This is a genomic window from Pseudomonas sp. WS 5503, assembly GCF_012985385.1.
Lineage (GTDB): Bacteria > Pseudomonadota > Gammaproteobacteria > Pseudomonadales > Pseudomonadaceae > Aquipseudomonas > Aquipseudomonas paracarnis.
Map to the genome: position 1 here is coordinate 57,672 of NZ_JAAQWI010000002.1, position 57,671 is coordinate 115,342.

A 57,671-nucleotide genomic window follows, 5' to 3' on the forward strand; every position below is an offset into this window, starting at 1 on the left:
CCCCGCTGCCGTTGCGCAGCGCCGCACCGCCCTATTCGCCGCACCGTTTCGACCCGCACCCCGGTGACAACATTGGCCTGATCGTCGAAGACCTGCGCACCGGCGGCAAATTGTTCTACGCCCCGGGCCTGGGCAAGGTCGACGCACCGCTGCTGGACATCATGGCCGGCAGTGACTGCCTGCTGGTGGACGGCACGATGTGGGACGACGATGAAATGCAGCGCCGTGGCGTCGGCACCCGCACCGGGCGTGAGATGGGCCACCTGGCACAGAACGGCCCCGGCGGCATGCTTGAAGTGCTCGAGCAACTGCCCAAACAGCGCAAAGTGCTTATCCACATCAACAACACCAACCCGATCCTCGATGAAGACTCCCCCGAGCGAGCGGAGCTGGTGCGGCGCAATGTCGAAGTGGCTTACGACGGCATGAGCATTGAATTGTAGGAGCGATCGAAATGACCGACACACCGTTGAGCAAGGCTGAGTTCGAAGCCGCCCTGCGCGCCAAGGGCGCCTTCTACCATATCCATCACCCCTACCATGTGGCGATGTACGAAGGCCGCGCCAGCCGTGAGCAGATCCAGGGCTGGGTCGCCAATCGCTTCTACTATCAAGTGAATATCCCGCTGAAAGACGCGGCGATCCTGGCCAACTGCCCAGACCGTGAAATCCGTCGCGAATGGATCCAGCGCCTGCTCGACCATGACGGCGCGCCCGGTGAAGACGGCGGTATCGAAGCCTGGCTGCGCCTGGGCCAGGCCGTGGGCCTGGACCCCGATCAACTGCGCTCCCAGGAGTTGGTGCTGCCCGGCGTACGCTTCGCCGTGGACGCCTATGTCAACTTCGCCCGCCGCGCCAGCTGGCAGGAAGCCGCCAGCAGCTCGCTGACCGAGCTGTTCGCGCCGCAAATCCACCAGTCACGCCTCGACAGTTGGCCCCAGCATTACCCGTGGATCGACCCGGCCGGTTACGAGTACTTCCGCACACGACTGGGCCAGGCCCGTCGCGATGTGGAACACGGCTTGGCGATCACCCTGCAGCACTACACCACCCGCGAGGGGCAGGAGCGCATGCTGGAAATTCTCCAGTTCAAACTGGACATCCTCTGGAGCATGCTGGACGCCATGAGCATGGCCTATGAACTCAAACGCCCGCCGTATCACAGCGTGACCGAACAGCGGGTATGGCATAAAGGGATCACCCTATGAGCTTTGATCGCAGCAAAAAACCGACCTGGCGCCAGGGCTATCGCTACCAGTACGAGCCTGCTCAGAAAGGCCACGTATTGCTCTACCCCGAAGGCATGATCAAGCTCAACGATAGCGCCGCATTGATCGGTGGCCTGATCGACGGCGAGCGCGACGTTGCGGCAATCATTGCCGAGCTGGATAAGCAGTTCCCCGGTGTGCCAGAGCTGAGTGACGACATCGAGCAATTCATGGAGGTCGCCCGTGCTGAGCACTGGATCACCCTTGCCTGAAAAGCCAGCCATAGGCCTGCCTCTGTGGCTGCTGGCCGAGCTGACCTATCGCTGCCCGCTGCAGTGCCCGTATTGCTCCAACCCGCTGGATTTCGCCGAGCAGGGCAAAGAGCTGAGCACCGAACAATGGATCAAGGTATTTCGCGAAGCCCGTGAAATGGGTGCTGCGCAGTTGGGTTTTTCCGGCGGTGAGCCGCTGGTGCGCCAGGACTTGGCCGAGCTGATCGGCGAGGCGCGCAAGCTGGGTTTCTACACCAACCTGATCACCTCTGGCATCGGCCTCACCGAACAAAAAATCAGCGACTTCAAGAAAGCCGGCCTGGACCATATCCAGATCAGCTTCCAGGCCAGTGACGAACAGGTGAACAACCTGCTGGCCGGCTCCAAAAAAGCCTTCGCGCAAAAACTGGAAATGGCCCGAGCGGTGAAAGCCCACGGCTACCCGATGGTGCTGAACTTCGTCACCCATCGCCACAATATCGACAAGATCGACCGCATCATCGAGCTGTGCATTGCGCTGGAAGCGGATTTCGTCGAGCTCGCCACTTGCCAGTTCTACGGCTGGGCACAACTCAATCGCGTGGGTTTGCTGCCCACACGCGAGCAGTTGGTGCGCGCCGAACGGATCACCAATGAATACCGCGCCAAACTGGAAGCCGAAGGCCACCCCTGCAAGCTGATCTTCGTGACACCGGATTATTACGAGGAGCGCCCCAAAGCCTGCATGAATGGCTGGGGCAGCATCTTCCTGACAGTCACACCCGACGGCACCGCACTGCCCTGTCACGGCGCGAGGCAAATGCCCGTGCAGTTTCCCAATGTGCGCGACCACAGCATGCAGCACATCTGGTACGACTCGTTTGGCTTCAATCGCTTTCGTGGCTACGACTGGATGCCTGAGCCATGCCGTTCATGCGACGAAAAAGAAAAGGACTTCGGCGGCTGCCGTTGCCAGGCCTTCATGCTCACTGGTGACGCCAGCAATGCCGACCCTGTATGCAGCAAGTCCGAGCAGCACGGCATCATCCTGCAAGCGCGGGAAGAGGCCGAACATGCCACCCAGACCATCGAGCAACTTGCCTTTCGCAATGAGCGCAACTCAAGGCTCATTGCAAAAGGCTGAGGGCCTCAACGCTTGGCGATGATGTACACCGCGTGGATGATGCCAGGGAAGTAACCGCACAGGGTCAGCAGGATATTCAGCCAGAATGCACCGCCGAAACCTACTTGCAGGAACACACCCAATGGCGGCAGCAGAATGGCGATGATGATACGAATGATGTCCATGGGTCAGCTCCAGAAAATCGGCTCGTGTGAGCCGTGTAGCTAATCGACCTTGGCGGTTCGTGAGGGTTCAGTGGATTCTGGCATTGGGCCATCTCATGCCAGATCTCCAGCCATCTTTTCAAACTACAAATTAACCAGACAAAAAAACGCCCCCAGCCAAAAGAGTCAGGCTGGAGGCGCCGCGTATGCCGCGAGACGGTTCAGGAAACTGGGGTCACACCGCGATGCCCTTGCGGCATTGCACTTGAGCGGTACGCACCCTAGAAAAGGCGCGGGCAAGCCGAAGAAGCATTTCGTCGATATGGGTTTTGCTGATGTTCAGCGCAGGGGTAAAGCGCAGGCAGTCAGGTTGCGCGGCAGTGAGAATCAAGCCTTCGTGCAGCGCGGCCTTGACCACTGCAGCGGCGCAATCGTCCGACAGTGTCAGGCCCCAAAGCAGCCCGTTGCCACGCAAGGGGCCATGGCCGTAACGGTAGGCCAGGCGGGCAAGGCCTTCTGCCAGGTACAAGCCCGATTCACGTAGGTGCTCCAGAAAGCCGTTCTCCAATAGAGCGTCGAGTACTGCGATACCCGCAGATGCCATCAGTGCATTGCCATGATGTGTACCGTCCAGCTCGCCCGGTTCGAAGCAACAGGCAGTGCCACGCGCCAGCAGCGCCGCCAGGGGCACACCGCCGCCCAGGCCTTTGCCCAGGGCAATGATGTCGGCGCGCACGCCGTATTGCTGTTCGGCGAGCAAGCTGCCGCAGCGGCCGATACCGGTTTGCACTTCGTCGAAGATCAGCAGGATCCCCAGCTCACGACACAGGCGTTCGACGCCCTTGAGGTAATGTTCTGTCGCAGGGACGACACCGCCGCCGCTTTGTATCGGCTCCAGCATGATGGCGACGGTCTGCGCATCGACCGCTGCATGCAGGGCCGGCAGATCGTTAAACGGCACTTGGCTGAAACCTGGCAACTGCGGTTCGAATCGGTTTTCGCAGGCCACAGCCGACGCCGACATCGCCCCCAGGCTCCGCCCATGACAGCCACTGTTTACGGTGATGATGTGGTAAGCGCCACCGCGATGCAGTTGGCCCCACTTGCGTGCCAACTTGATGGCCGCTTCACAGGCTTCGGCACCGCTGTTGAGCAAATAGGCCTGGTCGCTGCAGGTGTGGTGGCACAGACGATCGACAAGATCCAGTTGCGCGCGGTTGTGCAAACCCAGGCCAGGGTTGATCACGGTGTGCATCTGTTGGGCAATGGCGTCGCGTACGGCCTGGGGACTGTGACCCAGGCTGTTGGCCCCACCGCCTTGACTGAAATCCAGATAAGCGCGGTCGTCAGCGTCCGAAAGCCAGGAACCCTGCCCCTGTACAAACACCTGGGGCGGGCGCGCCACAGTGGGCATCAGGCACTGGCTGGAAACATCTGCACGCGGGGCATGCACAACCAGGTCATCCAGACTCGGCGCGCAGCGACGGAACAAGTTCACACTTCACCCCCGCTGGCAACCTGACCTTGGTCGATGCCACCTGCCAATGAGGCCTTCAGATTTTTTGCCTTGCCTATGTAAACGCTATCAACAAAAACGCTGTTCATTGTCCGATCCGGCCCTGTAAGCCCTGCGAATAGGCGCTAGACTAGGCGCCTCGGGGGCCAGCGGCCATTTCGATTTTCCAGCTTTTTCGATAAGCAAACCTTATGGATTTCAAGCAACTGCGTTATTTCGTCGCGGTGTATGAGGAAGGCCACGTAGGTCGCGCCGCGGAGCGTCTGTCGATCTCCCAGCCAGCGCTGTCGCAACAGGTTCGCCAACTGGAACAGAACCTCGACGTCAGCCTGTTCGAACGCAGCAGCAAGCGTCTGTTGCCGACCTTGGCGGCCCACACCTTATACAACCACGCATTACCGCTCATTGATGGTATGCAGCAAGCCGTCGAGGCACTGCGCAATTTCAAGGGCCAGGCCATGCGCAGCCTGGCCATCGGCGTGCTGCAAACCGTGCACACCAGCCTGGTACCGCAGATGCTTGAGCGCGTGCGCAAGGCCCAGCCCCATCTGGTGGTGCAGATTTACGAGCTGACCGGGCTTGAGATTGAGCGGCGGTTGCTCAATGGCTCACTCGATATTGGCATCAGCTACCTTCCACCCCGTCAACCGGGCCTGCACGGCGTGTTGCTGTATGAAGACGAGCTGAAGGTGGTGATACCCGAAGATCATCCGTTGCGCGAGTTCAAGAAAGTCTCGCTCAAACAAGCCGCCGAATTACCGATGTTGCTCCTGGGGGAAGAGTTTCAGGTTCGGCAGATCTGGCAAGGCCAACTGTCCAACCTCGGGCGGCGCCCGCAAGTGCAGGCGGAGCTCAATACCATGGTGGGCATTCTCGACAGCCTGCCTCACACCCGCTTGGCGACCGTGCTGCCTGGGCGGTCCCAGGATGAACACAACAGCAAGGCGCTGCTGTGGAAACCCTTGAGCGAGCCCAGGGTACCGCTGAAAGTAGGATTGGTATGCCGCGATGTGCAACGCCAGCAGGCGACGGTGGCGTTGCTGCGCACCCTGCTGGAAGACGTGATGAATGCCCCGCCGGCAACCGCCTGACTTTTTCGCGGGCAAAAGAAAACCCCGCCGAAGCGGGGCTTTGCAGACTGTTTCCCTGACATCCATTTCACTCCGCCGTCCTGGCAGAATCCTACGTGTCCGTGTTGTTGCTTTGCGCTTCCTGCGCGACGTCCATGTGAAGTAGATTAGCCGTGGATCCAATGTGGCGATAGAGGACGATTAGCAGCACGTCATGTAAGAGAATGCTTACACGCCCTCTTCCCCCTTAAAACAGGGCTTCATCCATCAGGAACAGTGATTCGCTACCGGCTTTTACCGATGCACTCAACGAGTGGATACGCGGCAACAGGCGGGCAAAGTAGAAACGCGCAGTCCCCAGTTTGCTGGCGTAGAAATCCTCTTCGCCCTCCTTGCCTAACGCCGCCTTGGCCATGCGCGCCCACATATAGGCATAGGCCATGTAGCCGAAGGCATGCAGGTATTCCACCGAGGCTGCGCCGATTTCATTAGGATTGCTCTTGGCGCGGTCCAGCACCCAGGCCGTCAGCTCATCCAGGTTACCTACTGCCACACCCAGGGGCTTGGTGAACTCGGCCAACTCAGGGCCCGATGCGGCGATGAACTGGCGGATCTCATCGGCGAACAAGGTATAGAACGCACCGCCGCTGCCGACGATCTTGCGCCCCATCAGATCCAGGGCCTGAATGCCGTTGGTACCTTCGTAGATCTGGGTGATGCGCACGTCACGCACCAATTGCTCCTGGCCCCACTCGCGGATGTAACCGTGCCCACCAAACACCTGCTGGCCAAGTACGGTGGTTTCCAGGCCCAGGTCAGTGAGGAACGCCTTGGCAACTGGCGTCAACAACGCCACCAGGTTATCGGCACGCTCGCGCGCCTGCGCGTCGTCGCTGAACTTGGCGATGTCCAACTGCGTCGCCACGTAGGTGGAAAACGCCCGGCCGCCTTCGTTCGCCGCCTTCATGGTCAGCAACATGCGACGGACATCCGGATGCACGATGATCGGGTCTGCCGGCTTGTCCTTGGCCTGTGCGCCTAGCGGGGAACGGCTCTGCAGACGGTCACGGGCATATTCAATCGCGTTCTGATAGGACCGCTCGCCAGAAGCCAAGCCCTGGATACCGACGCCCAGGCGCTCATAGTTCATCATGGTGAACATCGCAGCCAAGCCACGGTTGGGCTCACCGACCAGGTAACCCACGGCTTCGTCGAAGTTCATCACACAGGTGGCGGAGGCCTGGATGCCCATCTTGTGTTCAATGGAGCCGCAATTCACCGGGTTACGCGCGCCCAGGCTGCCATCGGCATTTACCAGGAACTTCGGCACCAGGAACAGCGAGATGCCCTTGGGCCCGGCCGGTGCGTCCGGCAGTTTGGCCAGCACCAGGTGGATGATATTTTCGGTGAGGTCGTGCTCGCCACCGGTGATGAAGATCTTGGTGCCGCTGACCTTGTAGGAGCCGTCCGCCTGAGGCTCGGCCTTGGTGCGGATCATGCCCAGGTCGGTACCGGCATGGGCTTCCGTCAGGCACATGGAACCGGCCCACTCACCGGAATACATCTTCGGCAGGTAGGTGGCCTTGAGTTCTTCACTGGCGTGGGTGTTGATCGATACACAGGCACCGGAGGTCAACATCGGGTACAGGCCGAAAGCCAGGCTCGACGAGTTGATCATCTCTTCAACCTGCGCCGACACGGCCTTGGGCATGCCCATGCCGCCGTAGGTCGGGTCGCCGCCCACGCCTACCCAGCCGCCTTCGGCGTAGGTGCTGTAGGCCTGGGGAAAACCGTCGGGAGTCGTCACGGCGCCGTCCGCCCAGTGGCAGCCTTGCTCATCGCCGCCGCGGCTGAGCGGGGCAATGGATTTGGCGGTGACTTTGCCGGCCTCTTCCAGGATCGCTTCGACGGTTTCGGCGTCAACGCTGTCTGCCAATGCCGGTAACTGGGCCCAAGTATCAGCGACCTCAAACACTTCGTTGAGGACGAAGCGCATATCACGCAACGGCGCTTTGTAATCAGCCATGGCAAACCTCGTGAGAACGTGAAAAGTAATTCGATAGGATCGGTTTTACAGACGTCGAGTGTACCCGAACAACTTTTCAGACACATAGGGTCCGTTCGTGACCATTAAGTATTTACCAGTCACACAAGGAAGCTTTCCTGTAGGAGCGAGCTTGCTCGCGAAAAACTCACAGGCGCCGCGTTCATTCAGCAAGCACGCGTTATCGTTGACGTTCTTCGCGAGCAAGCTCGCTCCTACAGGGAGAAAGCGTCAGCTGGGAGACTCATCAGGCATTCGCTCCCTGCCTCTACCGCAGCACGGTGCATGGCCGTACGCGGCAACAAGCGCTTGAAATAAAAGTCGCAGGTCGCAAGCTTCGCCTGGGCAAACTCTTGGTCGTCCTGGCCGTGCGCCGCGATCGCCATGCGCAACCACAGGTAGGCGAGGATGATGTAACCGCTGTACATCAGGTAATCCATGGCCGCCGCGCCCACTTCATCAGGGTTTTTCATCGCCGCCGTGCCGACCTTCAAGGTCAGTTCGCCCCATTGCTGGTTCAGCTCATTGAGTTGCGCCACATGGGCCTTGAGTTGCGCATGCTCGGCATTGGCCGCGCAGAACTTATGCACAATTTTGGTAAACCCACGCAGCAACTTGCCCTGGCTGGCCAGCACCTTGCGCCCGAGCAGGTCCAGGGCCTGAATGCCGTTGGTGCCTTCATAGATCGGCGCAATCCGTGCGTCACGGGCCAGTTGCTCCATGCCCCACTCGCGAATATAGCCATGACCACCGAATACCTGCATGCCGTGGTTGGTCACCTCCAGGCCGGTTTCGGTCATGAAGGCTTTACAGATCGGCGTGAGGAAGGCCAACAGGTCCTCGGCTTCCTGGCGTTGGCCAGCGTCGCTGCCAAGGTGCGCGGTATCGAGCAGTTGCGCGGTGAAATAGGTCAACGCGCGGTTGCCCTCGTTGAAAGCCTTCATGGTCAGCAGCATGCGGCGTACATCGGCGTGCACGATGATCGGGTCAGCGGCTTTCTCCGGGGCCTTGGCGCCGGTGAGCGAGCGCATCTGCAAGCGGTCGTTGGCGTACTTGATCGCGCCCTGGAAGCTCGCTTCACCGTTGCACAGGCCCTGCATTCCCGTGCCCAGGCGGGCGTGGTTCATCATGGTGAACATGCAGTTGAGGCCCTTGTTCGCGTCGCCAATCAAATAGCCTTTGGCGCCATCGAAGTTCAACACGCAGGTGGCAGAGGCCTTGATGCCCATCTTGTGTTCGATGGAGCCGCAGTGCACCGCATTGCGCTCGCCGGAGTCGGCATGGAACTTGGGCACGATAAACAACGAGATGCCCTTGGTACCCGCCGGCGCGTCCGGCAGCTTGGCCAGCACCAGGTGGATGATATTGGCGCTCATGTCGTGCTCGCCGGCCGAGATGAAGATCTTGCTGCCGGTGACCGCGTAACTGCCGTCCGCCTGCGGCACGGCGCGGGTCTTGATCAAGCCCAGGTCGGTGCCGCAGTGGGCTTCGGTCAGGCACATGGTGCCGGTCCATTCGCCAGCGGTGAGCTTGCTCAGGTAAGTGGCTTTCTGTTCGTCGGTGCCGTGGGCGTGGATGGCCGACATCGCACCGTGGGTCAGGCCCGGGTACATGCCCCAGGAGGTGTTGCTGGAGCCGATCATCTCGCTTAACACCAGGCCGAGGGAATGGGGCAGGCCCTGGCCACCGTAGGCCGGGTCTGCCGCCACGCCGTGCCAGCCGCCTTCCACATACTGGGCAAAGGCTTGCTTGAAGCCTTTGGGAGTGGTCACCACGCCATTATCGAAATGGCAGCCCTCTTCATCGCCGCTGCGATTGAGCGGCGCGAGTACGTTTTCGCAGAACCTGGCGCCTTCTTCGAGGATCGCACTGACCATGTCCGGGCTGGCATCCGTGGCGCCCAGGTCAGCGTAGTGGCCGTGGAAATCGAATACGGTGTCGATCAGAAAGCGCATGTCGCGCAAGGGAGCTTTGTACTCAGGCATGGCAATGTCTCCGGCAGCAGATAGGGTTAACCTACTGCCGGCCGTGGCCGTGGACAATCACTGTAGCGCTGCTGAATACACCGCCATTACTCAACCGGCAGCGCTCTCCATGCGCACCGCGCCACGGCGGGTTTGCCCGGCGGCGACCACACAATTACGCCCCGCGCCCTTGGCGGTGTAAAGCGCCTGGTCGGCGGATTTGAGCACCTCGTCGGGGCTGCGTTGTTCGGCCTGGCGCTCGGCCACACCGATGCTTACCGTCACCGACACGCTGGACGCGCCGCTGCCGGCACGGCGCTGGCGGCCTTGATGATCGTCCTGGGGGCGGTCCGGGTTGCGCAACTTGATGTCGTAGCTGGCGATGATCTCGCGGATCTCCTCCAGGTGCGGCATGCACTCATCCAGGGTCTTGCCGGCAAACACCACGGCAAACTCTTCACCGCCGTAACGATAGGCCCGCCCGCCGCCATTGACCTTGGACAACTTGCTCGCCACCAGGCGCAGCACCTGGTCGCCCACATCGTGGCCGTGGGTGTCATTGAAACGTTTGAAGTGATCGACGTCGCTCATCGCCAGCACATAGTTGCGACCTAGCCGCTGCATGCGCTCGTTGAGGGCACGTCGCCCCGGCAAGCCGGTGAGCTCATCACGAAACGCCATTTGATACGCCTCGTGCGCCACCCCCGCAGCGATCATCAGCATCACCTGGCTGCACATGATGTTGAGGGTGAACGGCAGGATGAAGGTTTGCGGCAACATCCAGAACATGCCCAGCAACCCCACCAGTTGTGCGGCGTGCAGCGGGCGCGGCTGGTACCAGTATTGGGCGGCCAGGGTGAGAAAGCCGATCAGGAACATCGGGTAGGAAAGTTGGATCAGGCTCATCCAGGCGCCATGCAGCATCGGCCAACGGATCTCTGCCAACCAGCCCAGCAAGGCCTGGGGAAAACTTTGCTCCAGGGCCAGCGCCACACTGCCCACCGCCAGCAGCACCGCACAGCGGGCGACGAAGTCGCGGAACAGATGGGTCTTTTCCTGCCACAGCGCATAAATGCTGAACAGCAAGGGCAACAGCAGGCAGCACAGGTGGAACACCACGGCAGCGTCTTCACGCACGCGGCCATTGTCCCGGTAGAAGTCGGTCTGGGTATCCAGCAGGTAATAGGCGACGTAAACCGTGACCATCAAGAACAGTTCACGCTGGCGTCGATACACCGCGCAATAGGCGCCGCCGAGCAACAGCACCAGGGTGGGCAGCACGTTGAACAGCGAGGTGAAGAAGACGCTGAGGTCCTTGACGTATGCAGCCGAGAGCCCGGCCAGCAACAGCAGCAGCGAAGGGAGAAAATGGCTGAAACGTACAGCGGACACGCGTGACAAGGGTAAAGCTCCGACCCGCTAACGAATAATGGCACTGTGCCGCCAAGCGATCAGTTAAGCACAACCGACCGAGCATGTATCACATTGCCATCACTGTAACGGCAGCTCATCATAATCCCTGAGTGCAGGACTGCGGTTTTTTAGACGCGCTCCCACACAAATGCAAAAAAACCGCCGCATCCCGAGGGAGGCGGCGGTTTCTAGAAGAACCTGGTAAGGCTTAGTAAGCCAGGCCGAAATCTTCTTCTTTCATGTCCATCAGGTTGTTGGCGCCCGACAGCATGGTTGCCACGTGGGTGCGGGTACGCGGCAGGATGCGCTGGAAGTAGAAGCGCGCAGTCTGCAACTTGGCGGTGTAGAACGCCTCTTCGCTGGTGCCGGCGGCCAGTTTCTCGGCGGCCAGGCGTGCCATGTCGGCCCAGAAGTAAGCCAGGCAGGCGTAGCCGGAGTACATCAGGTAGTCCACCGAGGCAGCACCGACTTCTTCACGGTCTTTCATCGCGGCCATGCCGACCTTCATGGTCAACTCGCCCCACTCTTTGTTCAGTGCCGCCAGCGGTGCAACGAATTCTTTAACCGCGTCGTTACCTTCGTTGGCCTGGCAGAACTTGTGCACGATCTTGGTGAAGCCCTTGAGCGCTTCGCCTTGGGTCATCAGCACTTTACGGCCGAGCAGGTCCAGCGCCTGGATGCCGGTGGTGCCTTCGTACAGCATAGAAATGCGGCTGTCGCGCACGTTCTGCTCCATGCCCCACTCAGCGATAAAGCCGTGGCCACCGTAGATCTGCACGCCGTGGTTGGCCGATTCAAAACCGACTTCGGTCATGAATGCCTTGGCGATCGGGGTCATGAAGGCCAGCAGGGCATCTGCCTGTTTCTTGGCTTCGTCGTCGGTACCGTACTTGACGATGTCCACTTGCTTGGCAGTGAAGTACACCATCGCACGGTTACCTTCGGCGAAGGCTTTCATGGTCAGCAGCATGCGGCGTACGTCAGGGTGCACGATGATCGGGTCAGCAGCTTTATCTGGCGCTTTCGGGCCGGTCAGGGAGCGCATTTGCAGGCGATCACGCGCATATTTCAAGCCGCCCTGGAAGCCGATCTCGGCGTGAGCCAGGCCTTGCAGCGCGGTGCCCAGGCGAGCGGTGTTCATAAAGGTGAACATGCAGTTCAGGCCTTTGTTCGCCGGGCCGATCAGGAAACCGGTGGCCGCGTCGAAGTTCATCACGCAGGTGGCGTTGCCGTGGATGCCCATCTTGTGTTCCAGGGAACCACAGGTGACCGCGTTGCGCTCGCCCACAGAGCCATCGGCGTTGGGCAGGAACTTGGGCACGATAAACAGCGAGATGCCTTTGGTGCCAGCCGGTGCATCCGGCAGGCGGGCCAGTACGATGTGGACGATGTTGTCGGCCATGTCGTGTTCGCCGGCCGAGATGAAGATCTTGGTACCGGAGACTTTGTAGGAGCCGTCAGCCTGAGGCTCGGCCTTGGTGCGCAGCATGCCCAGGTCGGTGCCGCAGTGTGGCTCGGTCAGGCACATGGTGCCGGTCCATTCGCCCGACACCAGTTTGGTCAGGTAAGCCTCTTGCTGCTCGGGGGTGCCGTGTTCGGAAATAGTGTTCATCGCGCCATGGGACAGGCCAGGGTACATGCCCCACGACCAGTTGGCTTCGCCGACCATTTCGCTCACGGCCAGGCCCAGGGATTCCGGCAGGCCTTGGCCACCGTGCTCCACGTCGTGGGCCAGGCTTGGCCAGCCGCCTTCGACGAATTGTTTGTAGGCTTCTTTGAAGCCCGCAGGGGTTTTAACGCCTGACTCACTCCAGGTACACCCTTCGATGTCGCCCACGCGGTTCAACGGTGCCAGTACTTGCTCACAGAACTTGGCGCCTTCTTCGAGGATGGCGTCGACCATGTCCGGGGTAGCGTCCTGGCAAGCCGGCAGGCTCTGATAGTGCGCTTCATAACCGAGCAGTTCGTCACGAACGAAGCGAATATCACGCAAGGGGGCCTTGTAGTCAGGCATAGCGATAAACCTCTGCTGATGTAGCTGGGATGAACAACCGCGTGGATTTGTTATGGCGGTCAAACAGGTGTTTGAAACATACGTTTACGACCCAGGGTTGTCAAGCGTCGGCCAGATGCCGTTTGTCTTGACGCGGGTCAGCCAGGCACGGCGAGGCCTGCGGCGGGATGCCACACAGAGTTTTAGGAAAGATGAAGTTTTTTGTAGGAGCGAGCTTGCTCGCGAAGGACATCAGCACACCGTGCTAGTCCAGGCGGTACGCGTTATCGTTGACGTTTTTCGCGAGCAAGCTCGCTCCTGCAGGGTAGGACGGGATCAGGCGTAGGTATCGATCAACGTACCGAGCATTTCATCCGAAGCCTTGGCGACTTTCGCCCCCAGCTCGACTTGAAACTTGCCCTGGGCCATTTCCACCATGTTGCTCGCCGAATTGGACGCTTGGGCGCGGTCATTGGCTTGCAGACGGTCGCTTTGCGCGGCCGATGGCTGGGTGGTCGCGGCGCTGGCAATCTTGCCGGCCGCCTGGTCGACACGGTTCTGCCCGGTCTGAATGCTGCTCAGGCCCGAATAAAACGCACTGCTTCCAGAGATTTCCATGGCGTAAGCCTGCCTTTAGAGAATCGTGAAGCCCGATTGAACCAGACATCCTGGTAAAAGGCCCGTCAAAAACACTAATGGCATATTGCCTTAGCGATAGCCAAAATCAGTCAAGCAGGTCCAGTTCCAAGTACTCGGCAACCGCGCCAGCCCCGGCGTGCTTGAGTTTCGGCACTCGCCCCAGGCAAGGCGCGGGCAGGCGCTCAGCCAGGGTGGCGAGGTTTTCTTCCAGACGAGAGGTCTTGGGGTCGATGATATTTGCCACCCAGCCCGCCAGCGGCAAGCCATCCCGTGCGATGGCTTCGGCGGTGAGCAACGCGTGGCTGATGCACCCAAGGCGCACGCCTACCACCAGGATCACCGGCAGTTTGAGCGCCATGGCCAGGTCCGACAGGTTGGCCTGGTCGGCCAAGGGCACGCGCCAACCGCCTGCCCCTTCGATCAAGGTGAAGTCCGCGCCCCGTGCCAGGATCTGCTGCATCGGCTTGAGCAGCGATTGCACCGTGAGGCCGACGCCCGCCTCGCGCGCTGCCAGATGCGGCGCGATAGCTGGCTCGAAGGCCACCGGGTTGACCTCGGCATAACTGAGCGGTACTGAACACTCGGCCAGCAACGCCAACGCATCGGCATTGCGCAGCCCCTGGGCCGTCAGTTGGCAGCCCGACGCCACCGGCTTTCCGGCGGCCGTGCTTTTGCCGGAGAGCCTGGCGGCATGCAACAGGCCAGCGGCGATGGTGGTTTTGCCAACATCGGTGTCTGTACCGGTGATGAAGTAAGCGGCGCTCATAACGGTTTCTCCAGTACGGCATACACCACTTGGTACGTGGCGGGCAGGCCCTGGGCCTGGCGGAACTGCTCGTAGGCCTCTACCAGCGCGACAATCCGCGCACGGCCCGTCAACCCGCCCGGGCGGCCTGGGTTGAGGTTGTGGGCGCCCAATGCCTTGAGTTCATGGGTCAGGCTGCGCACATCGGGGTAATGCAATACGTGGGGCTGTCGCTCCAGGCTGATCACGCGCAAGCCACTGGCCGCACACCGTTGCTGATAAACCTCGAAGGTGCGGAAGCGATTGACGTGGACCAGGCCATCCGCCGCCCGCCAACTCTCGCGCAACTCATCCAGGGTGCCTACGCACAGGCTGGCAAAGGCCAGCACGCCACCTGGTCGCAGCACACGCCGGGCTTCGCTGAGCACCGCATCAAAATGGGCACACCACTGTACCGCGAGGCTGGAGAAGAGCAGCTCAACGCTGTCAGCTGTAAGCGGCAAGCGTTCTGCATCACCGGCTATAAAGTGCGCGGCGCCACCCAGCGGACGCGCGTGGTTGAGCATGCCCTCGGCAATGTCCAGCGCCACACCTTGGCTACCGGGCAAACGCTCGCCCAGTACGCGACTGAAGTAGCCCGTGCCGCAGCCCATGTCCAGCCAACGCTGTGGCGCCAGGCTGTGCGGCAAACGGCTGAGCAGTTCATGCCCGACCGCACGCTGCAACTCGGCCACACTGTCGTAACTGGCCGCCGCACGGGAGAACGAGGCCGCAACCTGGCGCTTGTCCGGCAAGCCCCCTGGCAAGGGCGGGTGGGATAGGTCAGTCATCAACACACTCATGCAAAAAAGCCTGGATGGCCCCGGCAACTCCGTGAGGGTCTTCCAGAAGAAACGCGTGACCGGCCTGTTCAATCAGGCCGATTTCTACATCGGGGAGCAAGGCCAGCAGGTCACTGGCGGCTTCAGCAGGCACCAGCCCATCCAGGCCGGCAAACAGGTGCAACTGCGGCCCACGAAAGGCCTGCAAGGCAGCCCGCGTATCCAGTTGGGCCAACAGCTCCAGGCCGGGCATCAAGACGCAGGGGGAGGTATTCGGCGCACCGCTGACCAACAACCGCGACAAGCCGCGCGGGTCTTCGGCACCCTTGGCACACAACAGCCCAAAGCGCTTGAGCGTGACCTGGGAATCGGCATGGCAGCCGGCCAGAAATGCGTCGAAGGTTTCCGTAGGCATCCCATGGGGCCAACCGTCATGGGCGACGAAACACGGGTTGCTCGCCAGGGTCAGCAAGCCGCAGCACCGCTCGCCACGGCGCGCCGCCAACTCGGACGCGAGCATGCCGCCCAGCGACCAGCCCCCGAGCCAGGCATTGTCCGGCAGCGTCGCATCGAGCTCATCGAGCCATTCACCGAGTTCGCTGGCCTGCAGCGCCGGCAAGGGTTCGATCTGTACCTGTAAATGCTCGTTCAGGCCGTGCAGCGCAGCGGCCAACGGTTCCAGCGGTGACACACCCAGGCCCCAGCCCGGTAGCAGGATCAGTCGATTACGCATAGCCGGGCTCCGAGGCGTCTAACAAGCGAAAACACGCTTGCAACCCGTCTAACAATAGCTGCAACTGCGCTTCGCTGTGGGCCGCCGTCAATGTCACCCGTAGACGGGCACTGCCGGCGGGCACGGTCGGTGGGCGAATGGCAGTCACCATCAGGCCGCGCTCGCGCAGCATCTGCGAGAGGCGCAGTGCCCGGGCGCTGTCGCCAATCAGGATCGGTTGGATCGGCGTAAAGCTGTCCATCAACGCCAGGCCTATCTGCTCGGCGCCGCGACGGAACTGGCGGATCAACGCGTTGAGGTGCTCGCGTCGCCAATGTTCGCTGCGCAGCAGTTCCAGGCTTTTGAGGGTGGCGCAGGCCAGTGCCGGTGGTTGGCTGGTGGTGTAGATATACGGGCGTGCGAATTGGATCAGGCTCTCGATCAAGTCCTCACTGCCGGCCACGAAGGCCCCGGCGGTGCCGAACGCTTTGCCCAAGGTGCCAACCAGCACGGGCACGTCGTCCTGGCTCAAGCCGAAATGCTCGACGATACCGCCGCCATTGGCGCCCAGCGGGCCGAAGCCATGGGCGTCATCCACCATCAGCCAGGCCCCTTTGGCCCGGGTTTCACGGGCCAGCGCGGGCAGGTCGGCGAGGTCGCCATCCATGCTGAACACACCGTCGGTGACTACCAAGGTATTGCCGGTGGCTTTCTCCAGGCGCTTGGCCAGGCTGCCCGCGTCGTTATGCAGATAGCGGTTGAAACGCGCACCGGACAGCAAACCGGCATCCAGCAAGGACGCGTGGTTAAGCCGGTCTTCCAGTACCGTATCGCCCTGCCCCACCAGCGCCGTGACCGCGCCGAGGTTGGCCATGTAGCCAGTGGTGAACAGCAAGGCACGCGGGCGACCGGTCAAGTCAGCCAGGGCTTCTTCCAGCTCATGGTGCGGTGTGGCGTGGCCCACCACCAAGTGCGAAGCGCCACCGCCCACGCCCCAGCGGGACGCACCGGCGCGCCAGGCTTCGATCACTTGCGGGTGATTGGCCAGGCCGAGGTAATCGTTATTGCAGAAGGCCAACAACGGTTGCCCGTCCACCACCACGTGCGGGCCTTGGGGGCTCTGCAGCAAGGGGCGCTGGCGGTAAAGATGGTCGGCACGGCGGGCAGCGAGGCGCGCGGCGAGATCGAAAGACATGCTGGCCTCGATTTAACAGGTTCAACTCAATCCAAGGGGGGAGCTGGCTTGCCTGCGATAGCGGTCCTTCTGACACTTCAATACTGAAAGTGCCGCCGCCATCGCAGGCAAGCCAGCTCCCACACCGGAATGCATTCCAAAGGTGGTTACACCACAGCGTTGTAGAACTGCTCGCTGCTCTTTTGCTCCACCAACGCCTGCTCGATCGCCGCCTGATGCACTTCATCGGCATGCTCTTCACGGGCTTCGGGCAGGATGCCCAAGCGTGCGAACAGTTGCATATCCTTGTCCGCCTGGGGGTTGGCGGTGGTCAGCAGTTTGTCGCCGTAGAAGATCGAGTTGGCGCCGGCAAAAAAGGCCAGGGCCTGCATCTGCTCATTCATGGCTTCGCGGCCAGCCGACAGGCGCACGTGGGACTGCGGCATCAGGATGCGCGCCACCGCCAGCATGCGGATGAAATCGAAGGGGTCGATGTCATCGGCGTTTTCCAACGGCGTGCCCGCCACTTTCACCAGCATGTTGATCGGCACCGACTCCGGATGCTCCGGCAGGTTGGCCAACTGGATCAGCAAGTTGGCGCGGTCGTCGAGAGACTCGCCCATGCCAAGGATGCCGCCCGAACAGATCTTCATCCCCGAGTCACGCACGTACGCCAGGGTTTGCAGGCGCTCGCTGTAGGTGCGGGTGGTGATGATCGAGCCGTAGAACTCCGGCGAGGTGTCGAGGTTGTGGTTGTAGTAGTCCAGGCCGGCCTGGGCCAGGGCTTCGGTCTGGTCCTGGTCAAGGCGACCGAGAGTCATGCAGGTTTCCAGGCCCATGGCCTTCACGCCTTTGACCATTTCCAGCACATAGGGCATGTCTTTGGCCGACGGATGTTTCCATGCCGCGCCCATGCAGAAACGCGTCGAACCGATGGCCTTGGCACGTGCGGCCTCTTCGAGGACCTTCTGCACCTCCATCAGCTTCTCTTTTTCCAGGCCAGTGTTGTAGTGGCCCGACTGCGGACAATATTTGCAATCTTCCGGGCAGGCGCCGGTCTTGATCGACAGCAGCGTCGACACTTGCACGCGGTTGGCGTCGAAATGCGCGCGGTGCACGGTCTGCGCCTGGAACAACAAGTCGTTGAAGGGCTGCACGAACAGGGCTTTGACTTCAGCTAAAGACCAATCGTGACGCAGGGTGGCAGAGGTGCTGGCGCTCATGGGCGATTCCTTGATTATGCTTTGGCAAGCGCTGCGGGAAAGGCAATACCCACAGGCACGACACGGATGCTCGGCATATTTAAGGAAGATTCATGCACTGTCAACCTGAGCACAAACACCAAGTTTACATCTGGTTAAAAAGCATACAGACTTGTTTGATCTGCGATGAGTGCATCGAATCAGACGAGCCCCTGTGCAGCGCCTGCGAAACAGAATTGCCATGGCTGATGGAACAGTGCGAACGCTGCGCACTGCCCTTACCCATGGACGGACTGCTCTGCGGCCAGTGCCAAAAACAGCCACCGGCCTTTCACCAGGTGGTCGCGCCATGGACCTACAGTTTTCCCGTGGACACCCTGATCAGCCGCTTCAAGCATCAGGCGCGTTGGCCGCTGGGGCACTTGCTGGCGCGCCTGCTGGGGCAGCACTTGCAACATCGCTTCGATAACGCCGAACTGGAGCGCCCCGACTGCCTGCTACCGGTGCCGATGGCGCGCAAACGCCTGCGCGAACGCGGCTTTAACCAAGCGTTGATGCTGACCCGCTGGCTCAATCACGCCCTCGACATTCCCTTTGATGACCACGCGCTCTTACGCCCCCATGAAACCGTGGCGCAGCAAGACCTCGATGCCAAGACCCGCAAACGCAACCTGCTCAACGCCTTCGCACTGGCCCCCGGCATCCAGGTTGCCGGGCAACATCTGGCGCTGGTAGACGACGTCCTCACCACCGGCGCCACGGCCCACAGCCTGGCGCGCTTGTTGATAAACGCCGGCGCGCGCCAGGTGGATGTGTATTGCCTGGCCCGTACGCCCAAACCCGGCAGCTGACTTGACTCCCCTGCGCCAGCGCGGCAACGTCGGCGCATCTCACCCAAGCGTATCTGCCATGTCTGTGCCCAGCCCTCTCAGCCAACACATCATCCGCCGCCCCCAGCGTATTGCCTTGCTGGGGCATATCGCCGAGCAGGGCTCCATCACCCGTGCGGCCAAGAGTGCCGGGTTGAGTTACAAGGCCGCCTGGGACGCCATTGATGAACTGAACAACCTGGCGCAAAAACCGCTGGTGCAACGCAGCGTCGGTGGCAAGGGCGGTGGCGGCGCCAAACTGACTCAGGAAGGCGAACGGGTGCTGCGCCTCTATCAGCGCCTGCAACTGCTTCAGGCCGAGATCCTTGGCTCGGACGAAGCGGCCAGCGACTTCAACCTGCTGGGCCGCTTGATGCTGCGCACCAGCGCGCGCAACCAATTGCACGGCCAGGTCAGCGCCATAGAGAGCCATGGCCACAACGACATGATCCGCCTGCAATTGGCCGGCGGCCTGCACCTCGACGCACAGATCACCCACGACAGCACCCTGCGCCTGGAACTGCAGACCGGTGTGGAAGTAGTGGCCCTGATCAAGGCCGGGTGGCTTGAATTACTGGCGGACGGACAAGCTGAAACACTTGGACACAATTGCCTGGAAGGCAGGATCGAGACCATTCTCGCCGCCGAAGACGGCCCCAGCGAGGTGCGTATTGCGCTAGCCAACGGCCAAGTGTTGTGCGCGCTGGCGCCGCCCGTCGCACTCAAGGCCATTAATGCAGCGCAGGGCCAGCCAATCCGCGTGCAGTTTGCACCCAGCCATGTATTGCTTGGCACCCCGGTGTAACGGGCGCGCGTCTTCAAGCTGCAACAATTCGGTCACAAGCGCTGCTTAAGGTGTCTGCAAAAACCTTAAGGAGCCTGTGATGAGCCTATTAGAAGAAAACCAAGCCACCGACCTTGAACAGATGGTGGGCCTGACCCGCCGTCGCTTTATCGGCGCAGGCGCCCTGTGCGGCGCCGCGATGTTTCTCGGCGGCAACCTGCTGAGCCGCAGCGCCCTGGCCGTGAATGCCGCTACCGCCAGCCCGTTGCTGGGGTTCACCAGCATCGCCGCCGCCACCAGCGACACCATCACCCTGCCACCGGGCTACAGTGCTTCGGTGTTGATCAGTTGGGGCCAGCCCCTGCACAACAACGCCCCGGCTTTCGACCCGTCCGGCCATGGCACCGCCAAGGCTCAGGAACAACAGTTCGGCGACAACAACGACGGCATGAGCCTGTTTCCATTCCCCGGCGACGACAACCGCGCGCTGATGGCGATCAACAACGAATACACCAACTATCGCTACCTCTACGCCCACGGCGGCGCGCCACAATCTACCGAAGACGTGCGCAAAGCCCTGGCCAGCGAAGGCGTGTCGGTGATCGAAGTGCGCCGCAAGGGTGACACCTGGCAGTTCGTCCAGGATTCGCGCTACAACCGGCGCATCCACGGCAATTCACCGATTCGTTTGAGTGGCCCTGCCGCCGGCCATGACTGGCTGAAAACCGGCGCCGACAAGAGCGGCAAAAAAGTCCTCGGCACGTTCCAGAACTGCGCCAACGGCAAGACGCCGTGGGGCACCTACCTGACCTGCGAAGAAAACTTCACCGACTGCTTCGGCAGCAGCAACCCGCAGCAAACCTTCGACGCAGGGCAGAAGCGCTACGGCGTGGTGGCCGCCAGCAAAGACATCAACTGGCATCAGCACGACCCGCGCTTTGACATGGCCAAGAACCCCAACGAACTCAATCGCCATGGTTGGGTGGTGGAAATCGACCCGTTCGATCCGCAATCCACCCCAGTCAAACGCACGGCCCTGGGGCGCTTCAAACACGAAAACGCGGCCCTCGCCGAAACCCGTGACGGTCGCGCCGTGGTGTACATGGGCGACGATGAACGCGGTGAATTCATCTACAAGTTCATCAGCCGCGATCAGATCAACCACAACAACCCGAAGGCCAACAAAGATCTGCTCGACCACGGCACCTTGTACGTGGCGATCTTCGACGCGGGCGACGGCAACGCCGACCACCCCAAGGGCAAAGGCCAGTGGGTTGAACTCACCCATGGCAAAAACGGCATCGACGCCAGCAGCGGTTTCGCCAACCAGGCCGAGGTGCTGATTCATGCGCGCCTGGCCGCCAGCGTGGTGAAAGCCACACGCATGGACCGCCCGGAATGGATCGTGGTCAGCCCCACCGACGGCCAGGTCTATTGCACCCTGACCAACAACGCCAAGCGCGGCGAAGAGGGCCAGCCGGTGGGCGGCCCCAACCCACGGGAGAAAAACGTCTACGGCCAGATCCTGCGCTGGAAAGCCGGCGCCGATAACCACGGTGCCACGGACTTCACCTGGGACCTGTTCGTGGTGGCCGGCAACCCCGGCGTGCATGCCGGCAACCCCAAGGGCGGCTCGTCCAACATCAACCCGCAAAACATGTTCAACAGCCCCGACGGCCTGGGCTTCGACAAAGCCGGGCGCCTGTGGATCCTGACCGATGGCGACTACAGCAACGCCGGCGACTTTGCGGGCATGGGCAATAACCAGATGCTGTGCGCCGACCCGAGCACTGGAGAAATCCGTCGTTTCATGGTGGGGCCGGTGGCGTGTGAAGTGACGGGGATCAGCTTTTCGCCGGACCAGAAAACATTGTTCGTGGGCATTCAGCACCCAGGGGAAACCGGTGGCTCGACCTGGCCGGAACACCTGCCCAATGGCAAACCGCGGTCGTCGGTGATGGCGATTCGGCGGGATGATGGCGGGATCGTAGGCGCCTGATAGACCGCTATCGCAGGCAAGCCAGCTCCCACATCTCGATGTGTAAATACATGCCAGTGTGGGAGCTGGCTTGCCTGCGAAGGCGTCCGCACAGCCACCGCCTATCTATGCTGTTACCATACCCGGCCGGACGCGGCGCCCTGCTGCGCGCAGGAGTTCGCATGGCCCACCCGTTTGAAACACTCACCCCAGACCTGGTGCTCGACGCCGTCGAAAGCATCGGTTTCCTCAGCGACGCGCGGGTTCTGGCGCTCAACAGCTACGAAAACCGCGTGTACCAAGTGGGCATCGAAGACGCCGAACCGCTGATCGCCAAGTTCTATCGCCCCCAGCGCTGGACAAACGAGGCGATCCTGGAAGAACACCGCTTCACCTTCGAACTGGCCGAGTGCGATGTACCGGTGGTCGCCCCGTTGATCCACAACGGCGAGAGCCTGTTCGAACACGCAGGTTTCCGCTTCACCCTGTTTCCCCGCCGTGGCGGCCGCGCGCCGGAGCCGGGCAACCTCGATCAGCTTTACCGGCTCGGGCAACTGCTGGGGCGTTTGCACGCGGTGGGCTCCACCCGCCCGTTCGAACACCGCGAAGCCCTGGGGGTGAAGAATTTCGGTCACGACTCCCTCACCACCTTGCTTGAAGGCAACTTCATTCCCAAAAGCCTGTTGCCGGCCTACGAGTCCGTGGCCCGCGACCTGCTCAAACGTGTGGAAGAGGTTTACAAGGCCACGCCGCACAAGAACATCCGCATGCACGGTGACTGCCACCCCGGCAACATGATGTGCCGCGACGAGATGTTCCATATCGTCGACCTGGATGACTGCCGCATGGGCCCGGCGGTGCAAGACCTGTGGATGATGCTGGCTGGCGACCGCCAGGAATGCCTCGGCCAGCTCTCGGAACTGATGGACGGCTATCAGGAATTCCACGACTTCGACCCGCGCGAACTGGCGCTGATCGAGCCGCTGCGCGCCCTGCGCCTGATGCACTACAGTGCCTGGCTCGCACGACGCTGGGACGACCCGGCGTTTCCCCATAGCTTTCCGTGGTTTGGCAGCGAGCGGTATTGGGGCGACCAGGTGCTGGCGTTGCGTGAGCAACTCTCGGCGCTCAATGAAGAACCGCTGAAACTCTTCTGAACGCGTTCCATCATCGCGCCCACGCTCTGCGTGGGCGCGCATCCTGTGACGCTCCGCGTCACGATTTAAGAACAAACGCAGAGCGTCCAAGGCGGCGTTACCACGCAGAGCGTGGGAACGAGCGTTGTCTGACAAATATCCTTACAATTGCGCTTTGTTAGCTGCCTGAGCAAGGATTCTGCAATGCAAGCCGCCAACCCCCGCAAGGGGTACATCCTGGGCCTGAGCGCCTATGTCATCTGGGGTCTGTTCCCGCTCTACTTCAAAGCCATCGCCAGCGTGCCCGCCGCCGAGATCATTGTGCACCGCGTATTGTGGTCGGCACTGTTCGGTGGGCTGTTGCTGATGGTGTGGAAACATCCCGGCTGGTTTCGCGAACTGCGCGACAACCCCAAGCGCCTGGCGATCCTGGCCCTCAGCGGTTCGTTGATCGCCGCTAACTGGCTGACCTATGTGTGGTCGGTAAACACCGGGCGCATGCTCGAAGCGAGCCTGGGTTACTACATCAATCCGCTGGTGAATGTGCTGCTGGGCATGCTGATCCTCGGCGAGCGACTGCGCCGTTTGCAATGGGTGGCGGTGGGGTTGGCAGCGGTAGGTGTGGCGCAGCAGGTGTGGCAAGTCGGTAGCCTGCCGTGGGTGTCGCTGGCGCTGGCGCTGACGTTCGGCTTCTACGGTTTGATCCGCAAGCAGGCGCCGGTCAAAGCGCTGCCAGGCCTGGTGGTGGAAACCTGGATGCTGGTACCCATTGCCGTCGCCTGGTTGCTGTTCAACCCGACCGCCCACAGCGCGCAACTGGCGTTCTGGAGCACCTCCGAAGCCTGGTGGCTGGTGGCCGCAGGCCCTGTGACGCTGATTCCCCTGGTGTGCTTCAACGCCGCTGCACGACACTTGCCCTACACCGCCCTGGGCTTTTTGCAGTATGTGGCGCCGACGCTAGTGTTGCTCGAAGCCGTGCTGTTGTTCGGTGAACACCTGGCGCCGAGCACCCTGATCGCCTTCGCGTTCATCTGGGCCGGGTTGGTGGTGTACAGCCTGGATGCCTGGCTGACCGTGCGCAAACGCTGATCAAATAACGTACAAACCTCTGCAAGCCACGGCTTTCGTGGCTTGCAGCGTTCCACCCAAAGGTTATCCACAACCTGATCCCCGCCATTTGTGCACAAGCCCTTGAAACTGCTCGTTTTTTGCTCAACTTGCGCAGAAGGCCGGCGTGCGTGGCCTGGCGTCGGGTTTCTACAGGTTATCCACAGGCCCATGCAAGATTTCCCTGCATAACCTTGTGGATCGTTATTCCTCCTGACGCAACTCCACCATCAAGTCATCGGCCAAGGTTTCCAAAGCCTCTTGCAGGGTTTCCAGCGACAGCGTGGCCGGCACTTGCAACAACGCCTCGGCATTGAACAGCGGATCACCGCTCATGGGCGCCGGGCGCACATCGGTGCTCAGGCGTTCCAGGTTGACGCCCTGCTGGCTCAGCAGCGCGGTGATCTCACGCACGATGCCCGAGCGGTCATTGCCCACCAGGGTCATCAGGATCGGCTTGGACGCCGATGCCTGCCCGCTGCTGCCCTCACCCACCAACACGCGAATGCCATGGGTGGATAAATCCTCCAATGCCCCCACCAATGCCTGTCGCTGCTCGCTCGGCACGCTCACCCGCAGGATCCCGGCAAACTGCCCGGCCATGTGCGCCATGCGGCTTTCCAGCCAGTTACCACCATGACTGGCAATGTTCTGCGCGATGCGTTCAACCAGGCCGGGTTTGTCGGCGGCGATAATAGTGAGTACAAGATGGTCCATGGCGCAGTCCCTCGGTTGGTTGATCCTCGATTATAGACATGCCGCGTATATCCAGAAGGTACGCGTGATCGTTAACGTCCATCCCAGGCAAACCAGCTTCCACCGACAAATCGTGTACCATTTTGATATTTATCTGGAACAATCCAATAGTTTTTTGAGAACATCCGGTTCTCCGCTGTGACCGTACGACCAAAGTGGGTCGCTAAACGACGTATTTAGTCTAATTTTCACAACCGCAAGTCATCATGTAGTATGCCCAACCGTGCACTACATAATGAAAATCTGAAAAAGCGCATAAGCTCCGCAGAGTGAGGCAAGCAATGACTGAACACGTTCAAGTCGGTGGCCTGCAGGTCGCCAAAGTCCTGTTCGACTTCGTGAACAACGAAGCCATTCCCGGTACCGGCATCACTGCCGACCAGTTCTGGGCCGGTGCCGACAAGGTCATCCATGACCTGGCCCCGAAGAACAAAGCCCTACTCGCCAAACGCGACGACTTCCAGGCGCGGATCGATACCTGGCACCAGACCCACGCCGGCCAGGCCCACGACCCGGTGGCCTACAAAGCCTTCCTGCAAGACATCGGCTACCTGTTGCCAGAAGCCGCAGACTTCCAGGCCTCGACCCAAAACGTCGATGACGAGATCGCACGCATGGCCGGCCCACAGCTGGTCGTGCCAGTGATGAACGCCCGCTTCGCCCTCAATGCCTCGAATGCGCGCTGGGGCTCGCTGTACGACGCGCTCTATGGCACCGACGCCATCAGCGAAGCCAACGGCGCCGAGAAGGGCAAGGGCTATAACAAAGTGCGTGGTGACAAGGTCATTGCCTTCGCCCGCGCCTTCCTCGACGAAGCCGCACCGCTCAGCGCCGGCAGCCATGTCGATTCCACCGCCTACAAAATCGTCGATGGCAAGCTGATCGTCAGCCTCAAAGGCGGCAGCAACAGCGGCCTGCGTGACGATGCCCAGTTGATCGGTTTCCAGGGCCCTGCGGCCGAGCCGATTGCGATCCTGCTCAAGCACAATGGCCTGCACTTCGAAATCCAGATCGACGCCAGCACCCCAGTCGGCCAGACCGACGCTGCCGGCGTCAAAGACGTGCTGATGGAAGCTGCGCTGACCACCATCATGGACTGCGAAGACTCTGTCGCCGCCGTGGATGCCGATGACAAAGTGGTGATCTACCGCAACTGGCTCGGCCTGATGAAGGGCGACCTGGCCGAAGAAGTGGCCAAGGGCGGCCAGACCTTCACCCGCACCATGAACCCTGACCGCGTCTACACCGGCGTGGATGGCAGCGACGTCACCCTGCACGGCCGTTCGCTGTTGTTCGTGCGCAACGTTGGCCACTTGATGACCATCGACGCGATCCTCGATAAAGACGGCAACGAAGTACCCGAAGGCATCCTCGACGGCCTGATCACCAGCCTGGCGGCGATCCACAGCCTCAACGGCAACAACACCCGCAAGAACAGCCGTACCGGTTCCGTATACATCGTGAAACCGAAGATGCACGGCCCGGAAGAAGCCGCGTTCACCAACGAACTGTTCGGTCGCATCGAAGAGGTGCTGAACCTGGCGCGCAACACCCTCAAGGTCGGGATCATGGACGAGGAGCGCCGCACCACGGTCAACCTCAAGGCCTGCATCAAGGCGGCCAGCGAGCGTGTGGTGTTTATCAACACCGGTTTCCTCGACCGCACTGGCGATGAAATCCACACCTCCATGGAAGCCGGCGCGATGGTGCGCAAGGCGGCCATGAAGGCAGAAAAATGGATCGGCGCCTATGAGAACTGGAACGTCGATATCGGCCTGAGCACCGGCCTGCAAGGTCGTGCACAGATCGGTAAAGGCATGTGGGCCATGCCCGACCTGATGGCGGCGATGCTTGAGCAGAAAATCGCCCACCCGTTGGCCGGTGCCAACACCGCCTGGGTACCGTCGCCGACCGCCGCGGCCCTGCATGCGTTGCACTACCACAAGGTTGATGTGTTCGCCCGCCAGGCCGAGCTGGCCAAGCGCGAGCGCGCTTCGGTGGACGATATCCTCACCATTCCTCTGGCCAGCAACACCGATTGGTCCGAGGAAGAAATCCGCAACGAACTGGACAATAACGCCCAGGGCATCCTCGGCTATGTGGTGCGTTGGATCGACCAGGGTGTGGGCTGCTCCAAGGTGCCGGACATCAACGATGTCGGCCTGATGGAAGACCGCGCCACTCTGCGTATTTCCAGCCAGCACATCGCCAACTGGCTGCGCCACGGCATTGTCAACGAAGACCAGGTGATGGAAAGCCTCAAGCGCATGGCGCCCGTGGTAGACCGCCAGAATGCCGGGGATGCGTTGTACCGCCCACTGGCTCCGGACTTCGACAGCAACATCGCATTCCAGGCAGCGGTGGAGTTGGTGATTGAAGGGACCAAGCAGCCTAATGGCTATACCGAGCCGGTGTTGCATCGCAGGCGTCGGGAGTTCAAGGCCAAGAACGGCCTGTAATGGAAAAAGCCCTGATCGAAAGATCGGGGCTTTTTTATCAGTGTCAGTTTGACCGCGTTGCCTGAATCGCAGGCAAGCCAGCTCCCACAGGGGAATGCATTTCAAATGTGGGAGCCGGGCTTGCCCGCGAAGAGGCCAGGCCAGTCACCTCACACTCAGGGCACCATCCCCAACTCCCGCTTTACCAACTTCGCCAACTTCACGCTATCAATCGGCTTGAGCAAGAAATCCACCACGCTCAAATGCATCGCATCAATCACATCCGGCGCTTCCGCGTCTCCAGACATGATGATGATCGGCAACGCCGCACGGGTGGACTCACGCACCTGGCGGATCAATTCCAGGCCATTGCTGGGCGCCATGCGCAGGTCGGTGATCAGCAAACCGATGGAACTGCTCGTCTTCAACAAATCCCACGCAGCCTCGCCACTTTCGGCAGTCATGCAGCGAATACCATCGAGCCCAAGGATTTCCGCCAGCAATTCACGCGCGTCCTTGTCGTCGTCCACGATCAAAACGCGTTGGGGGGGTAAATCGGGCTCCAGCATCACGGCGCTCAGCGCCTCGCGCTCGGCATCACTCAAAATATCGTGGTCGGACATACGTTTCTCAGCAGTTCTCATCAATCTCCCAGCACACTCGTCAGACATCTGCGGAAGGGCGAACAATGTGCACTTCGTCGGAAAGTTTGCCTAGTGGGCTTTCTACGGGTTTCGGACGATAGTCACGTAAGGTTTTTCCCTAGTGATCTGCACCGCCCATCTGACTGGAAGGCTGCACATTCCAGCAGGCGTGAACCGGATTTAAAAGCCAGCAAGAAAGCTGACTGAAGGGAAACCATCATGGGTGATGAAAATTTTCGGCTGGCGTGACGACGCAGGAGGGGAGTACGAAGGGCATAGACAGAAACTGCATTCATCTCTCAATATCAAAAGTGCCCATCAAGCAAAACACACTTCAGCAGGTACTGCGCTTGATAGACATTCACTGACGAAACACATCAATCAAGGCACGTCGCCAGTCGGGGTAAGCGAAAATTTGGCACTGACGTCATATACCCTACCGTTATACTGGATCTTAAATTCAGCATTCCCGCTAATATCTTTATTAGTCTCACGCTTAAACTCAACATGCCCACTTGTAGAGCCGGATGCTTGTCCACCTTGAAAAATCACCGCGTAGGGTTTGCTTGAGTTCATAACTAGATCATGCCGACCATCCTTAATTCCGATGGGCAATATGACCGCAAGCTGCTTAAAATCGGCACCCGTTCCCGTACTACCAAGCAGACTGATCGAGTCTTCGATAAGGGATGCATAAATGAGCTTTTCGGCAACAATCATGTCAGTCCCACTGGGGAGTGCAGGTTTAATAATTGCCTTAAAATACGTTTCGGTAGGTGAATGTGATCCAGCCGACAGGGGATTAAAATCCTTATCGAGATTCAATGCAGCATTGTCCTTACTCATAACAAACACCTCTCGGATAAAATTGAAAGCAACGAAAATCGGAACATCAACTTTAAAATAGCCACACTTTTTTTGCAGCGCAACTGCCGTAGTTAACAGTTGTGCTCGCCCCAATAATGTGTTCTCAGACACCGAGCGTTATAGTTGGAAGGTGTGCGACCTCGCAGTCTTGCCATGAAAGTATCGCTTGGACATTCCAGGTACCTAGACTTACGTCCAATGGGCACCCACCGCGCAGGAGTCGACCATGCAGCACGATAACGACAAAAACACTGCGGTCACTGTTATGAGTAAAGCTGATGCATTCGCACAGGCGGGTAAAACCGCTGTGTTGCAGAACATCCACGGCACCCTGCAATTCCTGCAACGCTTCCCGCCGTTCAACCAGATGGAACAGGCGCACCTGGCTTTCCTGGTGGAACAGTGCCAACTGCGTTTCTACGGCCCCGGCGACAGCATCCTCAAACCGTCGGGCGGCCCGGTCGAGCACTTTTATATCGTCAAGCAGGGCCGGGTCGTGGGTGAGCGTCCAGACTCGGCGGACACCACCTTTGAAATCGCCACCGGCGAATGCTTCCCCCTCGCCGCCTTGCTGGGTGAACGCGCGACCCGTACAGAACACAAAGCCGCTGAAGACACCTTCTGCCTGCAATTGAACAAACCGGCCTTTATCAAGCTGTTCGCGCTGTCCAGCCCGTTTCGTGATTTCGCTTTGCGCGGGGTCAGCAGCCTGCTCGACCAGGTCAACCAGCAGGTACAGCAAAAAGCCGTGGAAACCCTCGGCACCCAATACTCCTTGAATACCCGCCTGGGTGAATTGGCCATGCGCCACCCGGTCACCTGCAGCCCGCACACACCGTTGCGCGAAGCGGTGACCTTGATGCACGAACAACAGGTCGGCAGCATTGTGATCGTCAACGAACACAAGGCGCCCCTGGGCATCTTCACTCTGCGCGATCTGCGCCAGGTGGTCGCCGATGGCGCCAGCGACTTCAGCCAGAGCATTGCCGGGCACATGACCCAGGCGCCGTTTTACTTGAGCCCGGAGCACAGCGCTTTCGACGCAGCCATCGCCATGACCGAACGGCATATCGCCCATGTGTGCCTGGTGCAAGACCAGCGCCTGTGTGGCGTGGTCTCCGAGCGTGACTTGTTTTCCTTGCAGCGTGTGGACCTGGTGCACCTGGCCCGCACCATCCGCAACGCGCCCCGGGTGGAAAACCTGGTGGCGATTCGCGGTGAAATCGGCCAGTTGGTAGAGCGCATGCTCGCCCATGGCGCCTCATCCACCCAGATCACCCATATCATTACGCTGCTCAACGACCACACCGTGTGCCGGGTGATCGAGCTGACCCTCGCGGAAAAAGGCGACCCCGGCGTGCCCTTCAGTTGGCTGTGTTTTGGCAGCGAAGGCCGCCGCGAACAAACGCTGTACACCGACCAGGACAACGGCATCCTGTTCGAGGCCAAGGACGCCGTCGAAGCCGCCGAAAAGCGTGAGCTCTTGCTACCGCTGGCGCAGCACATCAACCAAAGCCTGGCGCTGTGCGGCTTCAGCCTGTGCAAGGGCAATATCATGGCCGGCAACCCCGAGCTGTGCTTGTCCCGCGTGGAGTGGGCGCGGCGCTTCGGCGCGTTCATTCGTGAGGCGACGCCGGAAAACCTGCTGGGCTCAAGCATCTATTTTGACTTGCGCGTGGTGTGGGGCGAAGAGCGCGGTTGCGAGCAGCTGCGCCAGGGCATTCTCGATCAGGTGGCGGATAACCGCTTGTTCCAACGGATGCTAGCCGAAAATGCACTACTGCGACGCCCGCCGGTGGGGCGTTTCCGCGAGTTCGTGCTGACCCGCAAACATGGCGAAAAGGCCACCCTCGACCTCAAGGTGCAGGGCCTTACACCTTTTGTAGATGGCGCGCGCCTGCTAGCCCTGGCCAATGGCATCCACGCCAACAACACCCTGGAACGCCTGCGCCAGTTGGTGGACAAGGCCGTGATCGAACCCCTGGATGGCGCCGCCTATGAAGAGGCCTACCACTTTATCCAGCAGACCCGCATGCAGCAGCACCAATTGCAGACCCGCGAGAACCTGCCCTATTCCAACCGCGTCGACCCCGACAGCCTCAACCACCTGGATCGGCGCATCCTGCGTGAGTCCCTGCGCCAGGCCCAACGCCTGCAAAGCAGCCTGAGCTTGCGGTATCAGCTATGAGTTTGTTTGGCTGGCTGCGCGCCAAAAAACCTGGGCTCAACGCTGCGCAACAGCAGCGCCTGGAACAGTTACCCAAGCCCGCCGAACTGGGCAACGGCCCATTGCGCAGCCAGCGCTGGGTAGTGGTGGACCTGGAAACCAGCGGCCTGAACCTTCACCGCGACCAGGTGCTGTCCATCGGCGCCGTGGTCATCGAAGACGGTGCGGTGGATTTCTCTCAACTGTTCGAACGCACCCTGCAGCGCACCGACACCAAGCTCAGCCCCAGTGTGCTGATCCACGGGCTGGGGCCCAGTGCAATCGCCGCTGGCAGCGACCCGACCGAGGCGTTGCTGGATTTCATGGCGTTCGTGGGCGATAGTCCGCTGCTGGCCTTCCATGCGCCGTTTGATCAACACATGCTGTGCCGGGCGCTCAAGGACAGCCTGGGTTATCGCCTGGCCCATCCGTTCATGGATGTAGCAGACCTGGCCCCGCTGTTATGCCCAGAGGCGCATATCCGCGAAGCCGGGCTGGACGACTGGCTCAACCACTTCAGGCTACAGGCCGGCGAACGCCACCATGCCAGCGCCGATGCACTGGCGACGGCGGAGCTGATGTTGATCCTGTTCAGCCGGGCGCGGCAGCAACAGATCGATACGCCCCAGGCGCTGTATGAGCGTTTGGCCCAATGGAAACGACGCAAGCAGTCCCCTTCCCTTTAACGCTTCGCGCCCGACGCGGAGCATCGCGGGATGCATTCCTACGCATATCGCGGGAACGATCACCCGACAGACGCCAATTGCGCCCACCCTACGCCTCTGACACAATCGCGAATAATTCTCGTTAGTTTAAACTTTATTCGGTGATGCCTTGTCGTCGGTCCATACCCCACGCAGTGAGCTTGTTGGTGCGTTGTATCGCGACCACCGTGGCTGGCTGTTGGCGTGGCTGCGACGTAATGTGGCGTGCCCAAGCCGTGCCGAAGACCTGAGCCAGGACACCTTCATGCGCCTGCTGGGCCGTGATGAGTTGCGCGAGCCCCGCGAACCACGGGCGTTCCTGGTGGCCATCGCCAAGGGTTTGCTGTTCGACTATTTCCGTCGTGCGGCCCTGGAACAGGCCTACCTCACCGAATTGATGCTGATCCCGGAAAACGAACAGCCTTCGCCGGAAGCCCAGCAACTGATCCTCGAAGACCTCAAGGCCATCGACCGCCTGCTCGGCAAGTTGTCGAGCAAGGCCCGCGCCGCGTTCCTCTATAACCGCCTCGACGGCCTGGGCCATGCCGAGATCGCCCAGCGCCTGGGGGTTTCGGTGCCGCGCGTGCGCCAATACCTGGCCCAGGGCATTCGCCAGTGCTACATCGCACTGTATGGCGAGCCGTCGTGACCGCGATCGGCTCCAAACCGGTGTCGTCGCGCGTGCTGGATGCCGCGATTGCCTGGCAACTGTCCCTCGACTCGGGCGACGGCAGCGCGGTGGAACAGGAAGAGTTCAACAAGTGGCTGGCCAGCGATGAGGAACACGCTCGCGCCTGGCGCCAGTTGGGCATGCTCGACCAGCGTTTCAGTGTGGCCTCGGGCCCGGCTCGGGCGGCGCTGCTGCAGTCGCGCCACGGCATTCGCCAGCGCGTGCGCAAGCTGGGCCGGGGCCTGGCCAGTATCGTGCTGGTGTGCGGCCTGGCGCTGTTTGCCGGTGAGCGTTACGTGCCTATTCACTATTGGCTGGCCGACCAGCGCACCGCCACCGGTGAACAGCGCACGCTGAAGCTGGCGGACGGCACGCGAATAAACCTCAACACCCACAGCGCCATTGATGTGCGCTTCGACGAAACACGCCGCTTGATCGTGTTGCAGGCAGGCGAAATTCTCGTCGAAACCGGCCACGACGATTCGCGCCCTTTCTACGTGCAAACCCGCGACGGCAGCCTGCGGGCGCTGGGTACCCGGTTTATCGTCAAGCGCGAAGACGACGCTACGCGCCTGAGTGTGTTGCAGTCTGCCGTGGCCGCCCAGCCCGAGGCGCTGCACCAGGAACAAGTGTTCAAGGCGGGCCAGCAAGTGCTGATGCGCGGCGACGGGCTCGGGCCACTGTTGGCCGTCACCCCCGCCACCGATGCCTGGACCCGCGGCATGCTGGTAGTGGACAACGCTCGGCTGGGGGATGTGATCGAGGAATTGGCGCGCTATCGCACCGGCTACCTGGGGGTGGATAAGAACGTGGCCGACCTGCGCATCACCGGCAGTTTCCCGCTGCGCGACACCACGTTGGCATTGAATGCGCTGTTGCCGACCTTGCCGGTGCAGATCGAGCAGCACACGCCGTGGTGGGTGACCGTCAAGGGTAAGCCTTAGGCTTGATCGTTCCCACGCTCCGCGTGGTAATGCAGCCCGGACGCTCTGCGTCCCAGGCCGTGACGCAGAGCGTCACACGAGGCGTTCCCACGCGGAGCTTGGGAACGATCACAGCACACCGCAAAAAATATTTTCACCCGGCCCTATCACTTTTCGATTCTCGCTCGGCACCTAGGCAATTGAGAAATATTTCCATTCAGGAGCCGCCCGTATGTCCCGCACGCTAGACACCTTGTTGCGCCCCAGCCTGTTAGCCATGGCGATCGCCCTCAGCGCCCCGCTGGCCAGCACCCCGCTGATCGCCGCCGAACAAGCCTCCAGCGTGCGCGCCTATAACCTGCCGGCTGCGCCCCTGGCCACCACCCTGAACCAGATCGCCAGCCAGGCCGGCCTGGCGCTGACCCTCAACCCCGCACTCGCCGCCGGCAAGACCTCGGCACCGGTCAAAGGCCAGTTCCATGCGCAGGGCGCGTTGCGGGAAGCCTTGCGGGGGACGGGGTTGCAGTTGGAGCAGAGCAGTGCGGGCACTTACACCCTGATGCCGGTCCCGGAGGGCGTCGTTGCCTTGCCGACCACCAACATCACCGGCCAAGGCAGCTATGAAAGCGCTTGGGGGCCGGTGGAGGGATATGTTGCAAAGCGCACCGCCGCCGGCACCAAAACCGATACTGCGCTGGTCGAGGCACCACGCTCGATCTCGGTAGCCACCCGCGAGCAAATGCAGGACCGTAACGTGCAGAACCTCGACGATGCGGTCAAATACATGCCCGGTATTGTGTCTGCCAGCTACGGCAGCGACACCCGTTACGACTGGATGCGCGTACGCGGCTTCGAGCCGACGCAATTCCTCGATGGCCTGCCACTGCCCCGTGGCGTGTACGCCAACCCGAAAGCCGAAACCTGGAACCTCGACCGCCTCGCCCTGCTGCGCGGTCCGGCCTCGTCAGTCTATGGCCAGACCCCTCCGGGCGGCCTGCTGGATATGGTCAGCCGCCGCCCCAGCGCTGAATCGAGCCACGCCATCCAGATGCAATACGGCAGTGACAACTATCGCCAGATCAATTTCGAAAGCACTGGCAAGATCGATGATGAGGGCCAGTTTCTCTACAGCGTTGGCGGCGTGGTGCGCGATGCCGGTACCCAGGTCGATCACATCGACAACAAGCGGTACAACATCGCACCGAGCTTGACCTGGAATATCGACACCGATACCAAGCTGACCTTGCTGTCACAGTTCACCCGTGACGATACCGGCACCACCAGCCAGTTCCTGCCGATCCAGGGCACCAAAATCAAATCACCGCTAGGCGAGGTTTCCCACCACAAGAACCTCGGCGACCCGGACTACGACTTCTACGACCGCACCTACTACGCCTTGGGCTACGCGTTCGAGCACCGCTTCAACGATACCTGGCAATTCAAGCAGAACCTGCGCTACACCAAATCCGAATTGGCGTTCCAGCAACTGACGGTAGGCTCGTTTGCCTTCTCCCCCGCCGACGCCAATGGCGACATCAGCCGCTCTTCGACCAATGTGGACGAGGACATCAGCCAGTTCGCAGTGGACAACAACTTCCAGGCTGACTTCGCCACTGGCGACATCTCCCACACCGTGCTGCTGGGCCTGGATCATCAACGCACCGACACCTCGTACCTGGCGATTTTCGGCGACGGTGGCACCACGAACATCTTTAACCCGGTCTATGGCCAGCCGATCGTGCGCCCGGCGCGCTCCACCGCGTTCTACGATTACAACCAGAAAACCGTGCAGACCGGCCTTTACGTGCAGGACCAGATGGCCCTGGACAACTGGCGCCTGACTCTTGGTGGTCGTGAAGACTGGGTGCACCAGGGCACCACCTACTTCAACAAGAACGACGCGACCAATACCGACCGCAGCAAGAATTTCAGTGGCAATGCGGCGCTGAGCTATGTGTTCGACTCGGGCTTTGTCCCCTACCTCTCGTACGCCGAGTCGTTCCAGCCTGCGAGCAACGCCAGCGTCGACCCCCTCCAGTCGTTCAAGCCGACGGAAGGCAAGCAGTGGGAGTTGGGGATCAAATACCAGCCACCCGGCTCCAACACCCTGCTGAGTGCGGCGGTCTACGACCTGACCCAGAAGAACGTGCAAGTCACCAGCTTCCAGTCCGGTGGCGCCTCCGTGACCGACCAGACCGGAGAAGTAAAGGTCAAGGGCCTGGAGCTGGAAGCCGTGTCTGATGTGACCGAAAACCTCAAGGTCATCGCGGCCTACACCCTGGCCAAGTCCGAGGTGCAAAAAGGTCAGTACAAAGGCAACCGCTTGCAACTGATGCCTAATCAGCAAGCGTCCTTGTGGACCGACTACACCTGGCACACCGGCGCACTCGACGGTTTCGGTATCGGCTTCGGCGCACGCTACACCGGCAATACCTATGGCGACCAAGCCAATACCTGGGCCGGCAAGGCCAACGCCTACACCGTGTTCGACGGCTCCGTGCATTACGACCTCGGTCGCCTGGACAACAGCCTCAAGGGCGCGTCGGTGAAAGTGAACGCGACCAACCTGTTCAACAAAGACTACATTTCCACCTGTGATGGCTCCTATTGCTACTTCGGCGACCAACGCAGCGTCGTCGCCAGCGCCACCTACCAGTGGTAATCAGCTGAGCTAACCACCAGGCCGCCCAACAGGGCGGCTTTGGTGCATCTGAAGGCTAGACAATGAAAAGCAAAACCATCCGCCGCTGGTCCTTCATCCACACCTGGACCAGCCTGATCTGCACCGTATTCCTGCTGCTGCTCGCCCTCACCGGCCTGCCGTTGGTGTTTCACCACGAGATCGACCACCTGCTGGGCAATGAGCCCGAACTGGCGCAGATGCCTGCCGATACGCCCCGGCTCAACCTTGAGCAGCTTGTAGCCAAAGCCCAGGCCCATCGCCCCGGCGAGGCCATGCAGTACCTTGCCTGGGACGAAGACGACAACAACGGCGTGATCGCGATCATGGCGGCCACAGCCGGTACTGAGCCGAACTCGTCGCACACCTTCATGCTCGATGCACGCACTGGCGAAACCGTCGAAATGCCGTCTGCCAATGGGGGCTTCACTCTGTTCCTGCTGCGCCTGCATGTGGATATGTTTGCCGGCCTGCCGGGCAAGTTGTTGCTGGCGTTCATGGGCCTTCTGTTTGTGCTGGCGATTATCTCGGGCACGGTGTTGTACCTGCCCTTCATGCGTCGCTTGAAGTTCGCCACGGTGCGCCAGGACAAGTCCACTCGCCTGCGCTGGCTCGACTTGCATAACCTGATCGGCGTGGTCACTTTGACCTGGGCGCTGGTAGTGGGGGTAACCGGCGTGATCAGCGCCTGCGCCGACTTGATCATCGCGGCGTGGCGCGAGGACAGCCTCAGCGCCATGATCGAACCCTACAAGAACGCCCCGCCGCTGACCCAGCGCGCGCCCGCCACAGAGCTGTTGAGCATTGCGGCCAAGGCCGCGCCGGGTATGGAACCGGACTTTATCGCCTTCCCCGGCACGCGTTTTTCCAGCGAACATCACTACGCCGTGTTCATGAAGGGCAGCACCCACCTGACCTCCCATTTGCTGACACCGGTGCTGATCGACGCCAGCACCCTGGCCGTCACCGCCATCGCCGAACGGCCGTGGTACATGGATGCCATGGGCATGTCCCAACCCCTGCATTTCGGTGATTACGGCGGCATGCCGATGAAGATTTTGTGGGCGGTGCTGGATGTGCTGACCATCATCGTATTGGTGAGCGGCATTTACTTATGGATCGTACGGCGCAAGGCGGCCAAGGTATGAAGCCACGGCAGTCGAATTTCTGGAAGGTCTTTGCCATACCGCTGGGGATTGGCCTGCTCAGTGCCGCCGGGTTGTTTGCGGCGTTGCTGGGCGATGGGTGGTGGGATTCGTTGAGTTGGATCGGGCTGGGCATACCCGCGGCCATTGCCGTCTACAAACTACTGTAGGAGCGAGCTTGCTCGCGAAAAACCTGAGAGCACCGCGTTAAACCAGGCGAGCTGCGTTATCGTTGGCGTTATTCGCGAGCAAGCTCGCTCCTACAGAGGAATGCCCATGTCCGCCCCCAGCATGACCTTGTTCCACAACCCCGCTTCGCCCTTCGTGCGTAAAGTGCGCGTGCTGCTGATCGAGACCGGCCAGCAGGATCGTGTGGCCCTGCACGCGTGCCTGCCCACGCCGGTCAACCCGGATGCCGAAGTGCTGCAAGGCAACCCCGTGGGCAAGATCCCGGCCCTGCGCCTGGCCGACGGTTCGGTATTGCATGACAGCCGGGTGATTCTCGATTACCTCGACCACCAGCATGTCGGCAACCCGCTGATCCCCCGCGCCGGCTCGGCCCGCTGGCGGCGCCTGACCCTGGCCTCGATGGCTGACGGCATCATGGATGCCGCCGTGCTGGTACGTTACGAGACCGCCATGCGTCCGGTGGAGAAACACTGGGACCAATGGTTGGACGAACAGCGCAACAAGATCCGCCGCGCCCTCGCCGAACTGGAGCGGGACGCCATTGCCGAACTGGCCAGCCACTTCGACATCGCCGCCATCAGCGTGGCCTGTGCCCTGGGCTACATAGACTTTCGCCACCCGGATCTGCAATGGCGCATAGATAACCCCAAGCTCGCCGCCTGGTACGCCGAAGTCAGCCAGCGGTCTTCGATGCACCAGACCCAGCCGCCGGGCTGACCAGCCCTCTGTAGGAGCGAGCTTGTTGTGGCGAGGGAGCTTGCTCCCGCTCGACAGCGCAGCTGGAGCCGGCTTTATCAGGGGCGCTTCGCACCCCAGCGCAAGCAAGCTTGCTCGCCACAACAAGCTCGCTCCTACAGTGAAAGGTGGCGTTGGTGAGGAAGTCGACCATCCTCGCTTTCATCTGCTGATCTTCGCGCAATCCGATCATTGCCCTTGCTCCACCTTGCGTTTACCCACCCCGTACCAATCCAGTTTGCGCGTCAGCACCATCACCGTACCCAGCAGGCCAAACAGCAACAACGAGCCCATCAACAGCGCGTAATCCTCGGCACTGAGCAACCCGTACAGCAAGCCATACAACGCCGCCAGCCCGGCCGAAAACCCCACGCCGTGGGCGACGCTACGCAGCACATGGCATACGTAGAAGCCGATCAACACCACACAGGCGCTGGCGGATATCAGGTAGGCCAGGGCAAAGCCCAGATGCTCGGACAACGACAACAGCAGCAGGTAGAAGAACGCCAGCGCCACGCCCACCAGGGCGTACTGGATAGGGTGCACCGCCAAACTCTTGAGCACCTCGAAGAGGAAGAAGCCGGCAAAGGTCAGGGCGATAAACAACAGCGCATATTTGATCGCCCGATCGCTCTTGAGGTACTGGTCTACCGGGTCGATGAAGTTCACCCCAAAGCTGCGGTTGCTGAAGTCTTCACAGCCTTGCCCGTCCAGGCAGTTCTGCAGGGCTTGTTCGAGGTTGGTGGAGAAGAATGTCGTCTGCCAATTGGCGCTGAAGCCCTGGTCGGTCACCTCACGTTGAGCCGGCAGGAAGTTGCCGACAAAGCTCGGGTGCGGCCAGTTGGACGCCAGTGATACCTGGCTGGTCTTGCCCACGGGCACCACTTGCAGTTGCTCGGTGCCTTGCAGGCGCAGGTCGAAGGCGAACTCCAGCACGGAAGGCTTCTTGCCGTCCTGCGCCGGCAGCGTCACATGCACGCCCTCGCCCAGCCAGTCGACTTGGGAGCCTGGCGAGAACTCCAGCCGCTGGTCACCCAGCTCCAGTTTCAGCGCGTTTTCAATACCCCGAATATCACTGATGCCCACCGCCAAAAACGCTGGTTCAAAGCGGTAGTCGGCGAAGTCTTCGGTGATCCCCAACTGCGCAGGCAAGTCGAAACGCCCGCTGATACGGTTGTCGGCGTGGAACAACCGCGCCTGATAGATGCCCCGTGAGCGCAGTTCGGTTTGCACCTTGCCGTCGAGCTCAAAACGGTCCGGCAGGAAATACAGACGGCCGCGTTCTTCACGGGTTTCTTCGTAGCGCTTGTTGAGCTTTTCATTGAGCTTCCACTCGCGCACGGTCTTGCGATACGGCACCACCATCACCGGCCCGGTGAGGCGCTGGGCAAAGCTTGAGCTGCGGGCAATGTCCATCAGTACGCCGTCGCGCAGTTGCTGACGTTCGCTGATGATGCCGTTGATCATCAACAATGGAATCAGCAACAGCAGGATCAGCAGCGCAATCGCGCCCAATTTGAAAAGCAGGTTGCGGTTCATGGGTCTCTCCCTGTTTTGATGGGGAGAGTCTGCCCAGTGGGTATGGGAGATTTATGTGGGCAATGTGGAGACTGTGTGGAGATGCAGCACCGCTTGCACGCCGCCCGGTACGTTGCCGATCTGCAACGAGCCGCCGTGCAGCTTCATCACCTCCTCGACAAAGTTGAGCCCCAGGCCCGTACTTTTGCGCCCGCTGGCCGGGCGCGGCAGCGAGTAGAAGCGCTCGCTCAGGCGCGGCAAGGCGTAATCGGGAATCGCCTCCGCCTGGTTGAACAGGCTGACCTGCACCTCGTTATGCCGCACCTGCGCGCTGAACCGCAGCGTGCCGCCGGGCGGAGTAAAGTCCAAGGCATTGTCCAGCAGGTTACCCAGGGCCTGGCGTAGCAGGAAAGGTTCGCCAAATACCTTCACATCAGCGGCAATCGCCTGCTCGACGTGCAAGCCGGCGCCTTCGACCCGCGCACATTGAGCCTTGAGCACATCCTCAACCAGGGCGGCCAAAGGAATGCTCGACTGCTCTTCCAGACCTTGTCGCTGCTCCACCTGGGCCAGGTTCAACAGGCGTTCGATCAACTGTTGCAGGCGCGCACTTTCGCTGTCGATATTGCCGACAAACCGCTGCTGCTGCTCGCGGCTCATGTCACCCTGCAACAGCTCTGCTGCACCGCGAATCGCCGCCAACGGGCTCTTCAGTTCATGGGTCAGCGTATGCACGTAGCGCTCTACGTAAGCCTTGCCTTCCAGCTGCGTGCGCATGTGTTCCACGGCGGTGGATAACTGCTTGAGCTCGCCGCCGCGATAATGCGGCAACTCGGCGCGGCGGCCCTCGCTCACAGCTTCGGCATAGGCGGTAAGGCGTCTGAGGGCCGCCGTCAGCCACCATGACAATAGCGCGCCCAGCAGCAGCCCCAGGGTGACCAGCCCGGCGCCGTACCACAGCAGGCGCCGCTCGGTGCGATCCACGTAGGGTTGCAACGAGCTGTTGGGCTTGGCCACCGTGACCACGCCGATGATCTGGCCGTTATCGCGAATCGGCGCCCCCACGTGCATCACCGATGAGGTGGGGTCGTCTGCATCGCTGCGGGTGGAGCGCGCACCGTATTCGCCGCGCAGGGTCAGGTACACATCGTTCCATTTCGAATAGTCCTGGCCGACTGCTTCACCGCTGGAATCGAGCAATACCCTGCCTGTAGCGTCGGTCACGTAGATGCGATGGTTGACCTGGTTTTTCGGAAGCCCCCAGATCACCGCACCCGGCTGACGGTTGCCGTAGGCCTTGAGCATCTCGGGCCAATGGCTTTGGCCGAGGGTGCCGTTTTCAACGTCTGCACGCAGGATTTCAGCCAGCAGGTTGGCGGTGTCCACCAATGTTTCTTCGGTGGACTGGCGCACGCCGGGGCGGATTTCCTTCATCACGGTGTTGAGCACGAAGTAGCCGGTCAGGCCGATAAACAGCGCATACACCAGGAAAATCCGCAGCCCAAGACGCATCAGCTGTGGCTCGGGCTGTAGCTATAGCCGAGGCCACGATGGGTCTGGATCGGCTCGGCATCCGCCGCCACACTCCTGAGTTTGCTGCGCACACTCTTGATATGGCTGTCGATATTGCGCTCGTAACCGGCATCAACGGGTACGCCCACCGCGTCCAGCAGTTGCTCGCGGCTGAACACGCGCTCGGGTTGGTCCAGCAGACTTTGCAGCAGGCGGAACTCATGCCGCGTGAGGCTCAAGGGTTGGCCGCGATAGAGAATCTGCATGCGTTCCAGATCCACTTGGAACAGGGTTGGCGCCACACACGGGCCGACCCGCTTGAGAATCGCCCTGACCCTCGCCGCCACTTCCCGCGGGCTGAAAGGCTTGACCACATAATCGTCGGCACCGATCTCCAGCCCTACCACCCGGTCGATCTCCGCATCCCGGGCACTGAGGAACATCACCGGCACTTCGCTGAAGCGGCGCAATTGCTTGCAGGTTTCAAAGCCGGTGATGTCCGGCAGGCCGATGTCGAGGATGACCAGGTCGGCCGGCGTCTGGCGCTGATGGTCCAGCGCCGCCTGGCCGAGCGTCAGCCAGGTGGTGGTGAAGCCCTCGCCTTGCAGGGCAAAGATCAGCGTGTCGGCTATTGCCGCTTCGTCTTCGACAATCAGGATGTGCGGCATGGGTTCAATCAGCAGTCCGGTTTGTCGGCAGTGTAGCGACGTGCCGGGTTTACCGCAGCGCCAAATTCACGCAAGGCCTTGGCGCCGATCAGCAGCGGGTAGTTGAAGCTGCTGCGGTCGGTGAGGTTGACCTCGACGGTGCGCTTGACGTCGCCCAGGCACATCTCCAGATCGATCACCGGGCGCTTGGCCACACTGGCTTCGTCCTTGTCATCATCTTCGTCGGCGCGGCTCTTGATCTTGCTGATGCGCGATACCTTGTGCTCATAGACCTTGTTACCCGCGTCTTCACCGCCGAGGCGGAAGCGCACCCAGTCATCGCCGTCGCGCTGAAAGGTTTCGATGTCGCGCGCCGACAGCGAGGCAGTCAGCGCGCCGGTGTCCATCTTGGCCTTGAACGTCTGGCCGATCTCCGGCAACTGGATGTATTCGTAGCGACCGTAAAGGGTCGGTTCGGCGGCCATGACAGGCACAGCAACCAGGGCGAACGCGGCAAGGAGCAATTTCACGGCAGGATTTCCTCGAAAGAAGTGGGCGGAGTCTAGACCGCAAACACAGCACTTAGTTGGATGACCGAGCATATCGCGCACAGTGTGAAACATTCGTCGGGCAATTTGCGATTTGGCCTCTAGACTCACCTTGCTTATCATGGCCCGCCCACAGAATTCCAAGAGTTGCTTATGCGCCGCCTGCTCACCGGCTGTCTGGTTACACTGCTGCTGTTATTCAACACGCTGATCCTGATCGGCCCCTTGATGGTCTTCGCCCTGCTCAAGCTGGTGGCGCCAGGGCGCTCGCGTGACTATGCCTCATGGGCGGTGATGTGGATCGCCGAAACCTGGGCCGAGATCGACAAGCTGATCTTCGCCGCGTGCATCCCCACCCAATGGGATATTCGCGGTGGCGAAGACCTGCGCGGCGATACCTCTTACCTAGTGATCAGCAACCACCAATCCTGGGTCGATATTCCCGCGCTGATCCAGGCATTGAACCGGCGCACGCCGTTCTTCAAGTTCTTCCTGAAAAAAGAACTGATCTGGGTGCCCTTCCTCGGCCTGGCCTGGTGGGCGCTGGATTACCCCTTTATGAAACGCTACACCAAGGCGTTCCTGGCCAAGCACCCGGAGCTGGCGGGGCAGGATTTGAAGATCACCAAAGAGGCCTGCGAGCTGTTCAAGCGCCAGCCGGTCACGGTGGTCAATTACCTGGAGGGCACGCGGTTCAACGAGGCCAAGCGCAAGCAGCAGGCGTCACCGTTTACCCGATTGCTCAAGCCCAAGGCGGGCGGCGTGGCATTTGTGCTCGCGGCGATGGGCGAACAACTGGACGCGATCCTCGACGTGACCGTGGTGTATCCGCAGCAAAAGATTCCGGGGTTCTGGGACTTGATCAGCGGCGCAGTGCCGAAGGTGATCGTGGATATCCGTACCCGCGAACTGGACCCGGCGTTGTGGCAAGGGGATTACGAGAACGATCCGGCGTTTCGCCAGACCGTCCAGAACTGGGTCAACCAGCTCTGGATGGAAAAGGATGCGCGCATCGAACAACTGCGCCAAGAACCTTAGCTGCCGGTGCCCCAGGCCTGAGCCAATTTGCCCAGCACGGAACTGCTGGCCCCCTCGCCGCCCAGGTATTTCAGGATCACCGGGGCAAACTGGCCGACCATGCCGCTGTCCATGCCCAATGCGCTGAAGGCGGTGTTCAAGTCATTGGTGCTTTTCACGTTGCCCAACAGGCCGTCCAGGCCGCTGGTCTTGCTGCCACCGGTTTGGCCGAGCATCCCGCTCAAGGCACCGAGGCTGCCCAATGCGTTATTACCTGACAACTTGTCGAGGCCCGGTACAGTGCTGCTCAACTGCGAGAAGTCGTTGCCGCTGAGTTTGTTCTTGGCCAGGCCCAGCATGGCGCCCGTGCCGCCCACCGCTTGCTCGGGGGTGATGTTCAGTTGCGAGGTCAAGGCCGTCAGCAGGTCGGCCGTCTCCGAGGTGGGCGCGGCGGCAGCGGCCTTGTTGTTGCCACCCTGCATGCCGGAAATGGCATTGGCTGCATCGCCAAGGCTGAAACCTGCGGCGAACACCGGGCCGGCGGCCACGGTCAACAGGCAGGACAGGGCAAAACCGCGTGAAATCTTCATCGAAACAACCTCTGGGTATAGGGGTAAACGCAGGCGTTGGACTGGGTATCCCGTCGGTTGTTCCGGAGCCCCTGAGGAACCCATCGGGGATAAGCGGGTCCATGAACTGACTACAAAATTTGTCGAGAAGAGACTTATGACTGCGATCCAACCCCCAGTGATTGAGCACAAGCCTGCGTTCTGGAGCCGCCCTCGCCTGTTCATCGGCGCCTGCGTGGTGGTGGTTGCCGGTATCGGCGGCGCGCTCTACACCCAGGACAGCGTCAAATCCGCGGCGACATTGGTGACCACGACCCAGCAGCCAGCCGCACAAATCATGGCCCACAAGGATTACCTGGAAGTGCAGCCGATTGCCTCCACGGCGCCAGCACCGGACCAAAGCCTTGAACTCTGGGCGATTCCCAAAGACGGCACACCGGTATCCCTTGGCCTGCTGCCGGAGGATGGCAAAGGCATCATCGGCCTGAATCCGCGCCAGCAAGAAAGCATCAGCAAGCCGGTGGAGCTGATGGTGAGTTCGGAAACCAAGGGTGGCTCGGTGAGCAAGCAACCGACAGGGCCGACGGTCTACCAAGGCGCCCTGGCCACGCGCTAATCACCGGCTGACACTCGGTTTAAATGTAGGAGTGGGCTTGCCCTGATGCCGATCCGTTAAGCGAACGCAATGTTCAAAGCAACAAAGATCAAATGTGGGAACTGGCTTGCCTGCGAAAGCGATAATGCAGTGACTGACACATCGCCTTCGCGGGCGAGCCTGCTCCCAGAGATGGTCTCATTTGCAGACTCACCGGCCGACCCGTTGCATGTCCCGTAACCTGCTGTAGCAGCTTCCAAGGAACCTAACCCGTGTAACGCCCCACCCAGATCGGCCTCCCAACGCAGAGCAGGGAGGACTACCTCGTGGACAAGGAGTTATAACGATGATCGGATGGGTACCTAATCTCTTTTCCCTAGTCACCGCCTACAACCTGCCAGCCCGCAACGCGGCCGTCGACACGGGCCAATGCCCTGCCGTCAGCGACATCCATTCAAAACCCTACACAGACCCCGACCTGCCGCCGCCCTATGGCGAGGGCTATCAGTATTCAGCCCAAACCCAAGGCAAAACATGGACGGGGCAAACCGCCGGGACCAACGATGATTTTCTGGACCCGGAATACGCACTGCAGGCAGAAGCCATCAACGTGCGCGACGGTAAGGTGCACTGTGATTACGGTGGAAAACGTTTGATAAAAAACGGTGAGGTGGCCGATCCCTATTTGCGGTTGACGGCGCTTAAGTGATGCAAAGGGCGACTCGCAGGTCGCCCTTTGTTTGCTTGCGCATCAACTGGCAGTTTCCAAAGAACCTGTAGAAGCGGGTTTGCTGGAAATAGCAAACCTCAGACAAGTCCTACTTAACTAACAATAGAAAACTATCAGACTGCAGCCAACCCGTTCTAACAACAACCAAGCCACGGGCCAGGCCCCTCACGAAGTGCCGAAAACAGCAATGAATTTTTCGGAGAACGACATGTTTAAATCCTTCTTAAAACCCGGACTACTTGCAATTGCGCTGTTCGGCCTTCCGGCCGTTGCAAGTGCGAGCGGGTTAGCGAGCGCTATCGGCACCATCACTGTTCCGATTGGAAATTCTTTCTCAAATCAAGCTGTCACTGAATCAGCATTTTCTCGTTCATGCAGCACCGGGAATTTTGTCGGCTACGTTCAAGGCGTTATTGCCGGTAGCGGAAGTACCATACATTACGTGCGCGTAGACAAGTACCGAATTGTGAAAACCGACGGGCACACCGACAGAAGCAAAGCCAATGTCAATATCAAGACCGTCAGCCGAAATGAAACCCGCGTGACAAAGTCAGCAGATGCCATGAAGCAGGACAGGCAATGGCATGATTTGAAAATGGCCAACTATAACCCCGGTTTGCGAAGTGCAGAAATTGAGATGATATTTGATAAGTCCGGGTCCGACCCTAGATGCTTTATCTCGATCTAAGCCGCTGATTGTTCGCCGCTGGTGCTCTTGCATTTACAAAAGCACCGGCGTCAGGCACCTAGCCCAATGAAAAGACAACTCGCACACGGTTTTTTGTTTGCATGCGAACAGTCAAATACATTGTCGCCATCCCGCCTCCTTTATCGAACATCCTGAACTTCAAATGCTCGTGATTCCTGCCCCCCCGCTCGCCCTCTCGCTGCAGGGCGTATGCAAGCATTATCAACTTGCCAAACAGCCCATCTCAATTCTTGAGAACATAAACTTGCAGATAAACGCAGGTGACCACTGTGCCGTACTTGGCACTTCGGGCTCAGGTAAGAGCACATTACTTAACATACTCGGCCTCTTGGACCGGGCTGATGAAGGGCGGTATGAGTTTTACGGACACGACACATCCAAGGCGACACCGGATCAACTGGCCGTGTTACGCAACCGACACCTAGGCTTCATCTACCAGAACTTCAACCTGATGCCACGCCTCAGCGCACTGGACAACGTCGCCTTGCCTCTCTCCTACCGTGGCCTTGGCCGGCGAGTAGCCCTGCAGCGTGCCATGCACAGACTCGACCAGGTCGGCCTCAGCCACCGGGCACATCACCTCCCCGCCGATCTGTCTGGCGGCCAACGACAGCGAGTCGCAATTGCGCGAGCTCTCGTGGGGGAGCCTTCCCTGATTCTCGCGGACGAACCCACTGGCAATCTGGACAGCCGCACGGCAAACGACATTCTGGAATTGTTGCTGGCAATCAATCGTGAGCACCGCGTCACGCTGATTGTCGTCACCCATGATTTAGACATCGCCGCGCGCCTGGACAGACAAATCTTCGTTCAGGACCGAACCCTGCGTGAGCACGAACCGTGTCAGAACTGATGAGCGGCGGGAGCCAAACTTTTCGCGACCTGATACATGACGTCAGAACAAACCTGCGGACCTTGGGCAAACGCGCAGTGCTCACCCTTCTCGGCGTCGTCATGGGGAGCTGCTCGGTGGTCGCCCTCATCAATATCGGTCACAACGCCGCCGAAGAAGCCGCTGCAATCTTCCAGGGAATGGGTGTCGATACACTAGTTGCACAGGTTTCAAATGCCGCAGATACGAGGCAAACCTCGCCGCTGCCCGCAGGCATTACTCAACTGCGCAATAAAGTCCCTGATTTAGTGAACATTGCACCCGTTGCCCTGATGGGCAACTCAGTGACGTTCAAGGGGCGCGACATTTCTATCCAACTGATCGGCTCAACGCCCCCACTGAAACAGGCGTTGGGCTTGGAAGTGCATGAAGGGCGTTTTCTGAGCGAATTCGATGACCAAGCCACTCATGCAGTGATAGGCCGCCAGCTCGCCGATGAACTCTCCAGCGCTGGCACGCCGGTGCGCATAGGCGACACACTACGAGTGCAACATGCACTGTTCCAAGTCATAGGCGTTCTGCATCCACGGTTTGCGTCGGCGATTGCTCCGTTCGACCCCAACACCTCCATGTTTATTCCACTGCAAGGTGTCAGCCGACTACAAGCTTGGGCGCCAGTCACCCACGTTTTCGCACGTGCTACGGGCGCGCGTCCTATGGGTAGCGTGGCGTCCGACTTCAAACACGGATTAAGACAGCTATTTCCCGGCCAGGACATCGACGTTCTGGTCCCCCAGCAGATCATCGACGGCCTGTCCCAACAGAATCGAACCTTCACCTATCTGCTAGCCGCCCTCGCTGGCATTTCGCTTATCACCAGTGGTGTCGGGGTGATGAACGTCATGCTGATGAGCATCGCGCAACGGCGTCGAGAAATCGGTTTGCGCATGGCCATGGGCGCTCGTCCCCGCGATATTCGCAACCTGTTCATGATCGAAGCACTGACCTTGACCACCTTGGGAGCACTTACCGGAGCCATCCTGGGCGTCGGCTTGGCCCTCATTTATGCCCGTGTATCGGGATGGAGCTTCGCGCTGTCGCCAATGTCGGTGCCGTTGGGCATTGGCAGCGCAATAGTAGTCGGTATGTTTTTTGGGCTTTACCCCGCCCTTTCCGCCTCGCGGCTACAACCTGTGGAAGCGCTGCGTGAAGACGAGTAGATACCTGGTGCTGACCGCAGCGTTTTTCTTGTGTGTCCAGAATGCCAAAGCCTCCTCGCTGTTAAGCGAGCAGACTATCGGCATGAGTCTGGCGGATGCCCTTTACCTTGGCCTGCGCAACAACCGTGAAATACGCAGCGCTTACTTGCAAAGGGAGGGCCAAAAATTCGACCTGCGCGTGGCTGAGGACGCGTTCAAGCCAAAACTCTTGCTCAAGAGTGAATACACAAACATCAGAAGCAGCGAAGACCAAGCTCGTCAACTCGCACTTACCCCCACGGCTACGTTGCTCGGACAGTACGGCACGCGCTTGAACGTGGGATGGACCCAGCAGCTCAACCATTCCGAGCAGGTGGGCCACCTGCGCAGCGACGGGATAAACCTGGAAATAATCCAACCGTTATTGCGCGGATCCGGCCCGGATGTCACCACCGCCCCCCTGCGGCTCGCAAGACTGTCAGAGCAAGCCAACCGCCTGAACCTCAAGGCGAATATTTCTCAAACAGTCTCCACCATCATCACAACCTATCGGGAGCTGATCAGGGCTCAGGAGCAACTGGGCATCGTCCAGGCGTCGCTTCAAAGGGCGCGGGCCTTGTTGACGGTGAACAAAGCACTGATCAACGCCGGGCGCATGGCTCAATTTGAAATCGTGCAGACCGAAGCTGACATCGCCGTCCAGGAACTGAGTGTCGAAGAAGCGCAAAACCAGCTGGATATTCAACGCCTCGCCCTGCTGCGCCTGCTGGCACTGGATTTGTCCACGAACATTCAGGCCACCGAGGCCGTACAGGCAACTCCACTGGAGGTCGATCTGCCACAAGCCATACACCTGGCGCAAGCTCAGCAACCTCAGTACCTCTCCACATTGCTCAATGGCCAGCAGGCCGCGTTGGACATGATCCTCGCCAAGGATGCCGCTCGCTGGGACCTCTCTCTGGTGGCGGGTGCCAGTCAGGTGCGTGAGCACGCAGGCACCGGCTCTGCTCGGCGCTGGGAAAGCTATACCGGCCTTCAGTTGGAAATCCCCATTGGCGACATCAGCACCCGCCAAGCGCAGACACGTGCGCGTATCAATGTAGAACAACAGCAGTTGCTAATCGCCGACGCCCGTCAAGAATTGGAACGCAACGTCAGCAACGTAGTGCGCGAACTTGGCACCCGCTGGCGTCAATATGAAATCGCCCTGCGTGCCAACGAACTGTCCACGCGCAAGCTGGACATCGAGCGCGAAAAACTCAGCGTCGGGCGCTCCAGCAATTTTCAAATCATCAGTTTCGAAAACGATCTGCGCGATGCGGAAAATGCACGTATCAACGCACTCATCGCTTATCTGAACGCCCAGACGCAATTGGACGAAACCCTCGGCATGACCTTGGAAAAATGGGAGATTGCACTTGAAGGCCCACACTGAAAAGGCCTGTCACTCGCACTATTGGCGCATAGGTTCGATGATGCTGATAGCGTTGATTGGCGCTGCATTGATCGTGAAAAAAGTTGCGATTGCGCCGCCCCCCGCACCGCAATGGGTGAGCGTGCAAACCAAGCCAATGACGCTACATATCGGCCTGGTCGGAAAATTCGAGCCTATCCAAACCATCGTGCTCAACGCACCATTCGAAGGCGTTATCCAGTCCCTCGAAGCCGAACAGGGCCAGTGGGTACAGAAAGGCCAAGCGCTTCTGAGCATGGACCCTACGCTGATCGAGCTGCAGTTACGCGAAGCCCTGTCCGGGCAACTCAAAGCCCAACGAACCGTGCACGAGTTGAACAATTGGGAAAACGGCACTCAAGTCACACGAGCGCGTCGTGCGTTACGCACCGCCGACATCTCACTGAGCAACCTGGAAGGCAGGCTACGAGAAAACCGCCATCTGTTCGAACGCGGCATTATTGCGCGCAACGAACTTGACGAACTGGAGCAGCAAACGAAGTTGCAACGACTTGAACGCAGCAGCGCTCAAAACGAGCTGAACGCGTTATTAGACGAAGGGAAAGGGCAGGCTCGGCAGATTGCCGAAATGGAGCTGACCAATGCCACGGTGAGGTACGAACAGCTGCAACGGTTGATTGCCAAACAAGTCGTGGTAGCACCGTTCACCGGCGTTATTGTTCCTGTAAATGCCGCACAAGGGGCCGGAGTAACGCCTCTCGTACAGACCGGCTCAAGGGTAAGTCAGAATCAGGCTCTGCTGGGTTTGGCCAATACCGAAACACTGAAGATCGTCACTACGGCATCCGAGCTGGATATCAACCAGCTGCAACCGGGACAGCGCGTTGAAATCCTGGGTGATGGATTTCTCGGCGAGCCGCTGCTTGGCCATGTGCAAGCGGTCGGCAACCTGGCCTTGCCCAGCGATGCCCCCGGTGACAGTGCATTGTTTCCCGTCACACTGAGCGTGGCGGCATTGACGCCAGGACAGGCCAAGCGTATCCGTCCCGGTATGAGCGCACGCCTGAACATCACGGCCTACCACAATGAACAGGCCATCATCGTGGCGCCCGAAGCGATAAGCCAGGAAGGCAGTGAAATGGTCGTGATTTACCGTAAAGGCGAGGGCCAGCCGATTGAACGCCGGATCGTAGAGGTGGGCCATGCCAACACCGAGGGCGTAGAAGTTTTTGGTCTTGCACCCGGGCAGGTGAGCCTTGGCAGCTCATCGCGAGAATGATGCGCGTCTTTGTTAAACAAAGGGCGACCCGCGGGTCGCCCTTTGTTTGCTTTGCCTTTACGCCGCACTGAACAGCTTGTGCGGATCAATCACAAACTTCTTCGGTACACCCGCATCGAACTCGCCATAGCCACGTGGCGCATCATCAAGGCTGATCACCTGCACGCCGACGATCTCAGCGATGTTGATACGGTCCCACATGATCGCCTGCATCAGTTGGCGGTTGTACTTCATCACTGGCGTCTGCCCGGTGTGGAAGCTGTGGGATTTGGCCCAGCCCAGACCAAAGCGAATGCTCAGGCTGCCCATTTTTGCGGCGGCATCGACAGCACCTGGATCTTCGGTCACATACAGGCCTGGGATACCGATCTTGCCTGCCACACGTACCACGCCCATCAGCGAGTTGAGCACGGTGGCCGGGGCTTCGGCCTTGACACCGTCGTGGCCGTGGCCGCGTGCTTCGAAGCCCACGCAGTCAACGGCGCAGTCCACTTCGGGCTCGCCCAATAACGCGGCGATTTGTTCGTGCAGCGGGGTGTCGGTGGACAGGTCGACCACTTCAAAACCCTGGGCCTTGGCGTGGGCCAGGCGGATCGAGTTGACGTCGCCGATGATCACCACCGCGGCACCCAGCAAGCGAGCGGAGGCGGCAGCCGCCAGACCCACCGGGCCGGCACCGGCGATGTAGACAGTGCTGCCTGGGCCGACGCCGGCAGTAACAGCGCCGTGGTAGCCAGTGGGCAGGATGTCGGAGAGGCAGGTCAGGTCACGGATTTTCTCCATGGCCTTGTCACGGTCCGGCAGTTTCAGCAGGTTGAAGTCGGCATACGGCACCAGCACGTACTCGGCCTGGCCGCCGGTCCAGTCGCCCATGTCCACGTAGCCGTAGGCGCCACCGGCACGGGCCGGGTTGACGGTCAGGCAGACGCCGGTGTGTTGTTCCTTGCACGAACGGCAGCGGCCGCACGCGACGTTGAACGGCACGGACACCAGGTCGCCGATTTTCAGGTTCTCGACGTCGCTGCCCTTCTCGATGACTTCACCGGTGATTTCATGACCAAGCACCAGGCCGGTCTGGGCCGTGGTGCGCCCACGCACCATGTGTTGGTCGGAGCCGCAGATGTTGGTGGAGACCACGCGCAGGATGACGCCGTGCTCAATCTTCCTGCCACGGGGGTCCTGCATTTTGGGATAGTCGATTTTCTGTACTTCGACCTTACCGTTGCCGAGATACACGACACCACGATTACCAGACATGCTTTCACCTCGCTGTTGTTTTTATGGAACTGCGTTGCCCTTGGGGCAGCGCGTTAAGTGCTCGGGTACAGATGCTGTTTCTTGTGTTGCTTGTAAGGGCCTCATCGCAGGCAAGCCAGCTTCCACAGTGGATCGGGTTCACACATTCAGGAATGGGAGCTGGCTTGCCTGCGATAGGGATCTAAAGAACGACGGTGCGATTGGCGTTCAAGAACACCCGCCGCTCGATGTGATACCCCACCGCCCGCGCCAATGTGAGCCCTTCGATATCCCGCCCCTTGGCAATCAAATCCTCGGGATAGTGGCTGTGATCCACCACTTCCACGCCCTGGGCGATGATCGGCCCTTCATCCAGATCGTTGTTGATGTAATGCGCCGTGGCGCCCACCAGTTTCACGCCCTTGTTGTACGCCTGGTGATAAGGCTTGGCGCCCTTGAAGCCCGGCAGCAATGAGTGGTGAATGTTGATGGCCTTGCCGTCCAGCTTGCGGCACAGCTCTGGTGACAGCACTTGCATGTAGCGCGCAAGGATCACCAGTTCGGCGCCGGTGTCTTCCACCACTTGCCACACCTGGCGCTCCTGGGACGGTTTGTCGTTGGGGTCGAGGGGGAAATGGTAGTAGGGAATCTGGTGCCAATCAGCCAAGGGCTTCAGATCGGGATGGTTGGACACCACCGCGACTACGTCCATCGACAGCTGGCCGATGCGCTGGCGATACAGCAGGTCGTTGAGGCAGTGATCGGCCTTGGAGACCATGATCACCACTTTGGGCCGGTAGTTCGGCGCCGTCAGTTCGAAGATCATGCCAAAGGCTTCACCACGGGTGGCCAAGCCATCGCGGAACGCCTGTTCGTCAAAGCCGTCAGGCTGACGGAACTCAACACGAATGAAAAACCGACTCGAGAGGCGGTCATCAAACGAATGGTGCTCGGTGACGTAGCAGCCTTGCTCAAACAGGTAGCGGGTGACCGCGTCCACCGTGCCGAGCACGCTGGGGCAGTCGGCGGTCAAAATCCATGTATCGGGTGCGCGGCTCATGGGTCACTCCTCAGGCTGATCGTTCCCACGCTTTGCGTGGGAATGCCGCCATGGACGCTCTGCGTCCGCTTTTGGGACGCAGAGCGTCCCGGTATGCATTCCCACGCGGAGCGTGGGAATGATCATCATGCGACAACGCTCAGGCCGAACTCAGCCGAGGCATCCTGCAACCACAACCACCAGTAATCCGAGAAGCTGCGACGGATCAGCAGTTCCCAGGTGTCTTCAGCCGTATGACGGATCACCAGTTGCGACTTGGCGAACACCGTACCCACGGCTTTGCCGACCGGGAAGTTGTTGGGGTGTACGTCGTAGCTGGTGGACTTCATCAGCACATCGCGCACATTCGGGCCGCTCAGTTCAAGAATCTGCTGGCCGCCGCTGACGTTGACGATCTGGATATGCAGGTCGCCCAGGGCGGCGCGCAGGTTTTGCTCGGCGGCAAACTCTTCACCGCTCGGCACGATCAACAGCCACTCATCCGGGCCGAGCCACTGAAGGCTGGTTTCACCTTTGAAGACCACGCTCAGCGGGCCGGGCAGTTCGATACCGACGGCCTTGTGTACGCCGGCGGCGAAGGCGGCATCATGGCCATCGCCGCGGATAGTCAGGTGGCCGAGGAGTTTCTTTTCACGCACGGTCACGCCGGCATTCTTGCGGCCCTTGCCGACCAGGCTGGCGAGGTCGGCATGGTGCAGCGACGACTCGGCCTTGGCGCCGGTGGTGGGGCGTTGTTGGTAAACATTGGCTGCTGTCATAAAGCACCTGTTCTGAATTCTGTTGATCGTTCCCACGCTCTGCGTGGGAATGCCGCCATGGACGCTCTGCGTCCGCCCTTGGGGCGCAGAGCGCCCCGGAATGCATTCCCACGCAGAGCGTGGGAACGATCAGGTGTCAGACGTTCTGCCGATCACCTTTGGGGTCAAAGAACACCGAAGACACAATCTCGGCTTCGATCACGCTGCCATCCGCTTGCGGCGAGAACACCCGCTCACCGATGCGCTTCAAGCCGCCCTTCACCACACCCATGGCAAACGAATAGCCCAGGGAGTTATGCGCATAACTTGAGGTAACGTGACCCACCATCTTCATCGGAATCGTCTGCTTCGGATCGAACACCAACTGCGCGCCTTCCGGCAGCCACACGTTCGGGTCGATCGGCTTGAGCCCCACCAACTGCTTACGCTCTTCACGCACGCAGTCTTCACGGTTCATCCCGCGCCAGCCGATCCACGAGAACGGCTTGGTACGGCCAACGCACCAGCCCATGTTCAGGTCGTCCGGGGTCATCGAGCCGTCGGTGTCTTGCCCGACGATGATGAAGCCCTTCTCAGCGCGCAGTACGTGCATGGTCTCGGTGCCGTACGGGGTCAGGTTGTACTTTTTGCCGGCCTCGACGATCTTTTCCAGCACACCCATGGCGTAGTCGGCCTGCACGTTGACTTCGTACGACAGCTCACCGGTAAACGAGATACGGAACACCCGCGCCGGCACGCCGCCCACCAGGCCTTCCTTCCAGGTCATGAACGGGAAGCCGTCCTTGTCCAGGTCGATGTCGGTGACTTCACTGAGCAGCTTGCGGCTGTTGGGGCCCGACAGGGTCATGGTTGCCCAATGGTCGGTGACCGAGGTGAAGTACACCTTGAGGTCCGGCCATTCGGTCTGCTGGTAGATTTCCAGCCACTGCAGCACGCGGGCGGCGCCGCCGGTGGTGGTGGTCATCAGGAAGTGGTTATCGGCCAGACAGGCCGTCACGCCGTCGTCGAAGACCATGCCATCTTCCTTGCACATCAGGCCGTAGCGCGCCTTGCCCACGTCGAGCTTGGTCCAGGCGTTGGTGTAGATGCGGTTGAGGAACTCGCGGGCATCCGGGCCCTGAATGTCGATCTTGCCGAGGGTGGAGGCATCCAGCAGGCCGACACTGTCACGCACGGCCAGGCATTCACGCTTCACTGCGGCGTGCAGGTCTTCACCGTTACGCGGGAAATACCACGGGCGTTTCCACTGGCCGACGTCTTCAAACTCGGCGCCGTTCTTCACGTGCCAGGCCTGCAGCGCGGTGTAGCGTACCGGCTCGAAGATATGCCCACAGTGACGGCCCGCTACGGCGCCGAACGTCACCGGCGTGTAGTTGGGACGGAACATGGTGGTGCCCATCTGCGGGATGGTCACGTTCAACGAACGGGCGGCGATGGCCAGGCCGTTGACGTTACCCAGCTTGCCCTGGTCAGTGCCGAAGCCCAGCGCGGTGTAGCGTTTGACGTGCTCCACCGACTCGAAACCTTCGCGGGTGGCCAGTTCGATGGCGGCGGCGGTCACGTCGTTTTGCAGGTCGACAAATTGCTTTGGCGCCCGTGCGGTAGCTTTTTCGTGGGGCACCTGGAACAGCGCCAGGGTGGGTTCTTCAAGACGGCTCAAGGCTTTTGGCAGCGTGCCTTCAACCGGGGCAAAACCGGCTTCGCTGGCCGCACGCACGCCGCCTTCAAAGCCATCAGCGAGGGAATCGCCAAGGCCGTAGACACCGTTGATACCGCCAACGCACACGCGTTTTTGCGGTGCTTCGCCGGGTACAAACCCGAGGATATCTTCACGCCAGGTCGGCTTGCCGCCCAAGTGCGAGGCCAGGTGCACCACCGGGCTGTAACCGCCGGAGCTGGCGACCAGGTCGCAGTCCAGCCACTCGCCGGGGCTGGTGACTTTGTGCGCCTTGACGTCGATGGCTGCCACGCGGGCACCGGTCACGTGCTTACTGCCACGGGCCTCGATCACGGCGCTGCCGGTGAGGATGCGAATGCCTTTGGCGCGAGCTTCTTCAACCAGAGCCCCGCGTGGGTTGTGGCGCGCATCGGCCACCGCAACAACGGTGAGGCCCGCATCGAACCAATCCAGCGCAACGCGGTAGGCATGATCGTTGTTGGTCGACAGCAGCAGCTTCTTACCCGGTGCCACGCCGTAGCGACGCACGTAGGTAGACACCGCACCCGCGAGCATATTGCCCGGCACATCGTTGTTGCCATACACCAGCGGGCGCTCGCACGCACCGGTGGCCAGCACCACACGCTTGGCACGTACGCGGTGGATACGCTGACGCACCACGCCAATCGGCGCACGGTCACCGAGATGGTCGGTGAGACGCTCGTGAATGGTCAGGAAGTTATGGTCGTGGTAACCGTTGACGGTGGCGCGGGGCAGCAGCACCACGTCCGGCAGCGCTTTCAATTCGGCAATGACGCTGGCAACCCATTCAGTGGCCGGCTTGCCGTCGAGGCTTTCGCGGGAATCGAGCAGCGAACCACCGAACTCTTCCTGCTCGTCGGCGATGATCACACGGGCACCGCTGCGCGCAGCGGCCAGCGCAGCCGCGAGGCCCGCAGGGCCTGCGCCCACGACCAGCACGTCGCAATGACGGTTGAAGTTGTCGTAGGTGTCCGGGTCGTTCTCGGTGGGCGAGCGACCAAGGCCCGCCGCCTTGCGGATGTACTTCTCGTAGGTCATCCAGAACGATTGCGGGTACATGAAGGTTTTGTAGTAGAAACCCGGCGGCATCAGCTTGCCGCCGACCTTGCCGAGAATCCCCATCATGTCGTTGTTCACGCTCGGCCAGCCGTTGGTGCTGGTAGCAACCAAGCCTTGGTACAGCGCCTGTTGGGTGGCGCGCACGTTGGGGATCTGCGTGGCTTCGGTGGCGCCGATCTGCAGCACCGCGTTCGGCTCTTCGGCGCCCGCGGCAAAGATGCCCCGTGGGCGCGAATACTTGAAGCTGCGGCCAATGATGTCGACACCGTTGGCCAGCAGGGCTGCGGCCAGGGTGTCGCCTTCAAAACCCTTGTAGCTCTGACCGTTGAACGTAAACGTCAGGACTTTATTACGGTCGATGCGGCCACCGTTGGACAGGCGATTGATCTGGCTCATACCTTCTCTCCAGAGGCCTTGGCGGTGAACTGAGGCTTCTCACCGATCTTGTAGGTTTCAAGAATTTCGTAGGTCACAGTGTCGCGGGTGGCGTTGAAATACTGGCGGCAACCGGCGGCATGGATCCACAGTTCGTGGTGCAGGCCGCGCGGATTATCGCGAAAGAACATGTAGTCGCCCCACTGCTCGTCGGTGCAGGCATTCGGGTCCAGCGGGCGCGGGATGTGCGCTTGGCCGGACGCGTGGAATTCCTCTTCGGAGCGCAGTTCGCCACAGTGAGGACAGAAGATATGCAACATAGGGGATTTCTCCTGTTAGTGGGCGACGGCCGCAGCGCCGTGTTCGTCGATCAGCGCACCGTTGTGGAAACGGTCGATGGAAAAAGGTGCGGCCAGCGGGTGCATTTCACCCTTGGCCAGACTGGCGGCAAACACGTTGCCTGAGCCTGGGGTGGCCTTGAAGCCACCGGTGCCCCAACCGCAGTTGAAGAACATGTTCGGTACCGGCGTCTTGGAGATGATCGGGCAGGCGTCCGGCGTGGTGTCGACGATGCCGCCCCACTGGCGGTTCATGCGCACCCGCGACAGCACCGGGAACATCTCGACGATGGCCTGGATGGTGTGCTCGATCACCGGGTACGAACCGCGCTGGCCGTAGCCGTTGTAGCCATCGATACCGGCGCCGATCACCAGGTCGCCCTTGTCGGATTGGCTGATGTAACCGTGCACGGCGTTGGACATGATCACGCTGTCGATAATCGGCTTGATCGGCTCCGACACCAGGGCTTGCAGCGGGTGGGATTCGATCGGCAGGCGGAAACCGGCCAGCGAAGCCATGTGGCCGGAGTTACCGGCAGTGACCACACCGACGCGCTTGGCGCCGATAAAGCCCTTGTTGGTTTCCACGCCGATGCACACGCCGTTTTCCTTGCGGAACCCGATCACTTCGGTCTGCTGGATCAGGTCCACGCCCAAGGCATCGGCAGCACGGGCAAAGCCCCAGGCCACGGCATCGTGCCGGGCCAC

At 60.6% G+C, this 57,671-nt stretch carries 53 protein-coding genes (2 of these 53 cut by a window edge); 27 read left to right on the forward strand and 26 right to left on the reverse strand.

Translation table 11 applies throughout. The features are described 5' to 3' along the window. The 4 genes in view from pqqB to pqqE are tightly spaced (at most 11 nt apart) and all read left to right on the forward strand, a layout consistent with a single transcriptional unit that may run on beyond the window. Positions 1–443 carry the 3' portion of a pyrroloquinoline quinone biosynthesis protein PqqB gene (gene pqqB, locus HBO10_RS06010; RefSeq protein ID WP_034128837.1) on the forward strand. It extends 469 nt beyond the left edge of the window, so 443 of the gene's 912 nt are visible here — the last part of the coding sequence; its start codon lies off the left edge, out of view; it ends in the stop codon at positions 441–443. Between the two features lie 11 nt (positions 444–454). Next, positions 455–1,207: a pyrroloquinoline-quinone synthase PqqC gene (gene pqqC / locus HBO10_RS06015; protein WP_003194770.1), complete on the forward strand. Its 753-nt coding sequence runs from the start codon at positions 455–457 to the stop codon at positions 1,205–1,207. Continuing rightward, positions 1,204–1,479 carry a pyrroloquinoline quinone biosynthesis peptide chaperone PqqD gene (pqqD, locus tag HBO10_RS06020; protein WP_034128838.1) on the forward strand — a complete coding sequence of 92 codons (276 nt, stop codon included), beginning with the start codon at positions 1,204–1,206 and terminating at the stop codon, positions 1,477–1,479. The genes pqqC and pqqD overlap by 4 nt, the downstream gene beginning before the upstream one ends. Next, positions 1,451–2,602 (forward strand): pyrroloquinoline quinone biosynthesis protein PqqE, encoded by a 1,152-nt coding sequence (gene pqqE, locus HBO10_RS06025; protein ID WP_034128839.1) that lies wholly within the window; start codon positions 1,451–1,453, stop codon positions 2,600–2,602. Before pqqD ends, pqqE begins: the two co-directional genes overlap by 29 nt. A gap of 5 nt (positions 2,603–2,607) precedes the next feature. Here the strand turns inward: pqqE and HBO10_RS06030 are convergent, their stop codons facing one another. Both HBO10_RS06030 and HBO10_RS06035 read right to left on the reverse strand, forming a co-directional pair. Then, complete coding sequence (locus HBO10_RS06030; RefSeq protein ID WP_003194776.1) at positions 2,608–2,766, reverse strand: YqaE/Pmp3 family membrane protein; 159 nt, start codon at positions 2,764–2,766, stop codon at positions 2,608–2,610. Between the two features lie 214 nt (positions 2,767–2,980). Continuing rightward, positions 2,981–4,243 carry an aminotransferase class III-fold pyridoxal phosphate-dependent enzyme gene (locus HBO10_RS06035; RefSeq protein ID WP_034128840.1) on the reverse strand — a complete coding sequence of 421 codons (1,263 nt, stop codon included), beginning with the start codon at positions 4,241–4,243 and terminating at the stop codon, positions 2,981–2,983. A 209-nt stretch (positions 4,244–4,452) separates the two neighbouring features. Between HBO10_RS06035 and HBO10_RS06040 the strand changes: the two genes are divergently transcribed. Then, positions 4,453–5,352 (forward strand): LysR family transcriptional regulator, encoded by a 900-nt coding sequence (locus HBO10_RS06040; protein ID WP_034128841.1) that lies wholly within the window; start codon positions 4,453–4,455, stop codon positions 5,350–5,352. 226 nt (positions 5,353–5,578) lie between these two features. On the opposite strand, the gene HBO10_RS06045 is transcribed toward HBO10_RS06040, so the two are convergent. The 10 genes from HBO10_RS06045 to bioB form a co-directional block, all read right to left on the reverse strand. After that, entirely contained in the window at positions 5,579–7,357 is a 1,779-nt protein-coding gene (locus HBO10_RS06045) for an acyl-CoA dehydrogenase C-terminal domain-containing protein (protein WP_034128842.1), read from the reverse strand. A 233-nt stretch (positions 7,358–7,590) separates the two neighbouring features. Further along, positions 7,591–9,360: an acyl-CoA dehydrogenase C-terminal domain-containing protein gene (locus HBO10_RS06050; RefSeq protein ID WP_034128843.1), complete on the reverse strand. Its 1,770-nt coding sequence runs from the start codon at positions 9,358–9,360 to the stop codon at positions 7,591–7,593. 90 nt (positions 9,361–9,450) lie between these two features. After that, positions 9,451–10,740 carry a GGDEF domain-containing protein gene (locus HBO10_RS06055; protein ID WP_034128844.1) on the reverse strand — a complete coding sequence of 430 codons (1,290 nt, stop codon included), beginning with the start codon at positions 10,738–10,740 and terminating at the stop codon, positions 9,451–9,453. Positions 10,741–10,960: 220 nt separating this feature from the next. Further along, entirely contained in the window at positions 10,961–12,766 is a 1,806-nt protein-coding gene (locus HBO10_RS06060; protein WP_034128845.1) for a phenylacyl-CoA dehydrogenase, read from the reverse strand. A 315-nt stretch (positions 12,767–13,081) separates the two neighbouring features. After that, positions 13,082–13,363: a hypothetical protein gene (locus HBO10_RS06065; RefSeq protein ID WP_034128847.1), complete on the reverse strand. Its 282-nt coding sequence runs from the start codon at positions 13,361–13,363 to the stop codon at positions 13,082–13,084. Positions 13,364–13,469: 106 nt separating this feature from the next. Next, positions 13,470–14,150, reverse strand: a complete 681-nt coding sequence (gene bioD, locus HBO10_RS06070) for a dethiobiotin synthase (RefSeq protein ID WP_034128848.1) — start codon at positions 14,148–14,150, stop codon at positions 13,470–13,472. Next, positions 14,147–14,959 (reverse strand): malonyl-ACP O-methyltransferase BioC, encoded by an 813-nt coding sequence (gene bioC / locus HBO10_RS06075; protein ID WP_034128849.1) that lies wholly within the window; start codon positions 14,957–14,959, stop codon positions 14,147–14,149. The genes bioD and bioC overlap by 4 nt, the downstream gene beginning before the upstream one ends. Beyond that, positions 14,952–15,683, reverse strand: a complete 732-nt coding sequence (locus HBO10_RS06080; protein WP_060763991.1) for an alpha/beta fold hydrolase — start codon at positions 15,681–15,683, stop codon at positions 14,952–14,954. The genes bioC and HBO10_RS06080 overlap by 8 nt, the downstream gene beginning before the upstream one ends. Then, positions 15,676–16,857 (reverse strand): 8-amino-7-oxononanoate synthase, encoded by a 1,182-nt coding sequence (gene bioF / locus HBO10_RS06085; RefSeq protein WP_034128851.1) that lies wholly within the window; start codon positions 16,855–16,857, stop codon positions 15,676–15,678. The genes HBO10_RS06080 and bioF overlap by 8 nt, the downstream gene beginning before the upstream one ends. 146 nt (positions 16,858–17,003) lie before the next feature. Beyond that, the gene (gene bioB, locus HBO10_RS06090; protein ID WP_014720209.1) at positions 17,004–18,059 is read right to left on the reverse strand and encodes a biotin synthase BioB; all 1,056 of its coding nucleotides are present in this window, start codon (positions 18,057–18,059) and stop codon (positions 17,004–17,006) included. A gap of 92 nt (positions 18,060–18,151) precedes the next feature. Between bioB and HBO10_RS06095 the strand changes: the two genes are divergently transcribed. From HBO10_RS06095 to rarD, 5 genes are all read left to right on the forward strand, one after another. Further along, complete coding sequence (locus tag HBO10_RS06095) at positions 18,152–18,889, forward strand: ComF family protein (RefSeq protein ID WP_034128852.1); 738 nt, start codon at positions 18,152–18,154, stop codon at positions 18,887–18,889. Between the two features lie 58 nt (positions 18,890–18,947). Continuing rightward, positions 18,948–19,712 (forward strand): TOBE domain-containing protein, encoded by a 765-nt coding sequence (locus HBO10_RS06100; RefSeq protein ID WP_034128853.1) that lies wholly within the window; start codon positions 18,948–18,950, stop codon positions 19,710–19,712. 79 nt (positions 19,713–19,791) lie between these two features. Continuing rightward, positions 19,792–21,690 carry a PhoX family phosphatase gene (locus HBO10_RS06105; RefSeq protein ID WP_034128854.1) on the forward strand — a complete coding sequence of 633 codons (1,899 nt, stop codon included), beginning with the start codon at positions 19,792–19,794 and terminating at the stop codon, positions 21,688–21,690. Between the two features lie 161 nt (positions 21,691–21,851). Next, positions 21,852–22,826, forward strand: coding sequence for a serine/threonine protein kinase (locus HBO10_RS06110; RefSeq protein ID WP_034128855.1), 975 nt, complete (start codon positions 21,852–21,854; stop codon positions 22,824–22,826). A 183-nt stretch (positions 22,827–23,009) separates the two neighbouring features. Beyond that, positions 23,010–23,894 carry an EamA family transporter RarD gene (gene rarD, locus HBO10_RS06115; RefSeq protein WP_034128856.1) on the forward strand — a complete coding sequence of 295 codons (885 nt, stop codon included), beginning with the start codon at positions 23,010–23,012 and terminating at the stop codon, positions 23,892–23,894. A gap of 222 nt (positions 23,895–24,116) precedes the next feature. On the opposite strand, the gene HBO10_RS06120 is transcribed toward rarD, so the two are convergent. Next, the gene (locus HBO10_RS06120; protein ID WP_003194815.1) at positions 24,117–24,629 is read right to left on the reverse strand and encodes an ACT domain-containing protein; all 513 of its coding nucleotides are present in this window, start codon (positions 24,627–24,629) and stop codon (positions 24,117–24,119) included. Positions 24,630–24,949: 320 nt separating this feature from the next. Here HBO10_RS06120 and HBO10_RS06125 point away from each other — a divergent pair, with 320 nt between their 5' ends. Beyond that, positions 24,950–27,127, forward strand: a complete 2,178-nt coding sequence (locus HBO10_RS06125) for a malate synthase G (protein WP_034128857.1) — start codon at positions 24,950–24,952, stop codon at positions 27,125–27,127. A gap of 155 nt (positions 27,128–27,282) precedes the next feature. Here the strand turns inward: HBO10_RS06125 and HBO10_RS06130 are convergent, their stop codons facing one another. After that, positions 27,283–27,729: a response regulator gene (locus HBO10_RS06130; protein WP_019817416.1), complete on the reverse strand. Its 447-nt coding sequence runs from the start codon at positions 27,727–27,729 to the stop codon at positions 27,283–27,285. 402 nt (positions 27,730–28,131) lie between these two features. Then, positions 28,132–28,596, reverse strand: coding sequence for a hypothetical protein (locus HBO10_RS06135; protein WP_034128858.1), 465 nt, complete (start codon positions 28,594–28,596; stop codon positions 28,132–28,134). Between the two features lie 286 nt (positions 28,597–28,882). Here HBO10_RS06135 and HBO10_RS06140 point away from each other — a divergent pair, with 286 nt between their 5' ends. The 8 genes from HBO10_RS06140 to HBO10_RS06175 all read left to right on the forward strand — a co-directional run bounded on the left by HBO10_RS06140 (position 28,883) and on the right by HBO10_RS06175 (position 37,851). Continuing rightward, on the forward strand, positions 28,883–30,805 hold the full coding sequence (locus HBO10_RS06140; RefSeq protein WP_034129066.1) for a putative nucleotidyltransferase substrate binding domain-containing protein: 1,923 nt from the start codon (positions 28,883–28,885) through the stop codon (positions 30,803–30,805). Further along, the gene (locus tag HBO10_RS06145; RefSeq protein ID WP_034128859.1) at positions 30,802–31,509 is read left to right on the forward strand and encodes a 3'-5' exonuclease; all 708 of its coding nucleotides are present in this window, start codon (positions 30,802–30,804) and stop codon (positions 31,507–31,509) included. The genes HBO10_RS06140 and HBO10_RS06145 overlap by 4 nt, the downstream gene beginning before the upstream one ends. A gap of 148 nt (positions 31,510–31,657) precedes the next feature. Further along, positions 31,658–32,176: an RNA polymerase sigma factor gene (locus HBO10_RS06150; protein ID WP_034128860.1), complete on the forward strand. Its 519-nt coding sequence runs from the start codon at positions 31,658–31,660 to the stop codon at positions 32,174–32,176. Continuing rightward, on the forward strand, positions 32,173–33,141 hold the full coding sequence (locus tag HBO10_RS06155) for a FecR family protein (RefSeq protein ID WP_034128861.1): 969 nt from the start codon (positions 32,173–32,175) through the stop codon (positions 33,139–33,141). Before HBO10_RS06150 ends, HBO10_RS06155 begins: the two co-directional genes overlap by 4 nt. Before the next feature lie 211 nt (positions 33,142–33,352). Beyond that, entirely contained in the window at positions 33,353–35,782 is a 2,430-nt protein-coding gene (locus HBO10_RS06160) for a TonB-dependent siderophore receptor (protein ID WP_034128862.1), read from the forward strand. Between the two features lie 62 nt (positions 35,783–35,844). After that, on the forward strand, positions 35,845–36,948 hold the full coding sequence (locus HBO10_RS06165; RefSeq protein WP_034128863.1) for a PepSY-associated TM helix domain-containing protein: 1,104 nt from the start codon (positions 35,845–35,847) through the stop codon (positions 36,946–36,948). Further along, entirely contained in the window at positions 36,945–37,115 is a 171-nt protein-coding gene (locus HBO10_RS06170; protein WP_087149549.1) for a hypothetical protein, read from the forward strand. Before HBO10_RS06165 ends, HBO10_RS06170 begins: the two co-directional genes overlap by 4 nt. Before the next feature lie 106 nt (positions 37,116–37,221). Next, the gene (locus tag HBO10_RS06175) at positions 37,222–37,851 is read left to right on the forward strand and encodes a glutathione S-transferase (protein WP_034128864.1); all 630 of its coding nucleotides are present in this window, start codon (positions 37,222–37,224) and stop codon (positions 37,849–37,851) included. Between the two features lie 207 nt (positions 37,852–38,058). Here the strand turns inward: HBO10_RS06175 and creD are convergent, their stop codons facing one another. The 4 genes from creD to HBO10_RS06195 are packed head-to-tail and all read right to left on the reverse strand — an operon-like array spanning position 38,059 to position 42,076. Further along, on the reverse strand, positions 38,059–39,408 hold the full coding sequence (gene creD, locus HBO10_RS06180; protein ID WP_034128865.1) for a cell envelope integrity protein CreD: 1,350 nt from the start codon (positions 39,406–39,408) through the stop codon (positions 38,059–38,061). Positions 39,409–39,459: 51 nt separating this feature from the next. Then, entirely contained in the window at positions 39,460–40,899 is a 1,440-nt protein-coding gene (gene creC, locus HBO10_RS06185; RefSeq protein ID WP_034128866.1) for a two-component system sensor histidine kinase CreC, read from the reverse strand. Then, on the reverse strand, positions 40,899–41,567 hold the full coding sequence (gene creB, locus HBO10_RS06190) for a two-component system response regulator CreB (protein WP_034128867.1): 669 nt from the start codon (positions 41,565–41,567) through the stop codon (positions 40,899–40,901). Before creB ends, creC begins: the two co-directional genes overlap by 1 nt. A gap of 8 nt (positions 41,568–41,575) precedes the next feature. After that, positions 41,576–42,076: an ATP-dependent zinc protease gene (locus tag HBO10_RS06195; protein ID WP_014720226.1), complete on the reverse strand. Its 501-nt coding sequence runs from the start codon at positions 42,074–42,076 to the stop codon at positions 41,576–41,578. A 171-nt stretch (positions 42,077–42,247) separates the two neighbouring features. Here HBO10_RS06195 and HBO10_RS06200 point away from each other — a divergent pair, with 171 nt between their 5' ends. Beyond that, a complete protein-coding gene (locus HBO10_RS06200) occupies positions 42,248–43,132 on the forward strand; it encodes an acyltransferase (RefSeq protein WP_034128868.1) in 885 nt (294 codons plus the stop codon). Here the strand turns inward: HBO10_RS06200 and HBO10_RS06205 are convergent. Then, a complete protein-coding gene (locus HBO10_RS06205; protein ID WP_034128869.1) occupies positions 43,129–43,701 on the reverse strand; it encodes a DUF2780 domain-containing protein in 573 nt (190 codons plus the stop codon). The two genes, HBO10_RS06200 and HBO10_RS06205, sit on opposite strands and share 4 nt — an antisense overlap. Positions 43,702–43,837: 136 nt before the next feature. Here HBO10_RS06205 and HBO10_RS06210 point away from each other — a divergent pair, with 136 nt between their 5' ends. The 7 genes from HBO10_RS06210 to HBO10_RS06240 all read left to right on the forward strand — a co-directional run bounded on the left by HBO10_RS06210 (position 43,838) and on the right by HBO10_RS06240 (position 50,438). Continuing rightward, positions 43,838–44,296, forward strand: a complete 459-nt coding sequence (locus tag HBO10_RS06210) for an anti-sigma factor (protein ID WP_034128870.1) — start codon at positions 43,838–43,840, stop codon at positions 44,294–44,296. A gap of 325 nt (positions 44,297–44,621) precedes the next feature. Further along, entirely contained in the window at positions 44,622–44,984 is a 363-nt protein-coding gene (locus HBO10_RS06215; protein WP_034128871.1) for a hypothetical protein, read from the forward strand. A gap of 229 nt (positions 44,985–45,213) precedes the next feature. Continuing rightward, complete coding sequence (locus HBO10_RS06220) at positions 45,214–45,693, forward strand: hypothetical protein (RefSeq protein WP_034128872.1); 480 nt, start codon at positions 45,214–45,216, stop codon at positions 45,691–45,693. Positions 45,694–45,856: 163 nt separating this feature from the next. Further along, positions 45,857–46,567: an ABC transporter ATP-binding protein gene (locus HBO10_RS06225; RefSeq protein ID WP_034128873.1), complete on the forward strand. Its 711-nt coding sequence runs from the start codon at positions 45,857–45,859 to the stop codon at positions 46,565–46,567. Then, entirely contained in the window at positions 46,567–47,766 is a 1,200-nt protein-coding gene (locus HBO10_RS06230) for an ABC transporter permease (protein ID WP_034128874.1), read from the forward strand. The genes HBO10_RS06225 and HBO10_RS06230 overlap by 1 nt, the downstream gene beginning before the upstream one ends. A gap of 4 nt (positions 47,767–47,770) precedes the next feature. Further along, the gene (locus HBO10_RS06235; protein WP_060763983.1) at positions 47,771–49,180 is read left to right on the forward strand and encodes a TolC family protein; all 1,410 of its coding nucleotides are present in this window, start codon (positions 47,771–47,773) and stop codon (positions 49,178–49,180) included. Between the two features lie 40 nt (positions 49,181–49,220). Beyond that, complete coding sequence (locus HBO10_RS06240) at positions 49,221–50,438, forward strand: HlyD family efflux transporter periplasmic adaptor subunit (RefSeq protein ID WP_052200004.1); 1,218 nt, start codon at positions 49,221–49,223, stop codon at positions 50,436–50,438. Positions 50,439–50,495: 57 nt separating this feature from the next. On the opposite strand, the gene fdhA is transcribed toward HBO10_RS06240, so the two are convergent. From fdhA to HBO10_RS06270, 6 genes are all read right to left on the reverse strand, one after another. Then, positions 50,496–51,695 (reverse strand): formaldehyde dehydrogenase, glutathione-independent, encoded by a 1,200-nt coding sequence (gene fdhA / locus HBO10_RS06245; RefSeq protein WP_014720230.1) that lies wholly within the window; start codon positions 51,693–51,695, stop codon positions 50,496–50,498. Positions 51,696–51,876: 181 nt separating this feature from the next. Further along, a complete protein-coding gene (purU, locus tag HBO10_RS06250; protein ID WP_034128876.1) occupies positions 51,877–52,734 on the reverse strand; it encodes a formyltetrahydrofolate deformylase in 858 nt (285 codons plus the stop codon). Between the two features lie 125 nt (positions 52,735–52,859). Further along, entirely contained in the window at positions 52,860–53,492 is a 633-nt protein-coding gene (soxG, locus tag HBO10_RS06255) for a sarcosine oxidase subunit gamma family protein (RefSeq protein WP_014720232.1), read from the reverse strand. Between the two features lie 136 nt (positions 53,493–53,628). After that, positions 53,629–56,646 (reverse strand): sarcosine oxidase subunit alpha, encoded by a 3,018-nt coding sequence (locus HBO10_RS06260; protein WP_034128877.1) that lies wholly within the window; start codon positions 56,644–56,646, stop codon positions 53,629–53,631. Then, positions 56,643–56,945, reverse strand: coding sequence for a sarcosine oxidase subunit delta (locus tag HBO10_RS06265; protein WP_003194855.1), 303 nt, complete (start codon positions 56,943–56,945; stop codon positions 56,643–56,645). Before HBO10_RS06265 ends, HBO10_RS06260 begins: the two co-directional genes overlap by 4 nt. Positions 56,946–56,960: 15 nt before the next feature. Then, a protein-coding gene (locus HBO10_RS06270; RefSeq protein ID WP_003176546.1) for a sarcosine oxidase subunit beta crosses the window boundary here: on the reverse strand, positions 56,961–57,671 show its 3' portion. It continues 540 nt past the right edge of the window; only the last 711 of its 1,251 coding nucleotides appear in the window; the start codon falls outside the window, past its right edge — the gene reads right to left on this strand; its stop codon occupies positions 56,961–56,963.

Coding starts and splice junctions, on each gene's coding strand:
- pqqC (WP_003194770.1), top strand. CDS start 455: ATGACCGACACACCGTTGAGCAAGGCTGAGTTCGAAGCCGCCCTGCGC.
- pqqD (WP_034128838.1), top strand. CDS start 1,204: ATGAGCTTTGATCGCAGCAAAAAACCGACCTGGCGCCAGGGCTATCGC.
- HBO10_RS06030 (WP_003194776.1), bottom strand. CDS start 2,766: ATGGACATCATTCGTATCATCATCGCCATTCTGCTGCCGCCATTGGGT.
- HBO10_RS06040 (WP_034128841.1), top strand. CDS start 4,453: ATGGATTTCAAGCAACTGCGTTATTTCGTCGCGGTGTATGAGGAAGGC.
- HBO10_RS06045 (WP_034128842.1), bottom strand. CDS start 7,357: ATGGCTGATTACAAAGCGCCGTTGCGTGATATGCGCTTCGTCCTCAAC.
- HBO10_RS06050 (WP_034128843.1), bottom strand. CDS start 9,360: ATGCCTGAGTACAAAGCTCCCTTGCGCGACATGCGCTTTCTGATCGAC.
- HBO10_RS06060 (WP_034128845.1), bottom strand. CDS start 12,766: ATGCCTGACTACAAGGCCCCCTTGCGTGATATTCGCTTCGTTCGTGAC.
- HBO10_RS06065 (WP_034128847.1), bottom strand. CDS start 13,363: ATGGAAATCTCTGGAAGCAGTGCGTTTTATTCGGGCCTGAGCAGCATT.
- bioD (WP_034128848.1), bottom strand. CDS start 14,150: ATGAGCGCCGCTTACTTCATCACCGGTACAGACACCGATGTTGGCAAA.
- bioC (WP_034128849.1), bottom strand. CDS start 14,959: ATGACTGACCTATCCCACCCGCCCTTGCCAGGGGGCTTGCCGGACAAG.
- HBO10_RS06080 (WP_060763991.1), bottom strand. CDS start 15,683: ATGCGTAATCGACTGATCCTGCTACCGGGCTGGGGCCTGGGTGTGTCA.
- bioF (WP_034128851.1), bottom strand. CDS start 16,857: ATGTCTTTCGATCTCGCCGCGCGCCTCGCTGCCCGCCGTGCCGACCAT.
- bioB (WP_014720209.1), bottom strand. CDS start 18,059: ATGAGCGCCAGCACCTCTGCCACCCTGCGTCACGATTGGTCTTTAGCT.
- HBO10_RS06095 (WP_034128852.1), top strand. CDS start 18,152: ATGCACTGTCAACCTGAGCACAAACACCAAGTTTACATCTGGTTAAAA.
- HBO10_RS06100 (WP_034128853.1), top strand. CDS start 18,948: ATGTCTGTGCCCAGCCCTCTCAGCCAACACATCATCCGCCGCCCCCAG.
- HBO10_RS06105 (WP_034128854.1), top strand. CDS start 19,792: ATGAGCCTATTAGAAGAAAACCAAGCCACCGACCTTGAACAGATGGTG.
- HBO10_RS06110 (WP_034128855.1), top strand. CDS start 21,852: ATGGCCCACCCGTTTGAAACACTCACCCCAGACCTGGTGCTCGACGCC.
- rarD (WP_034128856.1), top strand. CDS start 23,010: ATGCAAGCCGCCAACCCCCGCAAGGGGTACATCCTGGGCCTGAGCGCC.
- HBO10_RS06120 (WP_003194815.1), bottom strand. CDS start 24,629: ATGGACCATCTTGTACTCACTATTATCGCCGCCGACAAACCCGGCCTG.
- HBO10_RS06125 (WP_034128857.1), top strand. CDS start 24,950: ATGACTGAACACGTTCAAGTCGGTGGCCTGCAGGTCGCCAAAGTCCTG.
- HBO10_RS06130 (WP_019817416.1), bottom strand. CDS start 27,729: ATGTCCGACCACGATATTTTGAGTGATGCCGAGCGCGAGGCGCTGAGC.
- HBO10_RS06135 (WP_034128858.1), bottom strand. CDS start 28,596: ATGAGTAAGGACAATGCTGCATTGAATCTCGATAAGGATTTTAATCCC.
- HBO10_RS06140 (WP_034129066.1), top strand. CDS start 28,883: ATGAGTAAAGCTGATGCATTCGCACAGGCGGGTAAAACCGCTGTGTTG.
- HBO10_RS06145 (WP_034128859.1), top strand. CDS start 30,802: ATGAGTTTGTTTGGCTGGCTGCGCGCCAAAAAACCTGGGCTCAACGCT.
- HBO10_RS06160 (WP_034128862.1), top strand. CDS start 33,353: ATGTCCCGCACGCTAGACACCTTGTTGCGCCCCAGCCTGTTAGCCATG.
- HBO10_RS06165 (WP_034128863.1), top strand. CDS start 35,845: ATGAAAAGCAAAACCATCCGCCGCTGGTCCTTCATCCACACCTGGACC.
- HBO10_RS06170 (WP_087149549.1), top strand. CDS start 36,945: ATGAAGCCACGGCAGTCGAATTTCTGGAAGGTCTTTGCCATACCGCTG.
- HBO10_RS06175 (WP_034128864.1), top strand. CDS start 37,222: ATGTCCGCCCCCAGCATGACCTTGTTCCACAACCCCGCTTCGCCCTTC.
- creD (WP_034128865.1), bottom strand. CDS start 39,408: ATGAACCGCAACCTGCTTTTCAAATTGGGCGCGATTGCGCTGCTGATC.
- creC (WP_034128866.1), bottom strand. CDS start 40,899: ATGCGTCTTGGGCTGCGGATTTTCCTGGTGTATGCGCTGTTTATCGGC.
- creB (WP_034128867.1), bottom strand. CDS start 41,567: ATGCCGCACATCCTGATTGTCGAAGACGAAGCGGCAATAGCCGACACG.
- HBO10_RS06200 (WP_034128868.1), top strand. CDS start 42,248: ATGCGCCGCCTGCTCACCGGCTGTCTGGTTACACTGCTGCTGTTATTC.
- HBO10_RS06205 (WP_034128869.1), bottom strand. CDS start 43,701: ATGAAGATTTCACGCGGTTTTGCCCTGTCCTGCCTGTTGACCGTGGCC.
- HBO10_RS06210 (WP_034128870.1), top strand. CDS start 43,838: ATGACTGCGATCCAACCCCCAGTGATTGAGCACAAGCCTGCGTTCTGG.
- HBO10_RS06215 (WP_034128871.1), top strand. CDS start 44,622: ATGATCGGATGGGTACCTAATCTCTTTTCCCTAGTCACCGCCTACAAC.
- HBO10_RS06220 (WP_034128872.1), top strand. CDS start 45,214: ATGTTTAAATCCTTCTTAAAACCCGGACTACTTGCAATTGCGCTGTTC.
- HBO10_RS06225 (WP_034128873.1), top strand. CDS start 45,857: ATGCTCGTGATTCCTGCCCCCCCGCTCGCCCTCTCGCTGCAGGGCGTA.
- HBO10_RS06230 (WP_034128874.1), top strand. CDS start 46,567: ATGAGCGGCGGGAGCCAAACTTTTCGCGACCTGATACATGACGTCAGA.
- HBO10_RS06240 (WP_052200004.1), top strand. CDS start 49,221: ATGCTGATAGCGTTGATTGGCGCTGCATTGATCGTGAAAAAAGTTGCG.
- fdhA (WP_014720230.1), bottom strand. CDS start 51,695: ATGTCTGGTAATCGTGGTGTCGTGTATCTCGGCAACGGTAAGGTCGAA.
- purU (WP_034128876.1), bottom strand. CDS start 52,734: ATGAGCCGCGCACCCGATACATGGATTTTGACCGCCGACTGCCCCAGC.
- soxG (WP_014720232.1), bottom strand. CDS start 53,492: ATGACAGCAGCCAATGTTTACCAACAACGCCCCACCACCGGCGCCAAG.
- HBO10_RS06260 (WP_034128877.1), bottom strand. CDS start 56,646: ATGAGCCAGATCAATCGCCTGTCCAACGGTGGCCGCATCGACCGTAAT.
- HBO10_RS06265 (WP_003194855.1), bottom strand. CDS start 56,945: ATGTTGCATATCTTCTGTCCTCACTGTGGCGAACTGCGCTCCGAAGAG.